Raw genomic sequence first — 56,445 nt, forward strand, 5'->3', positions numbered from 1 at the left:
GCAGGTCGGTGCCGTGATCGAGGTTGAAACCGCGCAGGTAGAACTGGTTGGCCTTTCCTTCGCCGCTATGCTGGCTGGCGACCAGTCCGGGCGTTGCTTCCAGCAATTCGCCCGGACGGTAAATGGTGCGCGCCTCGAGCTGGCGCTGCGTCACGCTGCCCATGCCGGCGGAATCGGCTACGCCAACCTGGCTGGCGCGCGCGCCTTCGACCAGCACGCGCTGCGTGAAAGGATCATCGGCATAAGCCGCGGCGGGCGCAAGCAGGCATGCACATGCCAGTGCTGTTCGCCGCTTAGGGGAGCGGCTGTTCACGGCAATCGCGGTTGAAAACGATGGAAGCCGGCGGGCGGCCCGGAGCGCTGACGTTGACGTTGTTGACTTGTTGCGGCAGGAAGTCAGTCAGCATGCCATCCAGCAGCACGGCACCCGGCGGCAGTGCGGTTTTTTCGATCTCCTGGAACACGGTGATGCTGTCGACATTGGCTTGCATGCCGACCCAGTGCAGCGCCACAGGCTTGCCGTTGACGCTGATGCGGAACTGCTTTTCGAGGTAGCGACGGAACACGGCCTGATCCTCCTCCAACCCAAGGTCGAACTGGCGCTGGTACAGGTTCATCAGCAGCGCTTCCACGTCATGCGCCGTGTAGGTATGCACCACCTCCGTGCTGCCCGTGCGTTGGTTGAAGCTGATCTCCGTCAAGCCGACGTGAAAATTATGGGCTTGCGCGGCTGCGCTGCACCAGAGCAGCGCAGCCGCCAGGACTGCTTTAAAGCGGATCATCACTTGGCTTCAGTTTCCGCGTCCTGCTTCTTCTTCAGCGGAGTGTTGAAGTCCTTCATCATGTTATCCGGCTGGTGCGACTTGAACAGCTCCAGGCGCGAAGGCGTTATCTTGCGCGGCCAGGCGTTGTTCGACTGGTCGATGTCGGCGGTTTCCCAGTACGGGTCATGTACCAGCGACACCAGCGGCTCGTCGGTCACGATGACCTTGGTGATCTTCTTCGGCGAGTAGCGCCACACTTCGGCAGGAACGCGCTCGATGTACTTTTTGCCCGACTTCAGCTCGAGCTGCAGGACCAGCGGGGTCACCAGGCCGCCCAGGTTCGAGAAGTCCACCAGGTACAGGTGCTTGCCCTGTGCCAGCAAGTCCTTTTCCCACTGTTCCAGGTCGTTGGTCGACTCGGAAAACTTGTTGCGGTCGGCGTTGGTGACGGTGAACTCGTCGTGTTCGTTGTAGAAGTCCTTCAGGGCAGGCTGCTCGTCCACCTTGTGCACCATGCCTTTGTTGCGCTGGTCGATGATGGAGACCGGCTCCGCATCACGCTGCGCCTTCTTCCAGGCTTTTTCCGTTTCAGGATTTTTGGTGCTGACGCCGTATTCGCTGATGCCATCGATCGACACGTCCACCGCATCGGTGGTGTAGAACCAGCCGCGCCAGAACCAGTCAAGGTCGGTACCCGAAGCGTCTTCCATGGTGCGGAAGAAGTCGGCCGGGGTAGGGCGCTTGAATTTCCAGCGGCGCGCATATTCGCGGAAGGCGTAGTCGAACAGCTCACGGCCCAGCACTGTTTCGCGCAGGATGTTCAGCGCCGCGGCAGGCTTGGCGTAGGCGTTATTCCCGAACTGGAGCAGCGACTCCGAGTTGGTCATGATCGGCACCTGGTTCTTGGAACGCATATAGTCGACGATGAAGCGCGGATCGCCGCGGCCGGCCGGGTAGTTGTCTTCCCAGGCCTCCTGCGCCAGCGACTGCACGAAGGTGTTCAGGCCTTCATCCATCCAGGTCCACTGGCGCTCGTCGCTGTTGACGATCATCGGGAAGTAGTTGTGGCCGACCTCGTGGATGACCACGCCGATCAGGCCATATTTGGCGCGCTTGGTGTAGGTGATTTCGCCGGTCTTCTTGTCCTTCACAGGGCGCGGGCCGTTGAAGGAGATCATCGGGTACTCCATGCCGCCCACCGGGCCGTTGACGGAAATCGCGGTCGGGTATGGGTAATCCAGGCTGTACTTGTTGTACTGCTCGATGGTGTGGATGATGGCTGCGGTCGAATACTTCTCCCACAGCGGATTGCCTTCCTTCGGATAGTAGGACATGGCCATCAGGTTGCTGCCGTCCTTCTTGTAGCCCTGTGCATCCCAGATGAATTTGCGCGAGGAGGCCCAGGCGAAGTCGCGCACGTTTTTGGCCTTGAAGTGCCAGGTCTTGCTGCCCTTGGCCTGGTTCTTCTCGGCTTGCTCGGCTTCGGCCTGAGTCACGATGACAACCGGCGTCTTGCTGGTGCGGGCCTTGGCCAGGCGGTCGCGCTGGCTTGCGCTCAGCACCTCGTTCGGATTTTGCAGCTCGCCGGTGGAGGCCACGATGTGGTCGGCCGGCACGGTGATTTGTACGTCGTAGTCGCCGAATTCCAGCGTGAACTCGCCGGAACCCAGGAACTGCTTGTGCTGCCAGCCGTACACGTCGTAGTAGGCCGCCATGCGCGGGAACCACTGGGCGATTTCGAACAGCGCGTTCTTGTCTTCGGCGAAGTATTCGTAGCCGGACCGGCCGCCAAGTACTTTCTGCTCATTGATCTTGTAGGTCCAGTCGATGGAGAAGTTGAACTTCTCGCCCGGCTTCAGCGGCTGCTGCAGCTCGATGCGCATCATGGTGCGGTTGATCGTGGTCTTCAGCGGCGCGCCGCCGGGACCCTTGACGGAAGCGATCTTGAAGCCGCCGTCGAAGTCGCGGCCGGCCAGGATGTTGCGCAGGCCATCGTACTTCATGCCTTCTTCATCGCTCTTGGCACGGCCCCAGGCTTCGCGCGAAGGCGCGGTCATGGTCATGCGGGCATCGGAATCCGATTTGTAGATGTTCTGGTCGAGCTGCAGCCACAGGTAATGCAGGGTGTCCGGCGAGTTATTGTGGTAAGTGACCTGGCCGCTGCCCGAAATGGCGCGGTTGGCCTCATCCAGCGTGGCGCGGATCGTGTAGTCCGCACGCTGCTGCCAATAGGCATGGCCCGGAGCCCCGGAGGCGGTACGGTACTGATTGGCGGCAGGCAGCAGCTCCTCGAGCTGGCGGAATTTGTCATCGAATGGATCGGCAGCGAAAGCCGTCGCCGTCAGGCAGAGTGCGGCAACACCGAATTGAAAGCGTTTCATCGAATCCCCAGGCTTGTTGTAATAAATGCTGGGCTATTCTAGAGAGCTTTTCCCTACGACATTTCGTTTATTTGTAAAAAACCTGAAACATCCGTTGTGAAAGTCGGGGTCAGCTCCGGCAATCGGACATTCGCGCAGCGAATGTCCGATTGCCGGAGCTGACCCCGACTTTCATCTTTCACTTCAGGCGGTATTTCAGCTCTTCACCAGCCTGGCGCATGGCGGTCTTGGTGCCGGGTACGTTGCTCAGCACGTTCAGCAGGCCGAAATCGTGGATCATGCCGTTGTAGCGGATGGTGGTGGTTTCGACACCGGCGGCATCGAGTTTTTTGCCATAAGCTTCGCCTTCGTCGCGCAACACGTCGAATTCGGCGGTCTGGATCAGGGTGGGCGGCAAGCCTTTCAACTGCTCGCTCGAAGCCTGCAAAGGCGATGCGTAGATCTCCTTGCGTTGCGCCAGGTCGGTCGTGTAATTGTCCCAGAACCATTTCATGGCATTACGGGTCAGGAAGTGGCCATCGGCGTATTGCTGGTACGACGCGTTGTCGAAATTGGCGTCGGTGACCGGCCATAACAGGACCTGGGCGCGCAGCTTGGGCTGGCCCTGGTCTTTCGCCATCAGCGCCACGACCGCTGCCATATTGCCGCCGACGCTATTGCCGGCCACTGCGAGGCGGGAGCCGTCGACATTTATTTCCTTGCCATTCCTGGCGACCCATTTGCTTGCGCCATAGGCTTGCTTGATTGCCACGCCATAGCCGGCTTCCGGTGAAGGGGTGTAATCAACAAACACTGCAGCGGCGCCGGAATTCACCACCAGGTCGCGCACCAGGCGTTCATGGGTGGGAAAATCGCCCAAAACCCAGCCGCCGCCGTGGAAGAACATGAAGACCGGCAGCGCGCCTTTGGCGCCGGCGGGACGCACCACGTGCAGCTTGATCTTTTCGCCGTCGACTTCGATTACCTTTTCGGAGACGTCGGCGGCCGGCAGCTTGGCGCCTTTCTGCGCGCCCACCAGGACCTGGCGGGCATCGGCAGGGCTCAGCGACTCGAGCGGCGCGCCGCCTTCGATGGCTTTCAGGAATTGCGCGGTATGCGGTTCGACGCCCGGCAGGCTGGCGGCGAAAGCGGAACCGGCGAAGAGGGTAAGGGCAGATGCGGCGATAACGGTTTTCATGGTCAAGCTCCTTTAGTTAACGATTAAATAGCGTACTACTTAATTGGTTTTAAAAAATGTCCACCTTGGGGTCAGGAACAAAGGTGGACATTCGTTCTTACGCGTTACTTCTTACGAGTTATTCATCAGGCTGGTGCGCAACACGGACAGTTCGCGTTGCAGGCGGATCACTTGTTCCAGGTCGCATCCGCTGGCGCCGAGCACGCAGGCCGGCAGCTTGGCGCCTTCATTCCGCAATTCGCTGCCGTGCGCGGTGAGGGCGATGATCACCTGGCGCTCGTCTTGCGGACAGCGGGTGCGGGTGACCAGTTCAGCCTGCTCCATCCGCTTCAGCAGCGGCGTCAGCGTGGCCGAGTCGAGGAAAAGGCGGTCGCCCAGGGCGGAAACCGTCTGCTCGTCCTGTTCCCACAACACCATCATCACCAGGTATTGCGAGTAGGTCAGGCCCAGCTTGCGCAGCAGCTTGCGGTACAACTTGTTCATCGCCAGGGAGGTCGAGTACAAAGCGAAGCACAGTTGCTGGTCGAGCTTGGGAACCTGTTCCAGGTCAAATGTTTTCGTATCCATGGATCGGAGTATAGATAGTGCACGATCTAATTGCAAGCAAATTTTTCCCTTGACCTTGCCTGATGAGGAATCTTTGACTATCGTTAAAGTGCCCGGAACCTGCGCTGCGCAAAGGGGATGACAATGAATCAAATGAATCACTATCATTCAGGCGCCTACCCAGTGCCCGACCAGCGAGGCCTGGAGCCCGCGCTTTTCCTGGTCGAACTGGACCCGCAGCGTGTCGTTGATGGCGTGCGCTACGACGAAAACTACCTGGCGGATGATGTGCTTGCCTGCGGCACCATGCGCGAAACCTGCCCGGTTTGCGAAGAAGGCCATCTGCAACTGGTCCTGCGCCAGAAGAACGTGCGGGTGGCACACTTGTTCTGTATCGAATGCACCCGTTGTTTTGGCGCTTTCCTGCCGGATGGTTCGCCGGCGCTTGCCGACTGAACATCCCTACGCGAAGTTCCCGTGCGGTATCATGCCGCAATGAAGAGCCCAAAGACCAAGCCGCTGTTGCTGATCGTTGATGGATCGGCCGACCACCTGCAACAGCTCAGCCACCTGCTGGAAGACAAGTACGCCGTGCGCGCGGTCGACGATGGCGACGCCGCGCTGGCGGCGGCAGGGCAGCTGCCGCGGCCGGAGCTGATCCTGGTCGATGTGGTGCGCGATGGCTTTGCCGTTTGCCGGCGCCTGCGCGGCAACCCGGACACCGCCAGCATTCCCATGATCGCCATGATCGAACGCGGCCAGCCGGAGCAGGAGCAAAGCGCCCTTGCGGAAGGGGCTTCGGACGTGGTGGCGCGCCCGCTGGTGCCGGAATTGCTGCACGCGCGCATTGCCACCCAGCTGCAGCTGCGGGAGGCGCGCGCCAAGGTGCAACGCCAGCGCAGCCAGCTCAATGAACTGGGCCAGATCGCCGATGCCGCGGCCTGGGCCATCGCCAGCCTGGCCGAATGGCGCGACGAGGAAGATCCATCGCACCTGCGCCGCATCCAGCACATTGTGCTGGCGCTGGCGCGCCAGTTGCAGGGCAATCCCCGCTTCGCCGATGAACTGGTTGAAGCCCATATTCCCCTGCTGTTCAAGGCGGCGCCGCTGCACGATATCGGCAAGGTGCGTATTCCGGATGCGATCCTGCTCAAGCCGGGCCGCCTGACGCCGGAAGAATTCGAGGTCATGAAGCAGCACACCGTGCATGGCCGGGATGCCATCGCCGGGGTGGAGCGCGAACTGGGCTTCTCCAATGCCTTCCTGCGCTTTGCGCGCGAAATCACCTTTAGCCACCAGGAGCGATACGACGGCTCCGGCTATCCGCAAGGCCTGGCCGGCGATGCCATTCCGGTATCGGCGCGCCTGGTTGCGGTGGCTGATGTTTATGATGCGCTGGTGTCCAGGCGCGTGTACCGCCCGGCCTTCACGCATGAGACCGCCATCGAGCTGATCCGCCAGGGCAGCGGCGAGCAATTCGACCCGGATGTGGTTGACGCCTTGCTGGCCGCCGAGGAAAACGTCAAGGAAATCGCGCTTCGATACCATGATGCGACAGAGTAACAACGGCTGAACGTTTCCCCGGCGTATTGTGGATTTCCCTATGCTATAGTCGTCTCCAAAGTCCCGTCGGAGCAAGCATGCGCATACACGGATACCTGGCCTTTATTGTCGGTATTTGCGTTACCGTGTGGGTCTGCATGTTCGTGGTGAATGTGCAGGACCGCCAGACCAATGAAGCCTTCCAGCGCGATACGCAAAAGATTGCGCGCGACACCCAGCTTCGCCTGCAAACCTATTTCGACATGCTGCTTAGCATTAAGGGGGTGTTTGCGGTCAAGGGCGATGTCTCGCGCGTGGAGTTCAGCCGCTACGTGCGTGAGCTGGACCTCAAGCGCCGCTATCCCGGCTTCCAGGCCATCCAGTTCGTGCGGCGCGTGCCATCCAGCCAACTGGATGTTTATGCGACAAAGATCCGCGCCGACGACAGCCTGCAAAGCGGCGGCTACCCCGACTACAAGGTGCACCCGGCATCGGTGCGGCCGGAGCACTTCCTGATTGAATACAACGAGCCGATGCGGGGCAATGAAAACGCCTTCGGCCTTGATCTTGCCGCGTTGCCTCCGCATTACAAGGCCCTGCAACTGGGCAAGGCGAGCGGCCGCGTGGTGGCCACAGAACGCATCACGCTGGTGCAGGACGCCAGCGGCCAGCCAGGCTTCGTGGCGCGCGCCCCGATCTACCGCCGCGGCGCATCGCTGTTGACGGAACAGGAACGCGATGCGGCACTGACGGGCTTCGTCGCCATTGTTTTCCGCGTCAACGACCTGATGTCGGAAACAATCGATAGCCCGATGCTGCAGCATCTCTACGTCAGCATCAACGATGCGGGCTATCTCAGTGATGGCGGCAACATGCCGCCCACGGTCGATAACCTGATGTTCAACAGCTTCGGAAAACTTGGTTCGGGCGCGCGCTTGCCGGCGCTGCCCGGCCTGTCCGGCAAGATCCCGCTCGATGTCGGAGAGCGGCGTTGGGTGATGGCTTTTGAGGGCCATGCGGGCGAGCGCTACAGCCGTGACATGAGGCTGATTTCCGTTATCGGCTTCGCCGGCTTTGTTATCAGTGCCCTGATCGGCGCGCAGATCATGACGCTGCAACGGCGCCGCGCCCTGGCGCAAAAGCTGCGCATTACGGCTGACGAATTGCGCGCGCTGCAGGATAGCGCCATTGTCGGCATCGGCCTGTTTGTCAACGGCGTGATCGTGCGCTGCAACCGCGGGCTGGAGGAGATGATGGGCTACCAGGCGGGGCAACTGGCCGGACGTTCCTGCAATATGCTGACAGGCGGGCTGAGTGATCCGTTCGCCTGCGTGACCGACAGCACTTCGATGCATTTCGAACTGGAGCTGGCCAGCGCCAATGGCCGGCGCCTGTGGTGCATGGTGAATGGGCGCATGCTGGACGAGAAGGAGCCGCGCAAGGGCTGCGTGTGGGTGATTATCGATATCACGGAGCGCAAACAGACCGAGGCAGCGCTGGTCGACACCAAGCATGGGCTGGAACGCAGCCTGAGCGAGCTGGCGCTGCAAAAGTCCAATGTGGAAATGGCGCACAAGGATTTGTCGGCCGTGCTGTTGACACTGAAGCAGGCGCAGGCCAACCTGATCACGTCGGAAAAAATGGCGTCGCTGGGAGCCCTGGTGGCCGGCATTGCGCATGAGCTGAACACGCCGATCGGCAACAGCCTGCTGACTGCGACGGCCTTGAGCGATATGTGCAAGGAATTCGAGCGCCAGCTCGCCGATGGCGGCATCAAGCGCTCCACGCTCGATACGCACCTGAAGGATGCCCGCATGGCGTGCTCCATCATCACCAATTCCCTGACGCGCGCGGCTGACCTGATCCACTCCTTCAAGCAGGTGGCAGTGGACCAGACTTCCGATAAACGGCGTTCGTTCAACCTGCATGGCGTAGTGCACGACACGCTTGCCACGTATTCGGCCCAACTGCGCCGCGCCAACTGCGAAGTGAAGGTGTGGATGCCGGAGACGCTCACCTTCATGTCCTACCCGGGCAGCATTGGGCAGGTTCTAAGCAACCTTATTCAGAACGCTATCATGCATGCATTCGAGGGACGCGAATCGGGGCACATCACCATCAGCGCCGTTGAAATGGACGATGACAACGTCGAACTGCGCTTCGCCGACGATGGCAATGGCATGAGCGCTCGCACGCTGCGCCAGGTGTACGATCCCTTCTTCACCACCAAGATGGGGCAGGGCGGTTCCGGGCTGGGCATGAATATCGTCTACAACCTTGTCACCGGCGTTTTGCGCGGCACCATCCAGGTTGAATCCGAGGTTGGCAAAGGCACTACCGCGATCATCATCCTGCCGCGCAAAGTTCCCGCCAAAGACGATCTGACGGAAACCGACCTGCTGCACGCGCAGTAGTTGATGAAGTTGTATTAGCTCAAACTTGAAGTTGTATATTTAGGATCCCGAACCAGTGGTAACGTGTTTCCGACATGGCGATTGAAAACGGCCAATAACGGACCTTCAACCATTGGCCCCATCGATTAGAATTTGAAGAACTTTTATATCCAATCCGCCTAATATGAAGCCAGATGTCGTCCCTAATAAGGTAGTGGTCTTTACCGGTTCTGGCACTAGCGCGGAAAGTGGATTACCCACTTTCCGCGATTCGAACGGACTTTGGCGCTCATATTCTTGGGAGGAGGTGGCCAGCCCAGAAGGCTGGAAGGCTTGTCTATTATAAGAACACTGAAGCGTCTGCTTGCTCCTTGATTGTTGGTTTGATCGACGATGATGGAGTAATCAATGTTCAGCCAGTAGAAACATTCAAGTCTGGTTTCGGAACATGCATCGAAAAGAAAGCAAATGCGCAATAAGTACAGTCGCCCCCTTCTGTTGACCGACTGCATGTGGGCGACTTCGACAATCGTGAGGCCGGAAGTAGCCGGCCAGAAGCCGCCGGTCATTCTTTGAATAGGGTGATAAATTGCCGAACGATATAACTTTGACGGAAATTGAAATCGCGTTTGTAGCGAAATTGAAGGCGGCGAAAGTTGCCTTTGCAGGGAAATCAATTCGRCGGCTCGATATCGGCATATTCCCTTGGCATGGGACTATCGAATTATCAGCACTGTGCGTCGGCGACGCTTGCCAGCTTGAGGATATCGGCCCAGCTGGCCGGCCATGAATACATCCGCTTCGCCTGGCTGAGCACAGGCGACTTGATCGCTTCAAACTGCACGCTAAGTTTCTCATTGAAAGCGTAGCCGTCTTTGAATAKGGTGATAAATTGCCGAACGATATAACTTTGACGGAAATTGAAATCGCGTTTGTAGCGAAATTGAAGGCGGCGAAAGTTGCCTTTGCAGGGAAATCAATTCGGCGGCTCGATATCGGCATATTCCCTTGGCATGGGACTATCGAATTATCAGCACTGTGCGTCGGCGACGCTTGCCAGCTTGAGGATATCGCTGGCTGGCCCCATTACAACTTTTCTGCTGTGCAAGAAGGAGGATGGCCTGAAGCTGCTGACGTTTGCGCTCGAATGGAAGCTTGTTGGAAAAGGGGCGTGGCCGCTAACGATTTCTTTGAGCTTTTTGGTGCGGCGATGAACTCTCAACTTGTCCTGGCTCAGTTAGAAGAATTCAATCGCACCGAAGATTTCGGCGTTACCTTGATGAATCCCGACGCAAAAAATTCAAGGAATTACTGCGTCTGAGTCTCGACAATTCAATGNAGAAGAATTCAATCGCACCGAAGATTTCGGCGTTACCTTGATGAATCCCGACGCAAAAAATTCAAGGAATTACTGCGTCTGAGTCTCGACAATTCAATGTCCGCAATGGGCGGAACCCGCCTGTGGTGCCTGCCTAGCTACAAGTCTGAGCGCAACACTTGAGAATCGAGACAGAGTCTGACATCTAGTGTCAGATGGGGGCAGCTTCCCCATTGCGGACGCCCTATAAAGTCTTTGAGGCCGGCTTGAAGCGGGGCCGCCATCTTAGCGCACATCAAACTGCGTTTTGCCAATAACTGGCGAGCGCTTTAAGGGCGTCTGAATGCCTTACGTCATCTTCCAAGCTCGCAGTAAATTTAAGGAAATGAATGACGATTTGCCTTTGGATCTCATTCAGAGCCGAATACTGTGCGATGGCGTATGCACGTAAATCCTCATTCTTAGTCGATGGTAAGAGCGAAGAAATGGTCATTCCAAGCACATCAGTTTCCCAGATTGACCTATGGTGGTTCTTTAAACTGTAACGCATGTATGCGGGCAAATAATAGAGAAATTCTTCGGCTCCCATGTGAGCAAGTAAGCAGTCGCATTCTTCGATCTCTTCATCGGGAATTTCTTGCCAAGTTCTATCTACCCGTTTCTTGCCAGCCCCCGTCCACTCATCCGCAGTAATTTCCCGCGACATTCCATACTTATCGGTTAATTGAAACTGCCGCAATGACGTCTCTGCACGTGCGGTGCCATCAAACGCATCTTCAATGCCTGTGATTAGACTGACCAGGTTCATGTTCACTCAAATATTCTGAAAGATCAGATCGGGTTTGCTCAGGGGAGCAGGTCTTCCACGATCTTCAATGCGGCGCGCTCCGCCTCGGCCTCGGCGGCATGCTGGTCCAATAAGGTAAGGTCCGCCGACACGCGCCGTTTTGGATAGATGTGGGTCATATGCATCGGGTTCGCAGATGGTGCGAAGATGGAAACGTAGGCGCCCCATTGCTTCGTGCCTTCCAGCAGTTCGCCTGTGAACTCGATCTCGTAACCGTCAACGCTTTTGGTGGGCATCCCCATTCTCCGCTTTGCATATGTGAGCAGTATTAGCGCAGGACCTTGCCGGCTTTGAGTTCCAGAAGCCGCACCAACTCCGCTTGCATGTATTCGTAATCGTCTGGAATGTCGAGGCAGATCACACGCTTTCCGTTCAGGTGCGCCCGGAAGTTCCTGGAAAGGCGGTTGCGATGGGCCTTCTCCATCACGAAGATAATGTTTGCCCACGCTATCTGCTCGGTCGACAGCGACACGTCGGCATCATTGCCCAGGCCGGCCGAATCGGTTTCCACGTCAGGCCAGCTTGCGAATACATGCTCCGCCGTCGGGCTGCGCAAGCGGTTTTGTGTGCAGATGAAAAGTGCTCGTTTCATTGAATCCTTGTTACGTGGCTTACTACGATCGTCCAATTTCCTTTAACACGCACTAGCGTATCAGTGAATCGGACATCCAGCGCAAACGGCTTGCCGCCGGAGCGTCCTTTGAGTGAGGTGATGCCCTGGACAACGGCCGCATCGCCATATACGCGTGCCGTCATGCTGTGATTCTCAAAGCGATCGTATTGCGGATCGCCGTCGCGAACTTCCTGGATCGCTTGCGCACGGCTCTGGACTTCGGAGTTCGAACTCACGAGATTGAACTCGGGAGCCAGCAAGCGCTCCAGTGCTGGAATATCCCGTAATCGAAATGCTTCACACGCCGCTTGCGTGAGGGCCATCACTTCCTGCTCCGGCGTGGGCGCCGCCATCGCTGAATGAAAGGCAAGGGCAGCTAAAAGACAAAGCGCGCGAATGAAGGACATGGCTGGTCTCCGGGAATTTTGCAGGAATCTTATCAAATTTAAACCAGGTCAAGGAAATCAAAAAACGGCGGTTCACATTGGTCTTTAACTACATTTAGTGTGTAATATCCATAAAAACACAACATATAGTTATTAAAAACGATGACGCCGATTCGCAAGACAACCGTGGATGTGCAATCCTCGATCGATGAATACCTCCAGCAGCTTGACTGGCGGGTGAATGCCAACGCCAACCAGGGCTATTCCCTGGGCGGCATGATCCTCAATATCTCGGGCAAGATGGTCGCCAATTACTGGCTCGATCACGTCTACCCGCGTGAAGTCGGCGAGGCGCACCGCAATGCCGATATCCACATCCACGACCTCGACATGCTGGCCGGCTACTGCGCCGGCTGGTCGCTGCGTACTTTGCTGAGCGAAGGCCTGAATGGCGTGCCGGGGAAAGTGGAATCGGCGCCGCCGAAGCACTTGTCCAGCGCCGCCGGCCAGATCGTCAACTTCCTCGGTACACTGCAGAACGAATGGGCCGGTGCGCAGGCATTCAGTTCTTTCGACACCTATATGGCGCCTTATGTGCGCAAGGATAAGCTGGGATACGAGCAGGTACTGCAAACCATCCAGGAGCTGATCTACAACCTGAATGTCCCGTCGCGCTGGGGTACGCAAACGCCGTTCACCAACCTGACCTTCGACTGGACCTGTCCGGAAGACCTGCGGGAACAGGTGCCCGTGATCGCCGGCGAAGAAATGCCCTTCACCTACGGCGAGCTGCAAGCCGAGATGGACATGATCAACCGCGCCTATATCGAAGTCATGATGCGCGGCGATGCCAAAGGGCGCGCCTTCACTTTCCCGATCCCGACGTACAACATCACACCGGACTTCGACTGGCACAGCCCTAACGCGGAAATGCTGTTCGAGATGACGGCGCGCTACGGCCTGCCTTATTTCCAGAACTTCGTGAATTCGGAACTCAAGCCGAACATGATCCGCTCCATGTGCTGCCGCCTGCAGCTCGACCTGCGCGAACTGCTCAAGCGCGGCAACGGCTTGTTTGGTTCGGCGGAGCAAACCGGCTCGCTTGGCGTGGTCACATTGAATTGCGCGCGCCTTGGCTACCTTTATGCGGGTGATGAGGCGGCGCTGCTTGGCCGCGTGGACGAACTTCTCGCGCTGGGCAAGACCAGCCTGGAAATCAAGCGCCAGGTGATCCAGCGCCTGATGGACGGTGGCCTGTTCCCCTATACCAAACGCTATCTCGGCACGCTGCGCAACCACTTCTCCACGCTCGGCGTGAACGGTATCAATGAAATGATCCGCAATTTCACCAACGACAGGGAAGACATCACCACCGAAGCCGGCGCTGCGCTGGCCATCCGCCTGCTGGATCATATCCGCGCCCGCATGCTGGAGTTCCAGGAAGTGACCGGCCATATGTACAACCTGGAGGCGACTCCGGCCGAAGGCACAACCTACCGCTTTGCCAAGGAAGACCGAACCCGCATGCCGGCGATCCTCCAGGCCGGCACGAAGGAAATGCCGTACTACACCAACTCTTCGCAGCTCCCCGTTGGCTTTACCGACGATCCATTCGAGGCGCTGGAACGGCAGGACGAACTGCAAAGGAAGTACACCGGCGGCACGGTGCTGCACCTGTACATGACCGAGCAGGTATCCAGCGTCGATGCTTGCCGCCGCCTGGTGCAGCGCGCACTGACGCGCTTCCGCATGCCCTATATCACCATTACGCCGACATTCTCGATCTGCCCAAGACACGGCTACTTGAGCGGCAAGCACGAATTCTGTCCGAAATGCGATGAGGACATCATTGCGCGCAAATCGCGCGAACTTTCACTTAACTGAGGAGATATGCATGACCGCTAACCAACCAGCCCGGGAGATCACGCTCACCAACGCCGAACGCCAACCTTGCGAAATCTGGACGCGCGTGATGGGCTACCACCGTCCATACTCGTCCTTCAACGTCGGCAAGAAGGGCGAATTCAACGAGCGCACTTATTTCGTCGAGCGCAAGAATAATGGCTGACAGGGAGCTCAAGGTTGGCGGCTACGCAAAGTTCACGTCGACCGACTATCCTGGAGAGCTGGCGGCCGTGGTGTTTGTCCAGGGCTGTCCCTGGCGCTGCGGCTACTGCCATAACCCGCACCTGCAGCCTCGCGACGCTGAGCCGGCAATTGCATGGCGTGATTTACTTGCCTTCCTCGCAGGCAGGGCAGGGATGCTGGATGCCGTAGTTTTCTCCGGCGGCGAGCCGACCCTCGATCCTGCGCTGGAAAACGCCATGCGCAGCGTGAAAGGTCTTGGCTTTAAGATCGGCCTGCACACGGCAGGCATCTACCCAGAGCGTTTGAAACAGGTACTGCCTCTGGTGGACTGGGTGGGGTTGGATATCAAGACCGCATTCGATGCCTACGACGAACTGACTGGCGCCAGCGGCAGTGCGCAAGCAGCCCATGCAGCGGCACGCCTGGTGATTGAAAGCGGCGTGCCATACGAATTCAGGACCACGGTGCATCCCAAGTTGACCACACGCCAGCATATTGCCACACTGACGCAACAGGTCTCGGACATGGGATGCGAGACTTATGTGCTGCAGGATTTTCGCTCTGCGGGATGCCGAGTCCAGGGCTTGGTGAATTCCTCCGGCGAGGGCGGGCTGGACGGCGAATTGATCGGGCAGGTGAAATCGAAGTTCCGCCAGTTTATGCTAAGGCGTGCGGACGGCTGATCAGTTTCGTTGAAACGGCCTGTCTCAATATTGTCCCGGCCATGTCCAAGGCATTTTTGCCTTCTGCCAGTTGCGGGTAGTAGTTCGGCCAGAAGTGGAACATCTTCGGCCATATCTCCAGCCGCACCTGGACGTCCGCCAGGGTTGCTGATCGGGCGAGGGCGATCGCGTCATCCAATAGCGTTTCGGTCGCGCCAACGAAAATGGTGAGCGGTGCGATGCCGCGCAGGTCCGCGAAAGCGGGAGAGGCCAGGGGAGTATTCCTCGGCTGGCCGGCAAGGTACTGTGCGGCCAGGAACTGCATGAGCTCCCGGTTCAGCACCGGGTCGCGTTCTGCGTTACGGGTGTAGCTGTCGGCCGAAATGCTCATGTCGGCCCAAGGCGAGAAAAGGACAACGCCTTTCGGCTGGGGCAAGCCAAGTTCCCGCAAGCGCACCAGCATGGCAGCCGCCAGGCCAGCACCCGCACTATCTCCTGCGACTGTAACCTGGCGGCTGCAATCCAGCAGATACTTATACCCGTTGATTGCATCTTCCAGGGCATGAGGGAAGGGGAATTCGGGGGCGAGCCGGTATTCGAGGGCGAGTGTTTTCATTTCCGCGGCGCGCCCCAACTCGCTTACGAAATGGCGATGGCTTGCCAGGGAACCCGAAACGAAACCGCCTCCATGCAGGTAGAGAATGACGCCATCATCACGCGCGGCAGGGGTGGAAGTCCATTCGGCCGGAACGCCATTGGCGATGACGGGCGTTACCTGAACGTCTGGCGCTGTCGGATAGCGCTCGGCCAGCTCATCGCACGCTACCCGGCGCTGCTCAATGCTGAGGTTCGCTGGCCGGGCGCGAAACATGGCCTCCAATTGATCGAGCTCGCTCATAGGCTAGCTTTTAAAAGGTGTCAGACTATACGGTTTAGACGCGGAGCTGAGTCGAGTCAAGGTTAAATTACGCCGACTTGACCAGGCGGGATACTGCCTAAGCGAACACCGGACGGAAGAAGCTTCGTTCATAGCTGACGATACAACGGGTATCTTCGGCATATTTGAAAGCGGCCTGGCACTCCGGGTCCGCCAGAGACTTGATCCTGTATTCCTCATACTTCGCCAGGCTCGGGAAAGAGAACATCGCCAGGGCGACATTGTTCGTGCCTTCCGACGGCAGGAAGTAGCCGTGGTGGGTGCCGCCAAATTTCTCTACTAGCGGAATCCAGACTTTACCGTAACGCTCAAATTCCTTGAGCTTGTACGGGTCGATGATGTAGCGGAGGTAGCAGGTGATCATGGGGCCCCTTTATGGTTGAATTTAATCGTTTGCGCCGCGCAGCTTTCGCATGAGCAGGATCGCTATGCCGATCGCCCCAGCTAGAACGCATGACCAGTGCAAGGTGTCGAGAGGGATCGCCCTCAGGAGTGGATTGGAATCGCTGAGCGGTGCAAAAGGCCGGATATCCGAATGCATGATGCTGTCGAATACGACGTGAGTGTAGCTGCCGAATGCGGCACCCGTTGCTACGCTGGCAGTGCTCAAATCGCGCCAGCCAAACAGATTCGGCAGCCGTAGTCGGTTGGCGCCGGCGCGCACTGCGATAAATAGCGCAATGGCCAGGAAAATGATGAGCGTCGCCCCGATATAGGTATGAAAGAAGCGATGGAGCGGAAACTGCCCGGTACGCATGTAATAGAACGGCTCGATGTCGATCAGGACGTTCGCGGCGCAAAACGCAATGAAGCTGATTCGCTTGGGTGCGATTGCGTGAATTGCGGCCCCTGGGCCAAAGTGAAATGGGGTAATCGGCATTGCGCGGGAACCAATACGAAGCTTATGAAATGATAGGAGTTGCCATCGCCTCCGCCGTGCCCTTGGCGGCAATGCGGTTCAGGGTTCGTTCCAACGCTGCAGTATCGGGATAAATGCGGACGCTGGTTACTCGACCCCAGCGGATTTCGATCAGGTTCACGCCTTCCGCAGTGGTTTTGACGCCGTCGGTGCCGTTGTTTGTTTCGGTCCAAATCGCCTCGACCTGCGTGTGCCATGGCCAACCCGAAACCCTCACCTCGTGAAGCGTGAAGTTGATCCCCTGCAGCAGGCGAAGCAGCCGCTCGTACCAGGCGAGAATCGCTTCGGGAGTCCTGCGTGTTCCTGATAATGCATGTGTGCCGACAAAATAGTGCGTGGCGTGCGGAGCCAGTTCATCGGTTACGGCCTCGATGCGTCCTGCGCTGAGCCCAGCAAATACCTGCGTGATTTTGCGGCGTACGATAGCGTGGTACATAGGCTATTCCTTAGCCAGTTTGAAAGCTGCAATCATGGCGATCCTAACCAGAGAAGGGCTGCGACGGCGAAGAAAACTATCCAGGACAGGTGCCTGCCGCGGGTGAAGCAGAGCGGGAACAGGCCAGATAGCAGAGCAACGATACTGAAGACACGCAGTACCGTTCCGGCCTGCAGCTGATCACCGGATGCAAGCATGACAAGGGCGGCGATACCCCACCAGACCAAGGTGAGGAGGTGCCAGACAAATCTCAACGTTCCCGTTGTGAAGTCGGTTCCACCGAAAAGCGTGGGCAGGTTATCGCGTTTGAAGAGGCGAATGAGGATGTAGCGCTCGCCGAGATACGAGTGGGCGACGCCGGTGATGAAAAGCAGAATTGCGGCGATGGTCAGCATTTCCTGGCCCGTGGCGCGTGCCCGCGCAGGATTTCGAGCCGGTTCGATGGAGCGTCAGGCGCGAGGAAGTCGGGAATAGTAAATTCGTCGCGTGCGGGCCTGGTCAGGAAAGTGACAGGCCACTCCGTAACTCGCTCTTCGCGGCAATGGACATACTCGCCCGGCTCGGGTTCGTCGATGTACTCGCGCTGGAGGACCAAGGCAAGGGGGGCTTCTGTCCCGGGATTTTGGTCGGCAAACTCCTTCGCCTCTTCGAACGTTTCGAAGGCGTAGTAGTAATCGCTTCCGTCATCTTCGTCAGGCGCACCGCGCACCGGATGACACCATACGCGGTATTCGAGGACAGCGTCCCACACGTAGCCGCCGCCAGACTTCGCGGAGGCCGGGTACTCGCCGACTTTTAGCGGATCAAGGACGTCGGGGTATTTCATCGGTTAGGTGCAGGTGCAATGGCTGGTTGAAAGACTCGCTTTCGGCGAGCGATAAAGAACACAATCGCCCCACCGGACAAGAATGCCCAGAGCTTTTGTTCAAACAATATCAGGACAAGCGCAACTGGTCCATCTATGAAGGCTGCGGTGAACAAGACGCAAACTACGTTCGCCAGCAGGTGAATATAGGGTGCTTCAGGCAGGCGCTCGCCAGCCCACATCGTCAGCAAAGCACCGGCAACGCCGAAGAGGAAGGAACACAGCAGGATTGATAATCCTAATTTCAGCATCGAACCGTTGCCTGTACTGAGGGCAATGTCGAGATAGACGGACATCAGTCCAGAGCCGAACAACCACGCCAGACCGGACAAGACGCCGATGACGACTATAAGTCCCACCTTCAGTTTCGTGTTTTCCATGTTCCCTGACTAATCGGTCCACATTGGCAGACCTGGTTTTGGAACGCCTGCTACCAGAAGATGCCGATGCTTGCGGCAGAAAAGTTCCTGATACCAGCCGTAATGCGGGTCGTTGCAGATCGAAGCTTCAATAGTATCGGGTAGAGCGCTCGTTGGCGTCGTAAGGTCTTTGGTCAAATGTCCGAAAACAGAACCTTTGTCAGGCCAATCCGTAACAGCCGGTTTTTCGGTCAAGGAGTTGCCGCTGGCGAGTTCCCTAGCCAGGATCGCTGCCAGGTCTTCACAGAAAAGTGTCGAGGATCTCAATTTAACTCCTAACACTGGATGCCGACGTCTTTTGCCCTGTGGTAGGCAAGCCATGCGATGAAAAATGATACCGCGCTGAAGAGCAAGAGGAACCATTCGGGTTCGCGGGAACGCAGCGACGCGTAGATCCCATATCCGCTGAAAAGCGCTCCAAACAGAAGCCACATCACGACGCCGCTAGGCAGATTTTTTCGATCCGTCCCGATGCCGTATAGTTTTTTTCCTCGCTGGTTCATTTCGTGCACGTCGGCCGCTTCTTTGGCACAACGGTCGGAACAAGCGATAGCGACTCCTGCATCAACCACGCAGGTCCGACAGACCGCTTTGCCGCAGGCCTTGCAGACGCCGACCGAATTGGAACCTGAATGTTCAAAGCATTCCATTTGAAATCACTCCTGGTATCTTTACTTTAGCGTGCCGAAACGCCGAGCGGGCTGTTGGCCCGGAGGCCAAGGGTCGTGTATCGAGCGGGGGAAAACGCTTTGCCTTGCGCATGCGCGCATGCGCAAGTATCTTCCTCTTCCCATCGGGTGCCTTCAACCTCTCGCCCATTGGGGAGGTCGTGTTCGGGGAAGTCTTCGGAAGGTTTGCCGGTCTTCTCTTCCCAGGCCTCGGATGCAAGGTACTGGTAGCCCTCAACCTGGCAATCGTCGTCATGCTCTTCCACGAATTCGGCGAGCGAATCGGCATTGGCCATTGCTGATTCGTATACTTTCTCGCCGCGCGAAATCAGCCAGCCGCGGAAGTCCATGAAGCCATCGTCCGAGCAGCCGCCGCCAATGATGTAGGCGGCGCCCCAGAGATCCCAGTGATAGGCACGCGCATGGTATGCGCTCAAGTGGTAGTCGAAGGAGACGATTTCGTCCGGCGAAAGCTCACGCAGGAGTTCACCAAGAGTCCCGAGTTGCTCATACGGATCGCCGCCGGCAGCATTGCGCGATTTGTCGATGATGCTCCAAAAGCCTGCTTTATCCATGGTGATTCCGTTTGCGTCAAAAGAAATATTGCGAATATACAATTAGCAGTATGACATTGAACGGGGAAAAGAAAAAGGGCATGAATCATCATGCCCTTTGCTCACGAAGCGGATTTGAATTACATGCAGTAGCGTTTGCGCAGCAGGTCCAGCATCGCCACGTTCTGGTCCCATGCATTGCTGACCGGCTGGCCGGTGTAGGGCAAGGTGAAGGTATAAGGCGCCGGGCCGAATTCCGGCGTGAGCGTCATGCGTTCGGCGCCGTCGTTGCGGCGCAGTTCAATGATGCGGTCCCACCAGGACAGGTGGGCCTTCAACGCATCGGCGTTTTCCGGTGCGCGGAAGTCGGCCACCTGCGGGCCTTGCTGGTGGCCGATGCGGGCGTGGATGTGGCGCACGCGCGGCAGCACCTTGGCCAGCGTCAGTTCCTGGTCTTCCAGCAGCGATTCGCAAGCCACGCACCAGTGCGAGAGGTCGGCGTTCAGGTGCAGTTGCGGCAGGCGATCGAGGTAAGGCAGCAGCAGCATCGGGTGGCCGCTGAAGCGGCTGCGATGGATTTCGTGCACCACCGGCACGCCGTATTCTGTGGAGATGTCGGCGGCGAGTGCGATCAGCTCTTCGTTTTGCTGCGGCGTATACCAATCCTTGCCGGTGTGCGAGTTGACCAGCACAGGCTGCACCTCGCAGGCGTTGCGCAGCAGTTCGCCGAGTGCCTGTTTATGCGCTTCGAAGTCGCTGTGAAACACTGTCTCCCATTGGGCGACAATCAGATCCAGTCCTGCGTTGGCGACCTTATAGACCCAGTTGTCGCGCTGGGCGCGGTCCAGCGGCAGCGACATTTCGATGCCGTCGAAGCCGGCCTCTTTTACCTTGGCGATGAAGACGTCCGGCGGCAACTCATTGCTGCCCCAGTGCGGCGCGAAGATACTGATGTTCACAGGAAGCCTCGCACAGGGAAGGATGCGTCACGCTGGATCCAGTTGCGCTTGGAGTATTCAGTGCGGCCATCGGTCACGTGCAGCGTATAGGCGTGGCGCGAAACGGGCGAACGGTTCGGGGCGCTGTAGTGTGGCAGCAGGCCGTGGAAGCAGACCAGAGAGCCGGCCTTGCATTCGAGCGGCACGGCGGTGGCGTCGGTTGGCCACGGCATGTCGTCCAGTTTTTCCACGCGCACCTGGTCGCCCTCGCGGATGAATCGTTCGCGCAGCGGAGAGCGATGGCCGCCAGGTTCAGCCCACATGCAGCCGTTTTCCAGCGTGGCGTCTTCCAGTGCGAACCAGAAGGTGGTGACGCTGATCGGGGTGGTGTCGAAGTAGGTGGCATCCTGGTGCCAGCGCACCTCGCCGCCGATGCCGGGCTGCTTGAAGATGTACATCGATTGCCAGACTTGCGGTTCGGCCAGGCCGATGTCGCGGGCGATCTGCTCCAGGCGCGCATCGGCGGTGAAGGCGCGGAAGGCCGGGTCCAGGTCGTGCATGGCGTGGCCGATTTTGTTGATCGACAGTTCCTTGGCCTGTTTCAGTTGCCCGTCCGGGCCGAAAGCTTCTTCTTCAAAGAAGCAGCGCATGGTGTTGTCCGAGGCCAGGAAGTAATCGTCGGCTTTCTTCTCCTGCTCCTTGGTGGTGAAGATGCCTTGCGCAACGGCCGGGTCGAAGTCGTTGACGACTTGCGCGGCGCGGGCGCGCAGGGCGGCGATTTCGCCTGCGGTCTTGAAGCCGGGGATGACGATGAAGCCATCCTTGGCGTATTGGGCTTTCTGGGCGTCGGTCAGCATGCTGTGCTCCTTTTCTTAATGCAGGTCATTGTAGGGAAGCCATTGGGTGCGAACAATGCGCAAACGGTTGACACATTGTCTTCAAAATGGAGACAATTGCTGCCATGGACCAGCTCAAGGCGATGGGAATCTTCGTGGAGGTGGCGCGCCAGCGCAGCTTCAGCGGCGCGGCGCGCCGGCTTGGCATGAGCCGCGCCATGGTGAGCAAGCATGTGATCGCGCTGGAAGAACGGCTCAATGCGCGCCTGCTGCATCGCTCCACGCGCGACGTGAGCCTGACCGATGCCGGGCAGGCCTACCTTGAACCTTGCGCCCTGGCGGTGCTGCAGGCGCAGGAAGCAGCTCGGGTGGTGACGCATGCCGGCATCGAGCTGGCGGGGCCGCTGCGGATACAGGCGCCGTCCAGCTTCGGCAGCGAATGGCTGGCCGATGCGGTGGCGCGATTCAGCCTGCCGCATCCGCAGTTGTCGCCTTTGCTGCATGTGGATGATGCGCTGCTCGACCCGATCGAGCATGGCTTCGACCTGACCATCCGTGTGGGCGGGATTCCGGATAGCCGTGCGCTGGCGATACGACCCCTGGCGCCTTGCCGCGGCGTGCTGTGCGCCTCGCCGGCCTACCTGGCGCGGGCCGGGCGGCCGGAGGTGCCGGACGACCTGCATCGCCACCAGTGCCTGCATTTCAGCCACCTGACCGGCGGCATCGCCTGGCATTTCGCGCGCGGCGAGGAGCAGGCTACGGTGCGGGTGACGCCCGCCTTCACTGCCAATAACGGGATGGTGCTGCAGCATGCCGCCCTGCGCGGGCTCGGCATCGTCTACACGACAACCTTCCTGGCATGGCGCGACATTATCGAGGGACGGCTGGTGCCGGTGCTGTCCGACTGGGAGCTGCCCCTGAACCATTTGAGCGCCCTGTACCCGGCCACGCGCCAGCTATCGCCGAAGGTGAGGGCGCTGATCGATTTCCTGGTGGCGGAATACCAGCCCGTGCCTCCTTGGGACAAGGCCTTGGCAGACGCGGGGTTGCTAAATATATAATCACGGGATGAACCAACACCGCCTCCTGCAGGTCGACGCCTTGCGCGGCTTTGCGCTGCTCGGCATCCTGGCCGTCAATATCTGGTCGTTCGCCGACCCCTATTTCGCCTCCGGCGTGAACAACCCGCGCTATGCGGGCGGGCTCGACGTGGCAGTGCGTTTCATCGTTGCGCTGCTGTTCGAAGCCAAGTTCTACCTGCTGTTTTCCTTCCTGTTTGGCTACAGTTTTACTTTACAGCTGGCGGCGGCCGACCGCGCCGGCGCCGCATTCCGCCCGCGCATGCTGCGCCGGGCTGCGGGGCTGGTAGCACTGGGCGTGCTGCATGGCTGCTTCCTGTTTTATGGCGATATCCTGCACTTGTACGGCTTGCTGAGCTTACTGCTGCTGTTCTGGTATGGCCGCCAGTGGCGAACTGCCGAAAGTGCTGCACTATTGCTGATGCTGGCGGCGTGCATGCTGGTGGTGCTGGGCGTGGTGCTCATGCTCTCCCCGGAAGCGGGACCGCCGGAACTGAAGGCGGTATTTGCCAAGGTGGCCGCTTTCCATGCGAATGCGGGCAGCACGCAGGCATTCATCATGGACGAGTTTCCATCGACTGTCGCGTTCCTGATGTTTGGCCAGGGGCCAAGCGCGCTGGCGATGTTCCTGCTCGGACTTGGTGCGGGGCGTGCGCATTTGCTCGATGGTGTCGATTCGTTCGAGCAGCTGGTACGGCCCATCTTGCGCCTTGGCGCCTCGTTCGGGCTGGGCGGCGCACTGCTGTATGCGGCCGCAGCCGAGTTCGCGCCGGGCGGGGTGCTGATGATTTTCGCCACCGCGCTCAGCTACCTGACTGCGCCGATCCTGACGGCGGCGTATGTCGTGGCCCTGATGCTGTTGTTCGAAAGCCGCTACGGCGCGCGCGTGATCGCGGCACTGGCGCCGATGGGCAAGCTGGCGTTAAGCAATTACCTGATGCAGTCGCTGGCCATGGCCTTGCTGTTCACCGGCTACGGCATGCGCTTGTGTGACGAACTTCCGCCAATCGCCGTGCTCGCGCTGGTACCGGCAATCTACTTCACGCAAATGGCCCTCAGCGCCCGGTGGCTCAGGCACCACGCCTACGGCCCGGCAGAATGGCTCTTGCGCGCCATTACCAACTGGCAGTGGGCGCCTCAGGAAGCAGGAGCCCAGCCGCCGTCGCGGTAGACCTGGTCGTCGTCGAGGTAGACCGCGTCGGTCTGGACGAAGACGTCAACGTGGAAGCGGGCATCCTTGCGTTTGAACTGGGGCTTCTGGTACTGGCCGTGCTTGGCGCCCAGCGAAAGGTGGATGCCGCACATGCGTTCATAAGTGCCGATATCGTCCACCGTGCGTTCGCGCGAGAAGGCGCGGTTCATGCCGAAGCCGAGTTCGCGCACCCACACGTCGCCTTCGTGTGCGCGGATGATGGCCAGCATATTGTCGAATTCCGGCGTGCTGTTCTCGGCGCCGACCACGCGGCCTTTTTCGACGATCATGGTGATTGGAGTGGCTGGGCGGTTGACGTGGAAGGTGGTGTCGCCGAATACAAACACCTTGGCGCGGCCGTTGACCGCTTCCAGGTCTTGCGCCTCGGTGAACACTTCGCCGATCGGGAACAGGCCGCCGGCATTCTTCATCGCGCTGTAGTCGCCGATATTCAGCTTGGCCTCTTCAAACGGGGAAGCGAACACCAGCCTTTCGCCGCCGCTTTCCACCACGCCCGACTGCGCGCGTTCGATACGCGCCTTCAACGCGTGGCCGACGCCGCGGTAATACGCCGGGTCATAAGCCAATGCATCAATATAGACAAGACCTTGCTCGCCCGGCATGCGTGACAAATGCATATGCTCCATCACCTTCAGGCCGCGTTTGAACAGCTCCATGCGGATGCGGTATTCGTTGAGGCGGAAGCTGGTGGTCTGTACCAGCACCACCAGGTCGCCGGGCTGTAGTTGCTCGAAAGCCGCAAGCACGTCATCCGGCTGTACCGTGTCGAAATCGATGAAACGGCCTTCGGGCAGGGCTGCGCGGTAGGCGTCGGCCAGCACTTGGGACAGTGGACTGCGCCGGTCGAACACCACCAAAGCCTGCTGTGGCGCGGCGTATTCGATGGCGTGGGCGAGCAGGTCGCGCACATTGCGGGCTGCCGAATCATGGGCGGCAGGTGGAAAAGCTGTCATTATCAGGCTATAAAGAGGATGAGGCATGCGCATTATACGGCGTGACGCTGCTTGAACCGGGAAGGGGCGCGAGGTAGAATCGGGTGAATATAGCCGGGGAGAAACATTGATGGGTGTACAGTTTGGCCAGGACCTACCGCTGCAGCGGCCCGATGAAGCGGATAGCCGGGCGGCCATCTTCGTCCCGACTTCCAACATCAAGGAAGATATCCTGACTGCCATCCGCAAGGGGGCGGCGGTAGTCGGCTACGGCAATCACGACCACACTTTGACCATCTATTACGAAAGTAACCGCTTCAACGAGCCGACCCTGGCCAAGTGGGAGCAGAAGGCGCGCAAGGCTTACGACCGCCTGCGCGACAACCTGCCGACCACGTCCAAGATGGTGTGCAAGCTGGATAACTTCGAGCAGATCGGCTACATCAGTAACAAAGGCATCACCATCCGCCGCCGTGCCAGCCTGGATCGCTGGCTTGAAGAGTCGGATGCCCAGGATTCCGCACCGGATGGCGATAACGTCGCCTTTGCCCCGCCGCCGCCGCCCAAAAAGATCGTCGCCGATTAAGACTCGGTGCTACCATCTGCCCACAGCCAAATAGTGGAGGGCAGATGCAGGTAAGCCTTTTAGCGGCGGGCGGTGCGTTCCTGTTGGTGTTGCTGGCATCCAACGCCATGCGGCGTGCCTTCATGCGCCATGTGCAAGCGCGCGGAACCGATTTGTCGGCTGCCGATACGGCCGGCTGGCTGCTGTTCATCGGACTGGCTTTCCTGGCCGCCGCCGTGCTCGGGGTGCTGAACCTCTCGAAATTCCTCAACCTGGCTTTTTGCAGCACCTTGCTGGTGTTCGGCGTGGCCGCGCTGGTTGGCGCCTTTGTCATCGGTCGCCGCTAGCATCTTCTTGCCACGCCACCGGGATGTTGCGTATCTCGTTGCCGTTCCACGCAGTGACCAGCCCTTCAACACGTTTACCTTCGACCTTCAGCGCTGCCACGTGATAGCGGTAATCCGGCCCGAACTGGCGTTGGGCGGCGCGGCGTGCGCGTTCCGCATCGTCGCCGTGCAGCAGTAGCGCCAGCGCGGCGCACAGCATGGTCGACAGGGCGGCGCCGCTGCCAGCTGCCAGTCCCATATGGCGCGGTTTGTGGCCGGCAGCGCGGCGCGCAGCCAGCACGGCTGGCGCGCCAAGGGTGCGGTACAGCCAGTGCAGCAGCAGCAGCCAGGTTGCGCTGGTGAGCAGGGAGGGGAGAACGCGCGGCTGCAGCTTGAGTTGGGCCAGGGTCAGGTCGACCGGCTGCATCAGGGGCCAGGCCAGCATCATCACGCCAAGCGCACACAGGCCGAAGGCGGCAATCCAGCGTACCAGGGAAGCCATATGCAGGCTGCCGAACAGCAAGCCGATACCGGCTGCTGCGCCGAGCAGGAAAAGGCCGGACCGTATGGCCAGCAAGTCGCAGGTGCCCAGCACCACCAGCACCATGCCCGCCCGCTTAAGGATGGGAATGTGCGCGTCCATTGGAGTATTCTAGCGTAACATTTTCAATATGCAGGAAGGAAAGGAGACACCATGAAAAGCATGATTGCCGTGCTGTTTGCCACGCTTGTACTGGCCCTGGGCGGTTGCCAGAAACCGGAAGACAAGCGCATTGGCCCGGCGGAGCAGGCCGGCCGCGAGATCGACAAAGCCGCCAGCGTGGCGGGCGAGAAGCTGGACCAGGCCGCCAGCAAGGCTGAAGAAAAACTGGGCCAGGCCGGCGAGAAACTGGACCAGGCGGCCCAGCAGGCTGGCGAAAAGCTGAACAAGGCGACTGAGAAGATCGGTGAAAAAGTCGAGCAGGCTGGCAAGGAGATGCAGGAGTCGGCCCGCGACGCGCGCAAGGAAAAGAACTAGTTTCCCGACTTGCTTTTCAGCGCCACCACGTTGGAAGGCGGCGGCTCGTCGGGCATGCCGCCCAACACCAGCGTCAGGTCGACAAAGCCGGCGCGCCAGGCCTGTTCCAGGTTCTGTTCGATGGCTTCCATCGAGGTCTGCTCGAAGTTGCTGAAGCCGCGTACGCCGTAGGCGCGGTTGCGGCCATGGGCCTTGGCCAGGTACAGCGCCATGTCCACCAGGTTGACCGCGCGCTCCCAAGGCAGCGGCAAGCCGCCCGGCGCCAGCGGGAACGGCGCAAAGCCGACCGAGACGTTGACGTGGATCATGTGGTCCTGGAACGGCACCGGTTGCGACGATATGCAGTTCAGGATGCGGCGCGCAATCTCGTCCACGCCGTTGCGCGGGATGGCCGGCAGGAAGGCCAGGAATTCCTCACCGCCCCAACGCACGATCATATCGGTCTCGCGCAGCGCAATGCGAAGGCTTTCGGCAATCATCTTCAGTACCGCGTCGCCGGCCGCGTGGCCGTAGGTGTCGTTGACGTGCTTGAAATGGTCGACGTCCAGCAGGAACAGGGCGCCCACGATATCTTCGCCGTTTGCGCCGCGCCGCTCCACCTGGTTGTGGGTGCGCATGTAGTCCTGGAAGTGGCGGCGGTTGTACAGCGCCGTAAGCGGATCGAGCGAGCTTTGCGCCTTCAACTCCAGGTTCTTCACTTCAAGCTGGGCATTGGCCTGGCGCACCTTGCGATACAGCAGGCCGACGATCACGGCAGCCAGCGCGAACACCACCGCCAGCAGCCACCAGATGCGCTGCTGCAGGCGGCGCGCGGTCAGCTCCGCACCCTTGGCCTGGTTTTCATGCGACAGCTGTTCGATCTGGCGCTTCTTCTTTTCGGTGTCGTACTTTTCCTGCAGCTCCCACATGGTCTTCTTGCGCTGCGACTCGAACAGTTCGTTCGAAATCTGGCGTTCGCGGTGGTAGGCTTCCACCGCACCCTGGTAGTCGCCCACCCGCTCCAGCGCTTCGCCGTACTCGGTCAACAGGGCTTGCAGCTCCGGCTTGTCGCCGGTTTTCTCAAAGTAGGCCATGCCGAGCGCAAAGGACTTCTTGCCTTCGGCAACCTTATTGGTTCCCATGTAGGCTTGCCCGGCATTGATGCGCGCTGTGGCTTCGTTGGCATCGTCCTTGGCTTCGCGTGCCGCCGCCGACGCTTCGTTGGCAAAGCGCAGTGCAGCAGGGAAGTCATGCAGCTTGAGGTTGATATCGGACAGGTTCACCAGCGTGGTGGCGATCATGCGCTTGGCGCCGAGCTTGCGTGTCAGCTCCAGGTTGGCCAGCAGGGCGCGCATGCCGCGCTTGTATTGCTGCGTATCGACTGCCAGGCCATATTCGGTGTTGTTGGCGATTGCCATGCGGCCCGGCGATTCCAGGGATTCCGACACTTCGAAGGTTTCGCCCAGCGTTTCCCACGCCTTGTCGTACTCGCGCACCTGCGTGTAGAACAGGGTGAGGGCATTCAGCGCGCTGGCCAGCGGCACCTTGTCATGCTCGACCTTCTGCGCCAATTCCACTGCCGACTGCAGGCGGATCAGGGCCACGGGATAGTTGCCCTGTTCGGCGTAGCTTTGGCCGGCGGTGATGGTCGACTGCACGCGCAGCACCATGTCGCTGGTGGCGCTGGCCAGCTTTTCCGCCTCGAAGGCCATTTCGTGCGACACCTGGCGTTCGTTCATCGCGGAGCGGACATAGGCCTTGGTCAGCAAGCCTTTGGCGATGATGATCCTGTCGTCCTGTGCGCGCCCGAAGTCGTGCAGTTCTTCGGCCAGGGCGAGCGCGACGTCGAGCTTGCCAAGGCTGCGGTGGGTCAGGCTGAGCTGGGCGAGGAATTCGGCGCGGGTCAGGGGCGGGGCGGAGCGTGCCACCGGCTCCATCTGCTGTAACTGGACCAGCGCTTTTTCGGGGACGAAGCGCACCAATTCGCGGATCTGGGCAATTTCGCTGTCGAGTGGCGACTGGGCAAACGCAAGGAGCGGCGCAAGCAGGCAGGCGCCGACCAGCGTGCGGAGGCGCTTGGAAATCGTCAAAACCGGAAAGCCTGGCAACTTGTGTCCTTGGGGTCGCATGAGCAGCGTGTGCGGTTCATTATATGCCTGTTGCAAGCAGGAAATCCGCAATATGACTCACTATTTTCATGATAGACGCCTTAACTGTGGGGAAAATACAAGTGGAATTTCTACTTGGGTAACTACTTAAGAGAAATTTCCGCCTGGACCTCGAATTCAACCGTTCGTCGCACGCGCCGCGCGCAGCGCTTGGGCACCCGATACATTCCGCCTCACTAACACTCTTGAGGCGAAAACAATATGCTCGAACTGCGCAATGTCAGCAAAGCTTTCCGCGACCTGAAAGCGGTAGACGACGTTTCCCTGAAACTTGGTAGCGGCGTTGTTGGACTTGTCGGTCACAATGGCGCCGGCAAGACGACCTTGATGCAGCTGGTCGCTACGCTGTCGCGGCCGACTGCCGGCAGCATCCTGTTCGACGGCAAAGATATTGTGCGGAATCCTGATGCCATGCGGCGCCGCCTTGGTTTCCTGCCGCAGGAGTTTGGCGTGTATCCGAACCTGACGGCGCTGGAGTGCATGCAGTATTTCGCGGCGTTGAAGGGCGTGCGCGATCCGGCCCGCATCCGTCACCTGCTGGAACTGGTGAACCTGTCGGAACACGCGCGGCGCCCGGCAGCTTCGTTCTCCGGCGGCATGCGGCGCCGGCTGGGAATCGCGCAGGCGCTGCTGAACGATCCCGATATCCTGATCGTGGATGAGCCGACTGCTGGCCTGGACCCGGAGGAGCGCTTGCGCTTCCGCCGCCTGTTGTCCGAGCTGGGCTTCGGCAAGCTGGTGATCGTCTCGACCCATATCGTGCCGGACGTGGAGAGCATCGCCGGCCAGTTGGCCATCATGCGCAGGGGCCGCTTGCTGGCGCTGGAAACCCCGGACGCCATACTGCAGCGGGCGCGCGGCCAGGTGTGGCAGGCCAGCGTCGATGCGGCCGACTACGATGCGTTGCGCAGCCGCTTTCATGTACTGCAGGCGCAGCGCCAGGGCGCGCAGGTGCAGTTGCGCGTGGCGCATCCGGGACAGCCTGTGGCTGGTGCGCAGGCGGTCGAGCCTAGCCTGGAAGAGGCGCTGATGGCGCAGCGCTACGCGTTGACGGAACCAACGGCGGAGGCCGCATGATTGCCCAGGCCTTGCGCGTCATCGCGCTCAACGAAGTGCGCTTGCGGCTGCGCCGCTTGTCCACGCTGGCGGCGCTGCTGGCGGTGATGGCCTTGTGCTGGCTTGCGATTGCCGATCCGGCCGACGGCGTCACGATGATGGTGATTGATGGCAGGCGCGTGCTGTACACCAGCCAGGCGCTGGCCTTTGGCAGCGCGCATATCGCCGGCATGCTGCTGGGGCTGGCGGGCTTCTACCTGGTGCGCGGCCGCGTGGCCGACGACCTGCAAAGCGGCATGGGAGCGGTGATCGCCGCCACTGGCGCCAGCAACGCCTTGCTGGCCGTCGGACGCTGGCTGGGCGGGATGGCGTACCTGATGCTGTTCGTGCTCGCGTACCTCGGTTCCACGCTGGCGCTGCACGCTTTGCGCGGCGAGGGGCCGATCCAGTTGCTGGTCTACCTGCAGACCTATGTGCTGATGCTGCTGCCGATTATCAGCTACGCGGCTGCGTGCGCGGTCCTGTTCGACAATGTCGGAGCGCTGGTTGGCAAGCGCGGCGACGTGCTGTTCTTCTTCCTCTGGTGCCTGCAGTTCGGCGCCCTCATTGGCGTGACCGAGAGTCCGGGAGCGTTATGGCCGATGTTCATCGATTTTTCCGGATTGTTGGTGGCAGTGACGACCCTGCGCGAGCACTTCGAGACCACTAACTTTGTCCTGGGACGCACTGCTTTCGATCCGGCTGGAGCGGTGCTGGTCATCCCGGATTCCTTGTGGACGCTGAAAGCGTGGGGGTTCAGGGTGGCTACCTTGCTGTTGTCGCTGCTGCTGTTAACTCCGGCAACGCTGTTCTTCCACCGTTATTCACCGGACCGCGTGCGGCCACGTTCGACGCGCGGCAACCGGCTGCTGGCGCTGGTCGACCGTGCGCTGCGTCCGGTGGCGTGGGCGGTGCGGCCATTGCCTGGCCTGGCAATGCGCGTGCCGGGCTTTGCGGGCGAGGTGCTGGCGGAGGTGGCGCTGGTGCTGTCAATGTCGCCTTCGGCGGCGCTGGCGCTGGCCGCGGGTACGGTCGCCGCATCGGTGGTGGCGCCCGGGGCGCTGACTGGCGTCATGATGGGCGGGGTTGCTTGCTGGGGCGTGATTGTATGCGGCATCGTGCCGCGCGATTGGCAGAACGGGGCCGATGCCATGACCGGCGCGCTGCCGGGCGGTGTCGTGCGGCGCTTCCTGCGGCAGTGGGCGGCCAGCCTGGTGCTCGCCCTCCCGCTGGCCATTATTGCCTTGCGCTGGTCGCTGGATGCGCCGGTACGGGCGTCAGCGGCGATTGCCGGGGTGCTGGCACTGGCCTCGGCAGCCAGCCTGCTGGGCGGCCTGACGCGGGGGGCGCGGCTGTTCCTCGCGCTGTTCCTGTTCACCTGGTATATCGCGCTCAACTCTCCCAAGGAAGCGGCGCTGGACCTGGTTGGCTTTAATGGCTCGGCCAGCGCGGGCACTGCGGTTGCATGGGCGCTGGCAGGCTGCCTGGCGTGGGCGGCGGCTTTCGCCCACAGCCGCTGGCGCCAGGCTTAGAACTCCTCCCAGTCGTCGCCTGCAGGGGCGGGGGTACGGGTCGCGGCTTGCGTGTCCGGCTTCGGGCGCACCGCAGCGCGGGGCTTGCTGCCGGCAGGGGTTGCGCGGGGGCGCGGCGCCGGCAGGCGCGTTGCCGTCGCGGCTGCGGCGGCAGGTTCGGCGCGCGCAGCGGCGGCCGTCCTGGCGATTGCGGTGGCGCTGCTGCCGCCCTTCAGGCGGAAGATGCTGACTGCCTGCGCCAGTGACTGGGCCTGTTCCTGCAAGCTTTCTGCCGCAGCTGCCGCCTGTTCGACCAGCGCGGCATTCTGCTGCGTCATGGTATCCATCTGCCCGATCGCCTGGTTCACCTCACCGATGCCGCTGCCTTGTTGCTGGCTGGCGCTGGTGATTTCCCCCATGATGCCGGCCACCTTGTGAACCGAAGCGACGATGCGCTGCATGGTATCGCCAGCCGCATCGACCAGCCGCCCGCCTTCTTCGACACGCGAAACCGAGGCGCCGATCAACTCCTTGATTTCCTTGGCCGCCGCCGCGCTGCGCTGCGCCAGGTTGCGCACTTCCGACGCAACGACGGCAAAGCCGCGTCCTTGTTCGCCGGCGCGCGCCGCCTCCACCGCCGCATTGAGCGCCAGGATATTGGTCTGGAACGCAATGCCATCGATCACGCCGATGATGTCGCTGATGCGCGCTGAACTATCCTTGATCGCGCCCATGGTGACGACCACCTGCGACACCACCTCGCCGCCTTGTTCCGCCACATGGGCAGCATCGGCCGCCAGCTGGTTGGCCTGCTGCGCATTGCTGGCGTTCTGCTGTACGGTATCGGTCAGGTTCTCCATCGCGCTAGCCGTTTCCTCCAGCGAGGAGGCCTGGGTTTCGGTGCGGGCGGACAGGTCGGCATTGCCGGTGGCGATCTCGCTGGTGGCCACCGTCATCTGGTCGGTGCTGCTGCGGATATTGCCGATCATCTCGGCAAGTCCCTTGTTGATGTGCTCCATCGCCTGCAGCAACTGTCCGATCTCATCACTGCGGCTGGAGGCGATATCGCGGCTCAGGTCACCGCCCGCGATGCATTCGGCGGTATCGATCGCCTGCTGCAGGCCGGAGCGGATATAGCGGTAGGCGAACAGCAGGCAAGCAACTGCGGCGATCACCGACATGGCTTGCAACGCTTGCGCCAGCAACTGCGCCTTGTCGAACGCAGCGCTGGCAGCCGCCACCTCGGCGCTGGTGCGCTCGTCGAGCAGCGCCAGGAATTCGTTCACCGGCTGCATGATCTTGGCTTTGTTCTGGTGGTAGGCCTTGTCGTGCATGATGCGGCGCGCCATCTCGGGGTCAGGCGGGCCGTCGCGGGTGAAGCCACCCTTGCCGTCATCGAACTTTCCTTTGACCGCGTTCATCGCGATCACTTCGGTGCGAACCAGTTCGTTTGAATTGGCCTCCGCTTCCTTCAGCTTGGCGAATTCCTGGCCCGTGAAGCCGGCGCGTTTCATCAGCTCCGACAGGGCGATGGTCTGTCCCGAGGAGGGCGGCACGGGCGCACCGGCAGCGACGAAGTCCCAGTAGATGCGCTCATAGTTTTCAGGGCGCGGCTTCTGGCCGTTGCGGATGGCCAGGATGTCCATGTATTGCTGCTCGTAGGCGGCTTCGCCCGACACCACGTAGGTGCGCGCGAGGCGCGTAAGGTCGTCCGAGCTTTGCCGCAGCTCGTCGGCCAGCAGGTAGGATTGGTAGCGCGAATCGGCGGCCTGCTTGGCTTCGGCCTCCTTGCTGGAGACCCGCAGCAGTGCCAGCATTGTCAGCGTTGCCAGCACGACCGTGATGGCGAAAAACGCAATGAAGATACGTTTGATGGATAGGTTCTTTTGCATGGCGCTGCCCCCCTCTGGAGGACAGCATACCTCTACTACCAATCGACTAGTAATACTTTTCGTGCGGAAACAGGAAGTCAGGCGGCAAGCTGTTGCAGGAGATACAGGCGCTGGTACAGGCCATTATCAATTTGCATCAGTTCTTCGTGTGGCCCCTGTTCCACAATGCGTCCATGGTTCAGCACGACAATGCGGTCCGCCTCGCGGATCGTGGACAGGCGGTGCGCGATGGCGATGATGGTGACCTGGCCGCGCAACTCGTTCAATGCCACCTGCACGATCTGCTCCGTATGCGAGTCGATGCGCGAAGTAGCTTCATCGAGCAGCAGGATGCGCGGCTTACCCGCCAGCGCGCGCGCAATGGCGACCAGCTGCTTCTGGCCGGAAGACAGGCGCGAGCCGCCTTCGCCCAGCACGGTATCGTAGCCATCTTCCGTCGCCATGATGAAGTCGTGGCAATGCGCCGCCCGCGCCGCTGTTTCGATTTCCTGCTGCGACAGGCCGCGGCCCATGTCGATGTTCTCGCGCGCGGAAGCGGCAAGCAGGAAGGGGTCTTGCGGCACCAGGCCGACGTCGGCGCGGAACTGCTCGTTATCGATTTCATCCAGCAGCATGCCGTTCATGCGGATGCTGCCGTGCGGGGCGGGGTAGTAGCGCAGCAGCAGCGACAACAAGGTCGACTTGCCGCTTCCCGTATGGCCGACGATGCCGAAGAAGGAGCCCTGCGGGATCGCCAGCGACAACTGGTGCAGTACGCGCTGGCCTTCGATGTATTCGAAATCCAGGGCGCGGATATCGATGGCAGGGGCGCCGTCATCGTTGGCGGCATGGCGCGTGTGGGCGCTGGCGCCGCTGCGGTGCTCCGGTGCAATCTGCTCCGCAAGCAGGATCGCCACGCGCGATGTCGCCACCACCGACTGCTGCAATTGGCTGAACTGCATGGTGATCTGGATCAGCGGTTCGATCACGCGCGCGATGTAGTTGATGAATGCATACAGCACGCCGACTTCCGCCGCGCTCATGTCGCGCTGGCCGAACATATAGATCACCGACGCCAGCAACAGGACATTCAGCATGTCCAGGGCGGGACGCAGCAGCCAGGCGTTGGCGCGAATTTCGGCCAGGCGCTGGGTGTAGTGCTCCGCGTTGGTGCCGGCGAAGCGCTCACCGAAGCGCAGCTCCGCGTTGTTCGCCTGCAGCACTGTCATGCCGCCGATGGATTCGGCGATCTGCGCGTTGATGTCGCTGCGCAGCTGGCGGGCGCGCGTCACGGCCGGTGCGCTCAGGCGCTGGTAGGCCCAGACGATCACCAGCACGAAAGGCAGCAGCGCGACCACGATGGTCATCAGGCGCCAATCCAGCCAAGCCATCGCGGCGACGGTGCCGAGCAGGACGATGGTGCTGTCCAGGATCACGAACAGGACCTGGATGTACAGGCCCTTCACGGCTTCGGTGTCGTTGGTAACGCGCGAAACCAGTTGGCCTGTGATGGCGCGGTCGAAGAACGCCATGGGCAAGCGCAGCACGTGGCTGTAGACCCGTTCGCGCAGGCGCTGCACTGAACGCATGGCCACGCCGGACAGCCGCACCAACTGGCGGTAACGCACCCAGGTGGCGATCCAGCCGGTCAGCAGCACGCCGCCCAGGAGCAGGGCCATGCGGGCCCAATCCAGGTGCTTGGGAAGGAGGTGCTCGTCGATCAGGCGCTTGCCCAGCAGGGGGCCGAGCACCTCCATGCCGGCGGCGAAGACCAGCCATAGCATGGCCCAGCCCAGGTGGTGCAGGTCCGCAGCGGAGGCTTCCTTCAGCAGGCCGACAGCCTGGCGCGTCTGTTCGGGAGCGCTTTGTTTATCAGGCTGCGTCAAGGCTGGCCTCCAGTTGTTGGTAGCGCCACTGGCTGGCATACCAGCCGTTCAGCGCAAGCAGTTCCTCGTGCGAGCCCGACTCTGTGATGCGGCCGCGCTGCAGCACCACGATCTGGTCCGCATCCACTACGGCGCTCAGGCGATGGCTGGCGATAATGGCGCTGCGGGTGGCGTGGGCGCGGCGCAGTTCTTCCAGGTGTTGCAGGATGGCGGTTTCGGTGCCGGTGTCGACCGCCGACAGGGCGTCGTCCAGCAGCAGCAAGTCGTTGTCCGACAGCAGGGCGCGCGCGATTGCGACGCGCTGGCGCTGGCCGCCGGACAGGGTAATGCCTTTCTCGCCCACTTCGGTTTCATACTTGTGCGGGAACAGCAGGATGTCGTCGTGGATGGCCGCCAGGTCGGCCGCACGCTCGACTTCCGCGCGGGTGGCGCCGGGCTTGGCCAGTGCGATATTGTCCGCAATCGAAGCCGAGAACAGGAAGGACTCCTGCGGCACCCAGCTGATTGCCGCGCGCAGTGCCTGCAGCGTGTACCGGTCCAGCGCGTGGCCACTCCAGGTGGCGCTACCCTGGGTAGGCGTCACCTGGCGCAGCAGGACGCGCAGCAGCGTCGATTTGCCGGAGCCGGTCGGCCCGACAAGGCCCAGGGTCTGGCCTGGCTTCAGCGTCAGCGAAATGTCCGACAGAGCCGGTTCGTGCTGGCCGGGATAGGCGAAGCCCACGCCGTGCAATTCCAGGTTGCCGGGAGCGACGCGGGGCAAGCTGCCGTGGTCCTCAATGGTCAGCGGAGCATCCAGCATCGGCTGCAGGCGCGCATAGGCGGCGCGGCCGCGTTCGATCAGCGACAGCACCCAGCCCGCGGCAAACATCGGCCAGATCAATTGGCCAAGGTACATGCTGAAGGAAGTCAGTTCGCCAATTGTCAGTTCGCCGCGCCACACGAGGAAACCGCCGAGGCCCAGCGACAGGCCGGTAGCTGCTGTCAGCGTAAGACCGACTGCCGGCTCATAAGCCGCCTCCCAGCGCTGCGCGGTCAGGCTGGCATCGGCAGCGGCGCCGGCCAGTTCTTCGAAACGCGTGCTGCTGCGCTGTTCCAGTCCAAGCGCACGCAAGGTGCGCACGCCGGACAGCGTCTCCTGAACGTGGTCGTTCAAAGCGCTGAACCGCTTCAGCGAATCGGCAGAAGCGGTATGGATGTGCGACGAAATGCGCCAGAAGGCCCAGGCCATCAGGGGGAAAGGGATCAGCGCAAACAAGGCCAGGCGCCAGTCGACGCCGACCAGCATCATGCCCAGCACCAGCAGCAGGGTAAGCGAACCATCGAAGCCAGCCAGCATCGCCTCGCCCGCCGCCATCTCGATGGCATCAATGTCATTAGTGGCCAAGGCCATCAAGTCGCCGGTGCGCTGCTTCTGGAAGAACTGCGGACCTTGCAGCGACAGGCGGCGATAGAAACGTGTGCGCAGCTCAACGCCCAGTTGATAAGCGGCCGAGAACAGCTTCATGCGCCACGCAACGCGCAAGCCATAGTTCGCCACACCCAGGATGAGGAGCAAGCCGATGGCCTGCCACAAAGCTTCGCGGCCAAGCTTGCCCGCCGCCAGTCCATCGACCATCAAGCCGATCTGGCGCGGGATACTGATACCGATGATGGCAACCCCGGCCAGCATGGCGCCGGCGGCTGCGTAAGGACGCCAATGGCTACGGACGAAGCCACCGATCAGGCGCGATAAACTCATATGCTCAGAAGGAAAATGCTGCCAAGAGCCTGCAAGCATACCTCAGCGCAGAATTTCTCGCCGAGCGCGCCTCTGCGATGAAAGTCGGGGTCAGGTCCGGCAATCGGACAAATCGCTATGCGATTTGTCCGATTGCCGGACCTGACCCCGACTTTTAAATTACTTGTGAGCTTTGTTGCCGTTGGCGTTGGCGTTGGCGGCTTTTGGATCGGGGAAGCTGGCGGCTGCTTTGACTGGCTTGGCGTCGGCTTTTGCTTCGGCTTTGACTTCCGGCTTGCTTTCCACTACATCGGGCTTTGCTTCGACTTTGGCTTCGGCTTTTGGTGCCGGCTTGGGCTCGGCTTTGGCGGCCTTCGGTGCAGGTGCCGGGACTGGAGCAGGGGCTGGAGCAGGGGCTGCTACCGGCGCCGGCGCTGGCGCGGCAATCGGTGCGGACAGTTTCGGCAGGTTTACGGCTTGCGTGCCGGCTTCTTTCAATTGCTCTTGCGCTGCCTGGAACAATTCCGCCTGGGTCTTGCTGGCAATGCTGAACAGTTCGCGGTTGTAGGCGAACAGGCCGTCGAAGTTGGGCACGCGGGCGCTGCTCTTGGCGAAGAATTCTTGCGGATCTTTCGCCTCCAGCAGTTCACGCGCGGCGGCGGAACTCTTTTCGACGGAGGCTTTGGTGGTGCTCAGGTTGAGAGCAATCACCTTTTGCGCGCCTTCGAAGGCAGTGGTGGCGAGGTTGTTGAGGATTTTCAGCTGCGCTTCCAGCTGCGACTTGGTGGCTGCGGAAAATTGCTCGGGAATCGAAAACATATTTTCTCCTGGATCGATGGGAAATGGTGCGCTGCAATAAACCCATTCTAGCGACGAAATATGGTAATGGAAAGACATTTTTGCCGACTATTAAAGCAAAAGTTATGCGCTGCAACATTGCGTGGCCTGCGCGGCCTGCCTACAATCGGCCATCCCCAACCTGTGGAGCTATGCGATGGATCTTGTAATCCGCAATGCCAGCTTGCCCGATGGCCGCCATGGCATCGATATCGCCATCAACAACGGCCGCATCGCCGAAGTCGCTCCTGCTTTGCAAGCCAAGGGCGCGCGTGAGATCGATGCCGAAGGCGACCTGGTCGCGCCGCCTTTCGTCGATGCGCATTTCCATATGGATGCCACGCTCAGTTACGGCCTGCCGCGTGTGAACCAGTCCGGCACGCTGCTGGAAGGTATTGCCTTGTGGGGTGAGCTAAAGCCGCAGCTGACGCAGGAGGCCCTGGTGGAACGCGCGCTGCAGTATTGCGATTGGGCCGTGGCGCGCGGCTTGCTCGCGATTCGCAGTCACGTGGATGTGTGCGACGACCGCTTGCTGGCAGTGGAGGCGCTGCTTGATGTAAAGCGCCGCGTGGCACCTTACCTTGACCTGCAGCTGGTGGCTTTCCCGCAGGATGGCGTGCTGCGCAGCCCGACTGCGCTGACCAACCTGAAACGCGCGATCGCAATGGGTGTCGACGTGGTCGGCGGCATCCCGCATTTCGAACGCACCATGGCCGATGGCGCCGAGTCGGTGCGCGTGCTGTGCGAGTTCGCGGCCGAGAAGGGCTTGCGCGTCGATATGCATTGCGATGAGTCGGACGATCCCCTGTCGCGCCATATCGAGACACTGGCTTACCATACGCAGCGCCTTGGATTGCAAGGCCGCGTGGCCGGCTCGCACCTGACATCGATGCATTCGATGGACAACTATTACGTCAGCAAGCTGCTGCCGCTGATCCGTGAAGCTGGCGTTGCCGCCATCGCCAATCCGCTGATCAACATCACTTTGCAGGGCCGGCACGATACCTATCCCAAGCGCCGCGGCATGACGCGCGTGCCGGAAATGCTGGCGCATGGCATCGACGTCGCTTTCGGCCACGATTGCGTGATGGATCCGTGGTACAGCCTGGGATCGGGCGATATGCTGGAAGTAGCCCATATGGGCTTGCATGTGGCGCAAATGACCGGGCAGGACGCCATGCGCGCCTGCTTCAAGGCTGTGACGGAAACACCGGCGAAAATCCTCGGCCTCGATGGCTACGGCTTGCAGCCCGGCTGTCACGCCGATTTGGTACTGCTGGGTGCTGGCGATCCTGTGGAGGCCATCCGGCTGCGGGCGGCACGAACGCTGGTGCTGCGGCGCGGACAGGTGGTGGCGGAATCGCCGCGTGCAGCGGCGCGCCTGGTCTTGCCGGGCCGGCCGCAGCAAGTCGATTTCCGCCTGTCCCGGCGTGCTGGACTTGCAATGAAAAATGCATGAAAATTCAGCATCATTCCTGCCGTTGGGAGCAGCTTTGAAAGACATCGTCATCCGCCCGGTTACTGAGGCCGATTTCGACTCCATGTGGACAATCTTCCAGGAGTTGATCGCCAGCGGTGACACCTATTACTTCGCGGCGGAGACCAGCCGCGAAGATTGCCATGCTTTCTGGTTCGGGCGCAGCATCAAGACCTGGGTGGCGGTGCTGAATACTGGCCGGCTGCTGGGCATGTATCGACTGCTGCCCAACCAGCTCGACCGCGGCTCGCACGTTGCCAACGCTTCCTTCATGGTCAGCCCCGCCGCGCAAGGCGTGGGCATCGGCAAGATGCTGGGACGCCATTGCCTGGAACAGGCGCGGCGCGACGGTTTCCTCGCCATGCAGTTCAATTACGTTGTAAGTACCAATGTTTCTGCCGTGCTGCTGTGGAAGCGGCTCGGTTTTTCCGTGATAGGCACGCTGCCGCGCGCCTATCAGCACAAACAGCTCGGTTTTGTTGACGTGTATGTGATGTACAAGTTCCTGGCCGACCCTAACGATTGGCCGGAGTAATGATCGATACCAAACGACTGACCCTGCGTCCCGCAACTGTTGATGATGCTTCGTTCTATCTGCGCCTGGTGAACGAGCCTTCTTTCCTCGAAAATATTGGCGACAAGGGCGTGCGCGACCTGGATGGTGCGCGCGCTGCCTTGCTGGCCGGTCCGATCGCCATGCAGGCCCAGCTGGGCTATTCGCTGTGGATGGTGGTCCGCAAGGAAGATGGCGCGACCATCGGCATGTGCGGCTTGATCAAGCGCGACACCTTGCCCGATACCGATATAGGCTATGCCTACCTGCCGGACTTCTGGGGCCAGGGGTATGCCTGGGAAGCGGCGTCGTCTGCGATGGCTTATGGCCGAGATATCGTTGGTTTGCCGCGCTTGCTTGGCATCGTTTCGCCCGGTAATACCGCTTCGTCAGGTCTGCTGAAAAAACTCGGCATGCATTTCGTTGAGCGCTTGGATACGGGGAAAACGGATCTTTACCGCATGGAGTTTCCCCCGCGCCACAACTAGGTTGTAGCGAAAACAGGTTTCTTGGCTTTTAGTACTTTAGGGCGCATGATGAAGATTGCAGTCCTGAAGGCATAACGCTGCCATTTTTACCTGGGGGAAACACATCATGAACTTCGGCAATCTAAAGATCGGAGTGCGCTTAGGCTTGTTGGGCGCTTTCTTCATGCTGGCTCTATTGACGGTCGGTTACCAGGGCTGGAGCGCAATCAGTTTTATCAAATCCAGCAATGCGCAAAGCATGCAGCGCTCGGTCGATTTGACACAGGCTGTCGATACTGCGCGCGGCGCGCAGGTTGAGTTCAAGATCCAGGTGCAGGAGTGGAAAAACATCCTGGTGCGCGGCCATGATCCAGCGCAGCTGGAAAAATATTCCGCGGCTTTCGTCAAAAGCGCCCAGGCCACCAATGCCGAGCTGCAGAAGCTGTCGGGTATGCTGAACAAGCTGAACCTGCAGACTACGCTGGATGATGAAGCGATCAAGATGCACGAAGAGCTGGGCAAGAACTATATGGCAGCGCTCAAGCAGTTTGATTCGGCCAATCCGGAAAGCTACAAGATTCTCGATAAGGCCGTTGCCGGCATGGACCGCCCGCCGACCAAGAAGATCGACGAAATCGTTGAGTTCATCGATTCCCAGTCCAAGAAAAATGCAGCCGAAGCGGTGGCGACCGCGGAAGCGGCCAACCGCTCCGCCACCATCACGCTGCTGGTGGTGCTGGTGGTGACGACTTTGATCGGTGCGGCGATCGTGTGGTGGATCGTAAAAGGCATTACGCGGCCACTGGACCAGGCGATTGACATCGCGAAGAATGTGGCGGCGGGCGACCTGAGCGTCGACGTGGATGTGCGAACCAAGGATGAAGTGGGCGAACTGCTGGCGGCGCTCAAGCAAATGAGCGGCAACCTGTCCGACATCGTGAGCCGCGTACGCACTGGCACCCAGACCATTGCCAGTGCGTCGAGCGAGGTAGCGACCGGCAGCATGGACTTGTCGACCCGCACCGAGCAGCAAGCCAGCTCGCTGGAGGAGACTGCCTCGTCGATGACTGAACTGACCAGCACTGTGCGGCAGAACAACGAGAATGCGACCCAGGCGCGCAAGCTGGCCGACGAAGCGTCCAATGTCGCCGTGCGCGGCGGCGCCACTGTGTCGGAAGTGGTGCAGACCATGGGTGCGATCAACGAGTCGTCCCGCAAGATTGTCGATATCATCGGCGTGATCGATGGCATTGCGTTCCAGACCAATATCCTGGCACTGAATGCGGCGGTGGAAGCGGCGCGTGCCGGGGAACAGGGACGAGGCTTTGCGGTGGTGGCGGGAGAGGTGCGCAACCTGGCGCATCGCTCGGCTGCGGCGGCAAAGGAAATCAAGGAACTGATCGGCAATTCCGTCGAGCGGGTGGAAGAGGGCAGCCGCCTGGTGGGCGAAGCCGGTGTGACCATGGAAGAAGTGGTCAACAGCGTGCGCCGTGTCACATCGATCATCGGCGAGATTGCGATTGCTACCGGCGAGCAGCGTGACGGCATCGAGCAGATCAGCGATGCGATTACCCAGATGGACACCGTGACGCAGCAGAATGCGGCGCTGGTGGAAGAGGCGGCGGCCGCCGCCGAGGCCTTGCAGCAGCAGGCGGCAAGCCTGGAGGAAGCAGTGTCGGTGTTTAAAGTGCGCGAGTCGGCTGGCGGCGGCTCGCACATGAAACTGTCGGCAAGCCGCAGCTTGCGGGCCTTGCCGGCTTAAGGCACTTTCCGTTGCGCGGCGGGGCCTGGTTTGCCGAAGAACCAGGCCAGCGCTACGTGCACGCGGCCAGCCCACGATTGCTCGTTATGGCGCCCGCCTTGGTCGACGAGGAATAGCAGGTCGCGGCCCTCCCGGTAGCCTTTCTTCACCAGGGCCTGACGGAACGCTTCGCTGTCCTCCTGGCCGTCATATACCGTTCCCACATCGATATAGAACCTGACCGGCATTCGTTTCGGTGGATGCTTCACTTCTTCCTGGTTGTTCCACCAGAAGGAGCTGGAGACGCCGCCGGCCATCGAGAATGTTTGCGGGTAGCGCTGGGCAATGCCGATCGACGCCAGGCCGCCCAGCGATGAGCCCATCACCGCCGTATGCAGGCGGCCTGGCTTGGTGCGGTATTGTTTGTCCACCCATGGCTTGACCGTCTTTGCGACGAAGTCGGCGTAGGCGTTCAGCTTTCCTCCACCGTGCTTGGGATCGCAGCAGGGGGTGTATTCGGCGATGCGATCGGTGGTGTTGTCGATCCCGACGACAATCACTTCTTCCATTTCACCCTGGCGTACCAGGCGGTCTGCCACTTCGTCGATATTCCATTCGGTGCCGTAACTGGCAGTACTGGCGTCGAACAGGTTCTGGCCGTCGTGCATATAGAGCACGGGATAGCGGCGCTTGTTGTCGCTGCCGTAGCTTGGCGGCAGGTAGATGCGCAGCGTGCGTTCATTGCCGAGTTGGGGCGATTTGAATTTTTCGACCAGCTGCAAGGTGCCATGCTGGGGCGGGCGGCTTGGCGCAGGCGCCGGCAGGATGCGCGCTGCCTGCACGTCGGCGTGGTTGCGGGCACCGCTGCTGCCGCCTGCATCCGCATAGCTCGCATTGGCTTGCAGGCTGCTCATATTGTAGAAAGGCTGCAGCTCGAGCCGGTAGCTGCCTTGCTTGAGCGCGGCGGGCAGGGGAGTCGACCACGCAGGACCATTGGCGGCGGCGTTGTGCGGCATCTGGATGATGCCCTCCGCTGCTACCGCACCGTGCTTGTCGCGTAATTGCAGGCGCTGTACCGCGTTGGTGATGCCGAGTTTGACCTGGTGGGCGTGGTTGTCGTAACGGAGCTGGATGTTGTATCGGCCGTCTTTTGTGACGGTCACGCTGTCGGCCGCGCCGATGACATCGATGCCTTCGCCGGCAGGGCTGCCTGTTGCGGCGAGGCAGAGCGGGCGGGAGTGATGGCTGCGCAAACTGGTGGCCGGGGAGATCGCCTCTACGGCGTAGCACGATGCCGTCGCATCCGCTCCTCCTGCTCCTGCTCTGCCAGCGCTTGGCCAATTGCCGGCGGCGACGTTGGCGGCAGCGAGCTGTCCGTCGCGGTACACATTGAAGCGGGTGCCTTCCTGCGTTCCTGCGCCCGGCGCGATGCGAAGAACGGCGGCTCCGGCCGATGGCGCGCGCTGGATGACTGGTTCCGGCGGCGCGGTGGATGCAGCTTCGTTGCCCGCAACGGTGATCTGCTTCCGGCCAGGCACCAGCGTTCCCATTTCCACTTCAATCAGGTTGTCGTCCGCCAGCTCGCTCCACGCAACCGGGCTGCGCGCATCCTTGCCATTTACTTTGCCGCCAACCGGCATGTAATAACCATCAAGGGCAACCGCCGGCGGCATCTTGATCTTGATGTGCAGGCGTTTGCCGTGCAAGACCAGGCCGGAAAGCTCGATCACATCGCTGCCCGCAAACCACTCGCGCCGCAGCCGGGAAGTAATGAACGGATTGACGTGTAGCCGCTCGGTATCAACACCGATGCCAAATACCTGCTGCACTACCATCCCCAGGAAGCCGCCGACAGACCAAAGCTGGCGGCGCGAATTGATGGCCGGTGCGGCAGGATCGCCGACTTGCCACTCCATATTCTCCATATTCGACAGGTTGAGGGCAGCCCTCTGCAGCAAGCTGGCATAGGCGGCATCGGCCACCGCCACGTTGCCGTACTGCGCCGCGGCCCGCAGGCCGTAGGCCGTAACGAATGGCCACAAGGCGCGGTTGTGATACACGGGCACGCCCGGCTGCTGCGGCCAGATCACCGGGGCGCCCAACGGTCCATGCGGATAGTGGGCCAGGATCGATTGCGCCTGCTCGGCGTCGGCCACGCCGGTGATGATGGCGAGCGACTGGCCGAGCCAGTCAAACTTGTGCATGGCGGCGCCGTCGAAGTGGCCCGCGGCCAGGCTGCTGTACATGCCGGCATCCTTGAGCCACAGGCGATCATTGATCGCGACTTTCAGGGCGGTCGCCCAGCGCATGTAACGCTGCGCATCCTCGCTGTCGCCAGCCTGCTGCGCGAGTTCGGCCGTCAGCGTCAGCGCTTTGTAGTGGGCGACGTTGGTGGACAACGATTTGGACGTTGCCATGCTGGACAGATCGCTGGGAATCCAGGCCGCGTAAGACTGTTCGCGCCAGTCGAGGAATGATTGCTCGCCGTTATACAAGCCGGTGGCGGGATCGTAAGCGGCGAGGCGGTCGTTTTCGACAGTGTTGCGCAGTGCTTGCAGGGCAGTCGCGGCGAACTGCGTGCGTTCTTCCGCAGGCAGCGACTTGAGTGCCTGTTCTGCGCCGAAGGCCCAGCTTACGCGATCGGTGCTGACTGGCCAGCTGCCTCCGCTGCCGGTGTCCTGCACGATTTGCAAGCCGTCTTCACTGCCTGCTGCAAGTGGCGGCTTGCCGCCGCGGTAGCCGGATAACTTGAACAGCAGCGAGTTGCGCGTGCGTTGCGGATCGAGCATCGCCAGACCCAGGTTGGCGGCGTAGGAAAGGTCGCGTGTCCACACGTAGTGCCATTTTTCGCCGGTTTCGAAGCACTCGCATGCAATTGGCTGGCCGCCCTTGTAGCTGCCGTCACGGATGGCCTGCACCGAATCCTGCTTCATTTCCGTCATTGCCAGTGCGAACAGGGCGTCGAAGGCCAGGCTGCCGCTGCGAACTTTGGGCAGGCCGGCTTGTTCGTTGAAGGTGATCGACTGCGGCGCGTTGTCGCGCAAGGGCATGGTGGTAGCCTGCGTATAGCTGCGCAGCGTCGCTTGCGCATCCGGAGTTGCAAAGATTGCCTTGTGGGAGCCGAAGGGGAGCTCCACGCTGGTATTCGCCAGCGCCGGGCCGCTCGCCAGCGCGCCGGCGCCGGCGAATGCGGCCGCGATGGCTGCCGAGAGCAGCGCGCGGCGCGCCATTACTGGAGCTCCAACACGAGCACCGAACGGGCAGGGAGCGTGAACCTACCCGAGAGCGGAATGCTGCGGCCCGAAATCACGTCCGTGCCGCTGCGCACGCCGGCCAGCATTTCACGGAAGCGGTCGGCGTCGAGCGTGATGTCCTTGGCGTTCTTGTTCAGCGCAACCATGACCTTCTGTTTGCCGTCATAACGGAAGTACACATAAGTATCCTGTTCAGGCCCGAACTGCATCATCTTCCCGTGCTGGACCGCACTGGAGGTTTTGCGCCAGTTGGCCAGTTTCTTCACGAAGGCCTGCATGTCGCGCTGCTCGGCGCCCAGGCCTTCGCCGGTGAAGGCATTTACTTTATCACCTGCCCAGCCGCCCGGCATGTCGTGACGGTAGGATGGATCGTCGCGGCCTTTCACGGTGCTCGGCATCAGGATCTCGGTACCGTAATAGAACTGCGGAATGCGCGGCACGGTCAAGGTGAAGGCCAGCGCCATCCGAAGCAGGGCCGGGTCGCTGTTCACCATGCTGAAGCTGCGCGACAGATCGTGATTCCCTTCGAACAGCACCAGATTGGATGGGTTGGGGTAGAGATAATCCTGCGCCAGCGTTTCATAGACATCGTACAGGCGGTAGGTGCCGTCGGTATCGCCCAGCGCCTTGCGCAGCACGTCGTTGAGAGGGAAGTCCATCATGCTTGGCGCGTTCAGCGCCTGCCAGCGCGCCACGATAGGAATCCGCGTGCTCCACTCCTCGCCCACCATATTCAGCTTGGGGTATTCCGCCAGCAACCGTTTCGACCATTCGGTCAGGAAGGCGGTATCGGAATAGCCGTAGGTATCCACGCGCAGGCCCGAAAGGCCGGCATACTCGATCCACCAGATATTGTTCTGGATAAGATATTTCGCGACATAGGGGTTGGTCTGGTTCATATCCGGCATGTGCTGCCCGAACCAGCCCTGGGTGAAGTTGCGCGCATCTTCCTTGCTGCCGTACGGATCGATGTTGGCGACGCGGTGGTGGGCGGTCGGCGTGAACTTGCCGTCGTAGCTAAGCCAGTCCTGCATTGGCATGTCCTTCATCCACCAGTGGCGGCTGCCAATGTGGCTCAACACCACGTCCTGGATCACGCCGATGCCGCGCGAACGCGCTTGCGCCACAAAAGTGCGGAAATCTTCGTTGCTGCCATAGCGCGCGTCGATCTTGTAATGGTCGGTTGCCGCGTAGCCGTGGTAGGAGTGGATATCCTGGTTGTTTTCCACCAGCGGCGTTGGCCAGACCTGCGTGAAACCCATGTCCTTTATATAGTCGAGGTGCGCCGTCATGCCGGCAAGGTCGCCTCCGTGGCGGCCGTTGCCCTCGGAGCGGTTGGCCTTGTCCGGCATGCCGGGCACGTTGTCGTTGGCCGGGCTGCCGTTGGCGAAGCGGTCCGGCATGACCTGGTAAATCGCATCGGAAGTATCAAAGCCCTGGCGTTGCGCAGAACCAGGCGCGCGTGCCAGCAACTGGTAGCTATAAGAAAGGCCTTGCTTGCCGGGCGCGGTGAAACGGATGTCGAAGCGGCCGGGCGCCACGTCCGGTGCCAGCACCAGGTCGATGAACAGGTAATTGCGGTTGGCGACCCGACTCACGCTGGCTATCCGCACGCCCGGATAGTCGATGGACGGTTCCAGGTCAGCCACCTTGGACGCATTCACCATCAGTTGCAACTTGGGGCTCTGCATCCCAGCCCACCAGAAAGGCGGTTCCAAATGCTGGACTGTCGGCGGGGCGGCGTATGCGCCTTGCAGCAGGCTCAGGCCAAGCAGGGCGGTGACAGCGGTCTTCTTCATCAGTTCTCCGGTGGAAGGTCTTATGGGCCCGACAATACACCTAAATTGCTTGTAGTTCTACTACACCTCCTTTCGCCTGAATTTGTAGCCGAAATACAACGTGGCGGTCGGAAATCCCAGGGCGAGGCCGTAGGGAAGGGCAGAAATACATAGTAATGATGATGGTCATTCATTGACACCAAATCTAGTTTTAGTACAGAATCCGCCTCAGAGCGTCCGTAAGAGCGTTCGCTTTCCAAGGATTCCCGTGTAGTTGAAATAAACCGGTCTGTGTAGGTTGCGGGAAAGAATGTTTAATAAGTGAGGGGACTTTGATGACTATCTTCGCCAACAAGCGAGGCAATACCGCTTTCCGACTGAGTCCGGTTGCGGCTGGGTGTGCTGTATTTGTATCCGCCTTCGCGGGCTCTGCGTACGCGCAGACTACGACCACCGGCCAGGCAGCTGACGCGCCGATGCAAACTGTGACCGTGTCCGGCATCCGCCGCGGTATTGAAGACGCGATCTCCGTCAAGAAAAACGCCACTTCCATCGTCGAGGCTATCTCCGCGGAAGACATCGGCAAGCTGCCGGATACCTCGATCGCCGAGTCCATCGCCCGCTTGCCAGGCCTGGCCGCACAACGCGTTGCCGGCCGTGCGCAAAACATTTCGGTGCGCGGCCTGTCGCCGGACTTCGCCACCACCCTGCTGAACGGCCGCGAGCAAGTCTCCACCGGCGACAACCGCAGCGTGGAATTCGACCAGTACCCGTCCGAACTGATCGGCGCGGTCACCATTTACAAGACCCCTGACGCCGGCATGGTCGGCCAGGGCCTGTCCGGTACCCTGGACCTGCAGACCGTGCGGCCGCTGGCTTTCGGTGGCCGTACCGTGTCGCTGAACGCCCGCATGGAAAAGAACTCGCTGGGCAGCATCGCTGACACCGATTCGCGCGGCGGCCGTTTCAGCGCGACCTACATCGACCAGTTTGCCAACCGCACCATCGGCGTGGCGATCGGCTTTGCCCACCTGGATTCCCCGGTACTGGCCCGCGAAACCGGCCTGTATGAGCCATGGAAGAATGAGTCCCGCCCAGGCGTGCCTGCCGGTACCATGGTCACCGACGGCATCAAGTCCCTGGCACGCAGCGGCTACAACAAGCGCGACGGCCTGATGGGCGTGCTGCAATACCGCCCAAGCAAGAACTTCACCTCGATGGTCGACGTCTACGCATCCCGCTTCAAGCATGAAGACACCGCGAACCAGTTCGAAGTGCACGTCGGCGGCTACAACGGCAACAACACGCCTGGCCTGAACTTCGAGAATGTCACCACCAACAACGGTTCGTTCGCCACCGGCACCGCAACCGGCGTGTATCCGCTGGTGCGCGGCATGTACGACAAGCGCAAGGATGATATCCGCGCTATCGGCTGGAACAACGAATGGAAGCTGGATGGCTGGTCCCTGGTGGCTGACCTGAGCCACTCACAGGCCAAACGCGACGAAGTGAACCTGGAAAACAACCTGCAGATCAGCGACGCAGCCGGCAATCCATACCTGGACTCCGTTGCGCTGGCCTTGGGCACCGGCGGCTTCCCGACCATGAACCCGGGGCGCGACTACAGTAACCCAGCCAGCCTGTTCGTACGTAACACCATCTACGGTTCCGGCTACGGCAAGACTCCGCGAGTGGAAGACAAGCTGAATGGATTCAAGCTGGCTGCCAATATCCAATCGTCCGGCGCACTGGAGAAGTGGTTCTCAAGCTTCGATATCGGCGTTCACTACTCCGACCGCAGCAAGGACAAGCAACAGCCTGAAGGCGACATCAAACTGGCCGGCGCTGCTTCGACCATTTCTCCGGACCTGTTGTATGCACCGGTCGACCTGGGCTTTGCGGGCGTAGGCACTATTCCTTCGTGGAACGTGCCGGGCGTCGTTGCCAAGTACATGACTTTCGCTCCGACTTCTGACAAGAGCTACCTGATCGCCAAGGCCTGGACCGTTAATGAGAAGATCACGACGACCTTCGCCAAGGCCAATATCGAACACGAACTGGGTGATGTCAGCCTGCGCGGCAATTTCGGCGTGCAAGTACAGCGCACCGACCAGTCTTCGGACGCCAAATACTGGGACGGCACTGCCGCAGCCGGCCAGGAAGTCAAGCCAGTCCACGATGGCAAGACCTACACCGACGTACTGCCAAGCATGAACCTGGCGTTCCAGCTGCCGAACGACCACACCGTGCGCATGGCCCTGGCCAAGCAGATTGCCCGTCCTCGTGTTGACCAGTTGAGCTCCGCACTGGACTTTAGCGTCGGCACCAACGACTTTAAGCCAAGTGGCAAAGGCGGCAACGCGCAGCTGGACCCGTGGCGCGCCAAGGCATTCGACCTGTCGTATGAAAAATACTTCGGCAAGAAAGCTTACGCTGCACTGGCCTTCTACTACAAGAAGCTGGATACCTACATCTTCACCGAGACCCGCACCCGCGACTTCTCCGCGCAGATCCCTGGCACCAATGCGATTACCCCGTTTGGCAATTACACCGCTCCTTACAACGGCAAGGGCGGCAACATGAAAGGCCTGGAGCTCACCGCATCCCTGCCGTTGAACATGGTGACCCCGGTACTGGACGGCTTCGGCGTGAGCGGCAGCTATTCGTACAACGACAGCGCCATCACCATCAAGGAACCGAGCGCCAACCTGGGCCAGACCATCATGCTGCCAGGCCTGTCGAAGCACACCAGCAACCTGACCATGTACTACGAAAAAGCCGGCTTCGAAACCCGCCTGAGCCAGCGCAAGCGTTCGGACTTCGTGGGTGAGATCGGCAACTTCGCCGGCGAGCGTTCGCTGCGTTACGTGGTAGGCGAGAACATCCTGGACTTCCAGGTTGGCTACAGCTTCAACGAAGGCATGCTCAAGGGCGTAGGCCTGGTACTGCAGGTGAACAACCTGCGTGACGCGGCTTACGAGACCTACAACGGCAACCGCAACCAGCAACTGGAATACCAGAAGTATGGCCGCACCTTCCTGCTGGGCGCGAACTACAAGTTCTAAGCCGACAGGTGAAAAAAATCGGGGGCCGCGGCCCCCGATTTTTGTATTTACTTGGCCTTCGCGGCCAGTTGCTTGTTTTGTTCGTCCAGCCAGACTTTCAGCGGGGCGAAGTAGTCGAGCAGGGCCTGGCCGTCGATGCGGTCCTCGCCGGTGGCGACTTTCAGCGCTTCCGGCCATGGCTTGGATGTACCCATTTCCAGCATGGTCCACAGCTTCTTGCCGGCTTTTTCGCTGCCGTAGATCGAGCACTGGTGCAGCGGACCGGTGTAACCTGCTTCCTTGCACAGGGCACGATGGAACTGGAATTGCAGCAGGTGGGCCAGGAAGTAGCGGGCGTAAGGCACGTCGGCTGCAACGTGGTACTTGGCGCCGGCGTCGAAGCCGTCAGCCAGCATCGGCAGCGGGCGCTTCACGCCCATGTACTGCTCGCGCAGCTGCCACCAGCTCTTGTCGTAGTCGGCTGGCTTGGTTTTGCCGCTGTAGACGTCCCAGCGCCATTTGTCGACCGAGTAGCCGAACGGCAGGAAGGCAACCTTGGCCAGGGCGCGCTTCAACAGCACGCCGATGTCGGCGTTCGGGTCCGGGTTCTCGTTCATCAGGCCGACCTTCTTCAGGTAGCTCGGGGTGATGGACAGCGCAATGGTGTCGCCGATCGCTTCGTGGAAGCCGTCGTTGGCGCCGGTGCGGAACAGGTTGGATTGGTTCTTGTAAGCCAGGTCGTAATAGATATGTCCCAGCTCATGGTGGATGACGGCGAATTCTTCTTCGGTCGGGCGGATGCACATCTTAATGCGCACGTCGTCCTTGCCGTCCAGCTGCCAAGCGGAGGCGTGGCAAACGACGTCGCGGTCGCGCGGTTTTTCCAGCAGCGAGCGCTGGTAGAAGGATTCCGGCAGCTTAGGCATGCCCAGCGAGGTGTAGAAACGCTCGCCGTATTGCACCATTTCCTTGGCGCTGGTCTTTTTCTCTTCCAGCACATTGGTCAGGTCGAACTTGGAAGCGCCAGTGGCCGGCATCAGCAGCGGGTAGATGTTCTCCCAGCTCTGGCTCCACATATTGCCGAACAGGTGGGCCGGGATCGGGCCGGTCATCGGAACCTGGTCCGGGCCGTAGGTCTCGCGCAGCTTGTAGCGGGCGTAGGTATGCAGCGAATCGTACAGCGGCTTCACTTGCTGCCAGATGCGTTCCATCTCGGCCGAGAATTCTTCCGGCTTCATGTCGTAGCCGGAACGCCACAGGGCGCCGGTGTCGGCATAGCCCATTTCGCGCGCGCCCTTGTTGGACAGCTCCACGTAGTCGGTGTAAAGCTTCTTGTAAGACGGCGACTGCATGTGCCAGCCGTTCCAGGCGTCCAGCAGGACTTTAGGATCGCGGCTGGTGGCCAGGGTCTTTTCCAGTTCGCCCAGCGCTTTGCAATTGTCCGGGGTCGGGCAGTACTTGGCCTTGCCGTAGGCGCCATTCAGCTTGGCGTTGGCGTCGGCGTATGCCTGGCGCTCTTTCGGATCCGGCAGCATCAGCGTCAGTTGCAGCAGCTTGATCTTGCGCGCTTCGTCGTCGGCCAGCTTCACGCCGTTAAAGCGGCGGGATTCCAGCGCGGCCTGGCCGGACGCGTCCAGTTGCTGTTCGCCAAAGTAGGCGGTCAGCGCTTCGGTGTCGTCGGTAATGAAGTTCTGCGCAACCCAGGCTGCCTTGTTGGCGTCGTTGCCCAGTTTGTCGAATTTTTCCTCAGTCTGCGCGATGAATTTCTTCGCTTCGACAGGGGTGCCTTTACCTTTTTTCGGGGCTGGTGCGGCGTGGGCGACACCCGCTGCCAGTGCCAGGCCCAGGGCCAGGACCATCGGTTTTTTAATAATCGTTTTATTCAATTCGCTCTCCTCTCAGATAAAACTGCCCGCTAATATATCACCCTATGAAACTAATTAAATTTGCAATATTGGCCCTGATTAGCCAAGCCGCCATGGCGCAGAACGCTGATCGCCATTTCTTATCTGCCGCGAAAAACGGTAGCGCCCTGGAAATCGGCACAAATGACGGCACCTACATCATCAAGCCATACTCCGCTGCGGTAATGGAAACCACCTTCATTCCGAAAGGTGAAGTGGCTGATGCAGTGTCGCATGCGGTGGTGCTGCCGCCGGCTATCGTGCCCAGCACGCTGCGTGAAGAGGGTGGGACGCTGGAATTTGCCACGGCTGGCATTACCGTACGCGTCGAGAAGCAGCCTTTCCGTATCAGCTACTTATACAAAGGCCAGCCCCTGGTCGCGGAAAAGCGCGGCTATCGCAGGGACGGCAGCATGGAAGCGATCGAGTTCGCGCTGGATGGCGATGAGGCGCTGTACGGCGCCGGCGCCCGCGCAACCGGCATGAACCGCCGCGGCAACCGCTTCCAGCTGTACAACCGCGCTCATTACGGCTACGAGGCACGCTCGCAGCTCCTGAATTTCACCATCCCGATGGCGCTGTCGTCGAAGAAATACGCCATCCACTTCGACAACCCGCAGACCGGCTACCTCGATTTCGACAGCAAGAAGGACGGCACGTTGTCGTATGAAATGGTTGGCGGCCGCAAGACTTACCAGGTGATCGCCGGCGAACAGTGGGAAGACGTTGTCGCCAACTACACCAGCCTGACCGGCCGCCAGCCGCTGCCGCCGCGCTGGGCCTTTGGTAATTTCGCGAGCCGCTTCGGCTACCATACGGAGGCGGAAACCCGCGCCGTAGTCGACAGGTTCATCGCTGACAAGATCCCGGTCGACGCCGTGGTGCTGGACCTGTACTGGTTCGGCAAGACCGTCAAAGGCACGATGGGCAACCTGGCCTGGGACCAGGAAAGCTTCCCCAACCCGAAAGGCATGATGGCCGACCTGGCTGCGAAGGGCGTGAAGACCGTGGTCATCACCGAGCCGTTCGTGCTGACCACCTCCAGCCGCTGGCAGGAAGCAGTTGATAAGAAAGTGCTGGCGACCGATACCGCCGGCGAGCCATTCAAATATGACTTCTACTTCGGTAACACCGGCCTGGTCGACCTGTACCGCCCGGAGGGACGCGACTGGTTCTGGAATATCTACAAGGAGCTGAAGGAGGGCGGTGTGGCCGGCTGGTGGGGCGACCTCGGCGAACCGGAAGTGCATCCATCTGCACTGCGCCATGGCAGCAATGGCCAGCTCGGCGCCGACCAGGTCCACAATATCTACGGCCACGATTGGGCGCGCCTGATCGCGGAAGGCTACAAGAAGGACTTCCCGAACGAGCGGCCATTTATCCTGATGCGCGCCGGTTACTCCGGGTCGCAGCGCTTCGGCATGATCCCGTGGTCCGGCGACGTGCAGCGTACCTGGGGCGGCCTGCAGTCGCAGATGGAAATTGCGCTGCAGATGGGCATGCAGGGCTTGGCCTATATGCACTCCGACCTTGGCGGCTTCGCTTCGCCGATGCAGGATGACGAACTGTACGTGCGTTGGCTGCAGTATGGCGTGTTCCAGCCGGTGTTCCGCCCGCATGCGCAAGAAGAGGTGCCGGCCGAACCGGTATTCCGCGCCGAACGCACCAAGTCCCTGGCGCGCGAAGCCATCCGCCTGCGCTACGCCATGCTGCCATATAACTACAGCGCAGCCTTCGACAATAGCCAGACCGGCTTGCCTCTGATGCGCCCAATCATGTTCGAGGGTGGCGACAACGGCGTGGCATCGACCTACCTGTGGGGCAAGGACTTCCTGGTGGCGCCGGTCACCGAACCGGGGGCGCAGCGCAAGGAAGTGAACTTCCCTGCGTCGGCCAAGGTGTGGTTCGATTTTTACAGTGGCGCTGCGCACAAAGGCGGCATCAATGAAGTAGTGCCGGTCGCCGCCGAGCATATTCCTGTCTTTGTTCGCGCCGGTGCTTTCGTGCCGCTCGCGAAAGTCGTGCAAACCACGCGCGATTACAGCACCAGGCAGGTCGAGCTGAATTACTACTACGACGCCAGCGCTGGCGCGACCAGCGGCAAGCTGTATGACGACGACGGCGCCACTGCCAATGCTTACGAGCAGGGTCAATACGAGATCGCCCATTTTGCGGGCGTTGCATCGGCAACCGGTGTCGAAATCGGAATCGAAACCGAAGTCGGTAAGGCCTGGCAGCCAGTGGCACGCACATATGCGCTCAAAGTGCACAATGTGGCTAGCCGCCCGCGCAGCGTGAAGCTGGATGGCAAGGCTGTCGCGTCACGCTGGGATGCCCGCAACCGTACCCTGGAGCTGACTTTGCCTGCACGTAGTGTAATGAAGGCAAAGTTGGCTGTAATTTTGTAGCATTACTACAAATATGCCTTAAAACCGCGAATTTACGGGCTGTCTTCTGATTGACAGCCCGAAATCGCCATGTTATTTTGCTACAAATTATTCGGGGACAGTGATGCAAATGCATTCCATCATCAGCAAACCACGGCTGACCTTCTGGCAGTTGTGGAACATGAGCTTCGGCTTCTTCGGCATCCAGTTTGGTTTCGCGCTGCAGAACACCAACACCAGCCGCATATTCTCGACCCTTGGCGCAACACCGGATGAACTGCCCCTGTTCTGGCTTGCCGCCCCGGTGACCGGCCTGCTGGTGCAGCCGATCATTGGCTACCTTAGCGACAACACCTGGCACGCTAAATGGGGCCGTCGCCGCCCGTTCTTCTTCATCGGCGCGCTGCTGGCGAGCATTGCCCTGTTCCTGATGCCCAATTCGAGCGCCCTGTGGATGGCTATCCTTGTGCTGTGGCTGATGGATGCATCGATCAATATTTCGATGGAACCGTTCCGCGCCTTCGTTGGCGACAAGCTGGATGAATCGCAGCAGACTGCAGGCTTTGCGATGCAGACTTTCTTCATTGGCCTGGGTGGCGTAATTGCCTCGCTGCTGCCGATGTTCTTTACCAATTTCCTTCACGTCAGCAATGAAGTCGTCAACGGTGCGATCCCCGACTCCGTGCGCTACTCCTTCTACGCTGGCGGCGCCGCTTACTTCCTGTCCGTACTGTGGACCGTGCTGACCGCCGACGAATTGCCGCCGGAAGACGTCGAGAAATTCCGCATGGAGAAAGCACAGCGGCGCGGCTTCCTGTTTTCGCTGAAAGAGGTATTTGGCGGCTTCGTGCACATGCCGAAAACCATGGTGCAACTGGCCTTGGTGCAGTTCTTTGCCTGGTTCGCGCTGATGGGCATGTGGGTGTTTACCACGCCAGCAGTAGCCGAAAACGTGTTCGGCACCACCGACGGCAAGTCGGCCATTTTCCAGGAGGCGGGCAACTGGGTCGGCAACCTGTTCGCAATTTACGGCGGTGTCTCAGCGCTGGTCGCATTCCTGCTGCCTAAACTGGCGCACATCACCAGCCGCAAATTGGTGCACATGCTTTGCCTGGTGATTGGTGGCCTGAGCCTGATCAGCATTGCCTTCATCCACGACAAGAACATGCTGATGCTGCCAATGATCGGTGTCGGTATCGCATGGGCCAGTATCCTGACCATGCCGTACGCGATCCTGGCAGGTGCGTTGCCGGCCAAGCGCATGGGTTACTTCATGGGCGTGTTCAATTACTTTGTGGTGCTGCCGCAAATCGTCGCCAACTTGGTGCTCGGTCCGGTCATCAAACACCTGTTCAACGGCCACTCGGTCAACGTGCTGGTGCTGGGAGGCGTCTCGATGGTCATCGGTGGCATTGTTACCCTGATCGTCAGCGACTCCGCCAAGAAAGAATCCTAAGCCATCCAGCGGCGCGCACCGATCGCGCCATTCGCAGGAAAATAAAGGGGACGTACCCCTTTTATGGAGCGAATATGGCAATTCAAACGGTAGCAACTTCGCCCATCCCTGGACAGCGTCCGGGGACTTCAGGACTGCGCAAGAAAGTCGCGGTCTTCCAGCAGCCTCATTATCTCGAAAATTTCGTGCAGGGCGTGTTTGATACGCTCGGCGACGCCGCGGGCAAGACGCTGGTGCTGGGCGGCGATGGCCGCTTCCACAACCGCAATGCAATCCAGGACATCCTGAAGATGGCCGCCGCCCATGGGTTCGCGCGCGTCTTGCTGGGGCAGGGCGGCATCCTGTCTACACCAGCCGCAAGCTGCGTGATCCGCAAGCATGGCGCGTTGGGTGGCATCATCCTCTCGGCCAGCCATAATCCGGGCGGCCCGGACGGTGATTTCGGCATCAAGTACAACGCCTCCAACGGCGGTCCTGCGCCGGAAGCGCTGACTGAAGCAATCTATGAGCGCACGCTGGCGCTGGCGCAATTCCGCATCAGCGATATGCCTGATATCGACATCGACAAGCCTGGCGCGCGCACGACAATTGACGGTATGACGGTGGAAGTCATCGACCCCGTTGTCGACTACGCGGAACTGATGGCGCAACTGTTCGACTTCGAGGCCATTCGCCGCTTGTTTTCCAGCGGCTTCACCATGCGCTTTGACGCCATGAACGCCGTTTCCGGCCCCTATGCACACGCCATACTTGAAGGCATGCTTGGCGCACCGGAGGGCACCGTGATCAACGGCACACCGCTGGAAGACTTCGGTGGCCTGCATCCAGACCCGAATCCGGTCAATGCAGAAGAACTGGTCGATATCATGTGCGCCGACGCCGCACCGGATTTTGGCGC

53 protein-coding genes (2 of these 53 running past the window's edge) are annotated in these 56,445 nt (G+C 60.5%); 23 read left to right on the plus strand and 30 right to left on the minus strand.

Going from position 1 to position 56,445, the window contains the following annotated elements; translation table 11 throughout:
• From ASE26_RS12155 to ASE26_RS12175, 5 genes are all read right to left on the minus strand, one after another.
• Positions 1 to 313 carry the start of a TonB-dependent receptor gene (locus ASE26_RS12155; protein ID WP_057246304.1) on the minus strand. 1,700 nt of this gene lie to the left of the window's left edge, so only the first 313 of its 2,013 coding nucleotides appear in the window; the start codon lies at positions 311 to 313; its stop codon lies off the left edge, out of view.
• Complete coding sequence (locus tag ASE26_RS12160; protein WP_055930041.1) at positions 294 to 782, minus strand: DUF6702 family protein; 489 nt, start codon at positions 780 to 782, stop codon at positions 294 to 296. Before ASE26_RS12160 ends, ASE26_RS12155 begins: the two co-directional genes overlap by 20 nt.
• On the minus strand, positions 782 to 3,145 hold the full coding sequence (locus tag ASE26_RS12165; protein ID WP_055930043.1) for a M1 family metallopeptidase: 2,364 nt from the start codon (positions 3,143 to 3,145) through the stop codon (positions 782 to 784). The genes ASE26_RS12160 and ASE26_RS12165 overlap by 1 nt, the downstream gene beginning before the upstream one ends.
• Before the next feature lie 178 nt (positions 3,146 to 3,323).
• On the minus strand, positions 3,324 to 4,322 hold the full coding sequence (locus ASE26_RS12170; RefSeq protein WP_055930047.1) for an alpha/beta hydrolase: 999 nt from the start codon (positions 4,320 to 4,322) through the stop codon (positions 3,324 to 3,326).
• 111 nt (positions 4,323 to 4,433) lie between these two features.
• Positions 4,434 to 4,889 carry a MarR family winged helix-turn-helix transcriptional regulator gene (locus tag ASE26_RS12175; RefSeq protein ID WP_055930050.1) on the minus strand — a complete coding sequence of 152 codons (456 nt, stop codon included), beginning with the start codon at positions 4,887 to 4,889 and terminating at the stop codon, positions 4,434 to 4,436.
• 123 nt (positions 4,890 to 5,012) lie between these two features.
• On the opposite strand from ASE26_RS12175, the gene ASE26_RS12180 reads away from it, so the two are divergent.
• From ASE26_RS12180 to ASE26_RS12195, 5 genes are all read left to right on the plus strand, one after another.
• Positions 5,013 to 5,324 carry a hypothetical protein gene (locus tag ASE26_RS12180; RefSeq protein WP_156409920.1) on the plus strand — a complete coding sequence of 104 codons (312 nt, stop codon included), beginning with the start codon at positions 5,013 to 5,015 and terminating at the stop codon, positions 5,322 to 5,324.
• Positions 5,325 to 5,363: 39 nt separating this feature from the next.
• On the plus strand, positions 5,364 to 6,431 hold the full coding sequence (locus tag ASE26_RS12185) for an HD-GYP domain-containing protein (protein ID WP_055930055.1): 1,068 nt from the start codon (positions 5,364 to 5,366) through the stop codon (positions 6,429 to 6,431).
• Positions 6,432 to 6,508: 77 nt separating this feature from the next.
• Positions 6,509 to 8,824: a CHASE domain-containing protein gene (locus ASE26_RS29905; RefSeq protein ID WP_082507280.1), complete on the plus strand. Its 2,316-nt coding sequence runs from the start codon at positions 6,509 to 6,511 to the stop codon at positions 8,822 to 8,824.
• Positions 8,825 to 8,987: 163 nt separating this feature from the next.
• On the plus strand, positions 8,988 to 9,149 hold the full coding sequence (locus ASE26_RS29910) for a Sir2 family NAD-dependent protein deacetylase (RefSeq protein ID WP_082591348.1): 162 nt from the start codon (positions 8,988 to 8,990) through the stop codon (positions 9,147 to 9,149).
• Positions 9,150 to 9,713: 564 nt separating this feature from the next.
• Positions 9,714 to 10,124: a hypothetical protein gene (locus ASE26_RS12195; protein WP_156397977.1), complete on the plus strand. Its 411-nt coding sequence runs from the start codon at positions 9,714 to 9,716 to the stop codon at positions 10,122 to 10,124.
• A 292-nt stretch (positions 10,125 to 10,416) separates the two neighbouring features.
• Here the strand turns inward: ASE26_RS12195 and ASE26_RS12200 are convergent, their stop codons facing one another.
• Genes ASE26_RS12200 through ASE26_RS12215 form a run of 4 tightly spaced genes read right to left on the minus strand, consistent with a single transcriptional unit; the run spans position 10,417 to position 11,988 of the window.
• Entirely contained in the window at positions 10,417 to 10,929 is a 513-nt protein-coding gene (locus ASE26_RS12200) for a DUF6714 family protein (protein WP_057246306.1), read from the minus strand.
• A gap of 38 nt (positions 10,930 to 10,967) precedes the next feature.
• Positions 10,968 to 11,204, minus strand: coding sequence for a hypothetical protein (locus tag ASE26_RS12205; RefSeq protein ID WP_055930064.1), 237 nt, complete (start codon positions 11,202 to 11,204; stop codon positions 10,968 to 10,970).
• Positions 11,205 to 11,236: 32 nt separating this feature from the next.
• A complete protein-coding gene (locus ASE26_RS12210; RefSeq protein WP_057246307.1) occupies positions 11,237 to 11,560 on the minus strand; it encodes a low molecular weight protein tyrosine phosphatase family protein in 324 nt (107 codons plus the stop codon).
• Positions 11,557 to 11,988 (minus strand): nuclear transport factor 2 family protein, encoded by a 432-nt coding sequence (locus tag ASE26_RS12215; RefSeq protein WP_055930069.1) that lies wholly within the window; start codon positions 11,986 to 11,988, stop codon positions 11,557 to 11,559. The genes ASE26_RS12210 and ASE26_RS12215 overlap by 4 nt, the downstream gene beginning before the upstream one ends.
• Positions 11,989 to 12,129: 141 nt before the next feature.
• Here ASE26_RS12215 and ASE26_RS12220 point away from each other — a divergent pair, with 141 nt between their 5' ends.
• The 3 genes from ASE26_RS12220 to ASE26_RS12225 are packed head-to-tail and all read left to right on the plus strand — an operon-like array spanning position 12,130 to position 14,738.
• Complete coding sequence (locus ASE26_RS12220; RefSeq protein ID WP_057246308.1) at positions 12,130 to 13,851, plus strand: ribonucleoside triphosphate reductase; 1,722 nt, start codon at positions 12,130 to 12,132, stop codon at positions 13,849 to 13,851.
• 10 nt (positions 13,852 to 13,861) lie between these two features.
• Positions 13,862 to 14,035, plus strand: coding sequence for an anaerobic ribonucleoside-triphosphate reductase (nrdD, locus tag ASE26_RS31835; RefSeq protein ID WP_156409922.1), 174 nt, complete (start codon positions 13,862 to 13,864; stop codon positions 14,033 to 14,035).
• Positions 14,028 to 14,738: an anaerobic ribonucleoside-triphosphate reductase activating protein gene (locus ASE26_RS12225; RefSeq protein ID WP_057246309.1), complete on the plus strand. Its 711-nt coding sequence runs from the start codon at positions 14,028 to 14,030 to the stop codon at positions 14,736 to 14,738. Before nrdD ends, ASE26_RS12225 begins: the two co-directional genes overlap by 8 nt.
• Here the strand turns inward: ASE26_RS12225 and ASE26_RS12230 are convergent.
• The 11 genes from ASE26_RS12230 to ASE26_RS12280 form a co-directional block, all read right to left on the minus strand.
• Positions 14,713 to 15,615, minus strand: a complete 903-nt coding sequence (locus tag ASE26_RS12230; protein WP_055930078.1) for an alpha/beta hydrolase fold domain-containing protein — start codon at positions 15,613 to 15,615, stop codon at positions 14,713 to 14,715. The genes ASE26_RS12225 and ASE26_RS12230 overlap by 26 nt on opposite strands.
• A 97-nt stretch (positions 15,616 to 15,712) precedes the next feature.
• A complete protein-coding gene (locus ASE26_RS12235) occupies positions 15,713 to 16,018 on the minus strand; it encodes an NIPSNAP family protein (RefSeq protein WP_055930081.1) in 306 nt (101 codons plus the stop codon).
• Positions 16,019 to 16,039: 21 nt separating this feature from the next.
• Positions 16,040 to 16,534, minus strand: coding sequence for a DUF4184 family protein (locus ASE26_RS12240; protein WP_055930084.1), 495 nt, complete (start codon positions 16,532 to 16,534; stop codon positions 16,040 to 16,042).
• A 22-nt stretch (positions 16,535 to 16,556) separates the two neighbouring features.
• The gene (locus ASE26_RS12245; protein ID WP_055930086.1) at positions 16,557 to 17,009 is read right to left on the minus strand and encodes a nuclear transport factor 2 family protein; all 453 of its coding nucleotides are present in this window, start codon (positions 17,007 to 17,009) and stop codon (positions 16,557 to 16,559) included.
• Between the two features lie 32 nt (positions 17,010 to 17,041).
• A complete protein-coding gene (locus ASE26_RS12250; protein ID WP_055930089.1) occupies positions 17,042 to 17,404 on the minus strand; it encodes a hypothetical protein in 363 nt (120 codons plus the stop codon).
• Positions 17,398 to 17,835, minus strand: a complete 438-nt coding sequence (locus ASE26_RS12255) for a hypothetical protein (protein WP_057246310.1) — start codon at positions 17,833 to 17,835, stop codon at positions 17,398 to 17,400. The genes ASE26_RS12250 and ASE26_RS12255 overlap by 7 nt, the downstream gene beginning before the upstream one ends.
• On the minus strand, positions 17,832 to 18,254 hold the full coding sequence (locus ASE26_RS12260; protein ID WP_055930093.1) for a hypothetical protein: 423 nt from the start codon (positions 18,252 to 18,254) through the stop codon (positions 17,832 to 17,834). The genes ASE26_RS12255 and ASE26_RS12260 overlap by 4 nt, the downstream gene beginning before the upstream one ends.
• 314 nt (positions 18,255 to 18,568) lie before the next feature.
• Positions 18,569 to 18,943, minus strand: coding sequence for a hypothetical protein (locus tag ASE26_RS30595; RefSeq protein ID WP_156409923.1), 375 nt, complete (start codon positions 18,941 to 18,943; stop codon positions 18,569 to 18,571).
• Positions 18,944 to 18,969: 26 nt separating this feature from the next.
• Positions 18,970 to 19,536: a DUF4240 domain-containing protein gene (locus ASE26_RS12270; protein ID WP_055930099.1), complete on the minus strand. Its 567-nt coding sequence runs from the start codon at positions 19,534 to 19,536 to the stop codon at positions 18,970 to 18,972.
• Positions 19,537 to 19,655: 119 nt separating this feature from the next.
• On the minus strand, positions 19,656 to 20,474 hold the full coding sequence (locus tag ASE26_RS12275) for a sugar phosphate isomerase/epimerase (protein ID WP_057246312.1): 819 nt from the start codon (positions 20,472 to 20,474) through the stop codon (positions 19,656 to 19,658).
• Positions 20,471 to 21,310, minus strand: a complete 840-nt coding sequence (locus tag ASE26_RS12280; protein WP_057246313.1) for a phytanoyl-CoA dioxygenase family protein — start codon at positions 21,308 to 21,310, stop codon at positions 20,471 to 20,473. Before ASE26_RS12280 ends, ASE26_RS12275 begins: the two co-directional genes overlap by 4 nt.
• Before the next feature lie 104 nt (positions 21,311 to 21,414).
• Here ASE26_RS12280 and ASE26_RS12285 point away from each other — a divergent pair, with 104 nt between their 5' ends.
• The gene (locus ASE26_RS12285) at positions 21,415 to 22,350 is read left to right on the plus strand and encodes a LysR family transcriptional regulator (protein ID WP_229208146.1); all 936 of its coding nucleotides are present in this window, start codon (positions 21,415 to 21,417) and stop codon (positions 22,348 to 22,350) included.
• Between the two features lie 7 nt (positions 22,351 to 22,357).
• Positions 22,358 to 23,539, plus strand: a complete 1,182-nt coding sequence (locus tag ASE26_RS12290; protein WP_057246314.1) for a DUF418 domain-containing protein — start codon at positions 22,358 to 22,360, stop codon at positions 23,537 to 23,539.
• Here the strand turns inward: ASE26_RS12290 and ASE26_RS12295 are convergent.
• Positions 23,506 to 24,534, minus strand: a complete 1,029-nt coding sequence (locus tag ASE26_RS12295; RefSeq protein ID WP_229207127.1) for a hypothetical protein — start codon at positions 24,532 to 24,534, stop codon at positions 23,506 to 23,508. The genes ASE26_RS12290 and ASE26_RS12295 overlap by 34 nt on opposite strands.
• 109 nt (positions 24,535 to 24,643) lie before the next feature.
• On the opposite strand from ASE26_RS12295, the gene ASE26_RS12300 reads away from it, so the two are divergent.
• Positions 24,644 to 25,099: a hypothetical protein gene (locus ASE26_RS12300; RefSeq protein WP_055930113.1), complete on the plus strand. Its 456-nt coding sequence runs from the start codon at positions 24,644 to 24,646 to the stop codon at positions 25,097 to 25,099.
• 44 nt (positions 25,100 to 25,143) lie between these two features.
• Positions 25,144 to 25,425: a hypothetical protein gene (locus ASE26_RS12305; RefSeq protein ID WP_055930116.1), complete on the plus strand. Its 282-nt coding sequence runs from the start codon at positions 25,144 to 25,146 to the stop codon at positions 25,423 to 25,425.
• On the opposite strand, the gene ASE26_RS12310 is transcribed toward ASE26_RS12305, so the two are convergent.
• Positions 25,409 to 26,047 carry a hypothetical protein gene (locus tag ASE26_RS12310; RefSeq protein WP_057246315.1) on the minus strand — a complete coding sequence of 213 codons (639 nt, stop codon included), beginning with the start codon at positions 26,045 to 26,047 and terminating at the stop codon, positions 25,409 to 25,411. The two genes, ASE26_RS12305 and ASE26_RS12310, sit on opposite strands and share 17 nt — an antisense overlap.
• A gap of 51 nt (positions 26,048 to 26,098) precedes the next feature.
• Between ASE26_RS12310 and ASE26_RS12315 the strand changes: the two genes are divergently transcribed.
• The gene (locus ASE26_RS12315; RefSeq protein WP_055930122.1) at positions 26,099 to 26,422 is read left to right on the plus strand and encodes a hypothetical protein; all 324 of its coding nucleotides are present in this window, start codon (positions 26,099 to 26,101) and stop codon (positions 26,420 to 26,422) included.
• Here the strand turns inward: ASE26_RS12315 and ASE26_RS12320 are convergent.
• Positions 26,419 to 28,491 (minus strand): GGDEF domain-containing protein, encoded by a 2,073-nt coding sequence (locus ASE26_RS12320; RefSeq protein ID WP_307146589.1) that lies wholly within the window; start codon positions 28,489 to 28,491, stop codon positions 26,419 to 26,421. The two genes, ASE26_RS12315 and ASE26_RS12320, sit on opposite strands and share 4 nt — an antisense overlap.
• Positions 28,492 to 28,770: 279 nt before the next feature.
• Between ASE26_RS12320 and ASE26_RS12325 the strand changes: the two genes are divergently transcribed.
• A complete protein-coding gene (locus tag ASE26_RS12325; protein ID WP_055930123.1) occupies positions 28,771 to 29,646 on the plus strand; it encodes an ABC transporter ATP-binding protein in 876 nt (291 codons plus the stop codon).
• On the plus strand, positions 29,643 to 31,196 hold the full coding sequence (locus tag ASE26_RS12330; RefSeq protein ID WP_057246316.1) for a hypothetical protein: 1,554 nt from the start codon (positions 29,643 to 29,645) through the stop codon (positions 31,194 to 31,196). Before ASE26_RS12325 ends, ASE26_RS12330 begins: the two co-directional genes overlap by 4 nt.
• Here the strand turns inward: ASE26_RS12330 and ASE26_RS12335 are convergent.
• From ASE26_RS12335 to phaP, 4 genes are all read right to left on the minus strand, one after another.
• Complete coding sequence (locus tag ASE26_RS12335) at positions 31,193 to 33,067, minus strand: methyl-accepting chemotaxis protein (RefSeq protein WP_082591349.1); 1,875 nt, start codon at positions 33,065 to 33,067, stop codon at positions 31,193 to 31,195. The genes ASE26_RS12330 and ASE26_RS12335 overlap by 4 nt on opposite strands.
• A 77-nt stretch (positions 33,068 to 33,144) precedes the next feature.
• A complete protein-coding gene (locus ASE26_RS12340; RefSeq protein WP_229207151.1) occupies positions 33,145 to 34,830 on the minus strand; it encodes an ABC transporter transmembrane domain-containing protein in 1,686 nt (561 codons plus the stop codon).
• Between the two features lie 88 nt (positions 34,831 to 34,918).
• On the minus strand, positions 34,919 to 36,670 hold the full coding sequence (locus ASE26_RS12345; protein WP_055930130.1) for an ABC transporter ATP-binding protein: 1,752 nt from the start codon (positions 36,668 to 36,670) through the stop codon (positions 34,919 to 34,921).
• Positions 36,671 to 36,829: 159 nt separating this feature from the next.
• The gene (phaP, locus tag ASE26_RS12350; RefSeq protein WP_055930133.1) at positions 36,830 to 37,468 is read right to left on the minus strand and encodes a TIGR01841 family phasin; all 639 of its coding nucleotides are present in this window, start codon (positions 37,466 to 37,468) and stop codon (positions 36,830 to 36,832) included.
• A gap of 175 nt (positions 37,469 to 37,643) precedes the next feature.
• On the opposite strand from phaP, the gene ASE26_RS12355 reads away from it, so the two are divergent.
• From ASE26_RS12355 to ASE26_RS12370, 4 genes are all read left to right on the plus strand, one after another.
• Positions 37,644 to 38,945, plus strand: a complete 1,302-nt coding sequence (locus ASE26_RS12355; RefSeq protein ID WP_055930136.1) for an amidohydrolase family protein — start codon at positions 37,644 to 37,646, stop codon at positions 38,943 to 38,945.
• A 34-nt stretch (positions 38,946 to 38,979) separates the two neighbouring features.
• Positions 38,980 to 39,498, plus strand: a complete 519-nt coding sequence (locus tag ASE26_RS12360; RefSeq protein WP_057246317.1) for a GNAT family N-acetyltransferase — start codon at positions 38,980 to 38,982, stop codon at positions 39,496 to 39,498.
• Complete coding sequence (locus tag ASE26_RS12365) at positions 39,498 to 40,004, plus strand: GNAT family N-acetyltransferase (RefSeq protein WP_055930140.1); 507 nt, start codon at positions 39,498 to 39,500, stop codon at positions 40,002 to 40,004. Before ASE26_RS12360 ends, ASE26_RS12365 begins: the two co-directional genes overlap by 1 nt.
• A 106-nt stretch (positions 40,005 to 40,110) precedes the next feature.
• Complete coding sequence (locus tag ASE26_RS12370) at positions 40,111 to 41,745, plus strand: methyl-accepting chemotaxis protein (protein ID WP_057246318.1); 1,635 nt, start codon at positions 40,111 to 40,113, stop codon at positions 41,743 to 41,745.
• Here the strand turns inward: ASE26_RS12370 and ASE26_RS12375 are convergent.
• Both ASE26_RS12375 and ASE26_RS12380 read right to left on the minus strand, forming a co-directional pair.
• Positions 41,742 to 44,954, minus strand: a complete 3,213-nt coding sequence (locus tag ASE26_RS12375; protein ID WP_057246319.1) for an alpha/beta hydrolase-fold protein — start codon at positions 44,952 to 44,954, stop codon at positions 41,742 to 41,744. The two genes, ASE26_RS12370 and ASE26_RS12375, sit on opposite strands and share 4 nt — an antisense overlap.
• A complete protein-coding gene (locus ASE26_RS12380) occupies positions 44,954 to 46,777 on the minus strand; it encodes a glycoside hydrolase family 13 protein (protein ID WP_057246320.1) in 1,824 nt (607 codons plus the stop codon). The genes ASE26_RS12375 and ASE26_RS12380 overlap by 1 nt, the downstream gene beginning before the upstream one ends.
• 455 nt (positions 46,778 to 47,232) lie before the next feature.
• On the opposite strand from ASE26_RS12380, the gene ASE26_RS12385 reads away from it, so the two are divergent.
• Entirely contained in the window at positions 47,233 to 49,821 is a 2,589-nt protein-coding gene (locus ASE26_RS12385; RefSeq protein ID WP_229208147.1) for a TonB-dependent receptor, read from the plus strand.
• Between the two features lie 47 nt (positions 49,822 to 49,868).
• On the opposite strand, the gene ASE26_RS12390 is transcribed toward ASE26_RS12385, so the two are convergent.
• Positions 49,869 to 51,686, minus strand: coding sequence for a M2 family metallopeptidase (locus ASE26_RS12390; RefSeq protein ID WP_229208148.1), 1,818 nt, complete (start codon positions 51,684 to 51,686; stop codon positions 49,869 to 49,871).
• Positions 51,687 to 51,778: 92 nt separating this feature from the next.
• On the opposite strand from ASE26_RS12390, the gene ASE26_RS12395 reads away from it, so the two are divergent.
• From ASE26_RS12395 to ASE26_RS12405, 3 genes are all read left to right on the plus strand, one after another.
• Entirely contained in the window at positions 51,779 to 54,112 is a 2,334-nt protein-coding gene (locus tag ASE26_RS12395; RefSeq protein ID WP_229208149.1) for a TIM-barrel domain-containing protein, read from the plus strand.
• Between the two features lie 103 nt (positions 54,113 to 54,215).
• Positions 54,216 to 55,547 carry an MFS transporter gene (locus ASE26_RS12400; RefSeq protein ID WP_055930158.1) on the plus strand — a complete coding sequence of 444 codons (1,332 nt, stop codon included), beginning with the start codon at positions 54,216 to 54,218 and terminating at the stop codon, positions 55,545 to 55,547.
• Positions 55,548 to 55,621: 74 nt separating this feature from the next.
• On the plus strand, positions 55,622 to 56,445 hold the 5' portion of the coding sequence (locus tag ASE26_RS12405; RefSeq protein WP_055930161.1) for an alpha-D-glucose phosphate-specific phosphoglucomutase. The gene runs 811 nt beyond the window's last position; 824 of the gene's 1,635 nt are visible here — the first part of the coding sequence; its start codon is at positions 55,622 to 55,624; its stop codon lies beyond the right edge, outside the window.

Origin of the sequence: Duganella sp. Root198D2 (assembly GCF_001428585.1) — a bacterium.
In the GTDB taxonomy this organism is placed as follows: Bacteria; Pseudomonadota; Gammaproteobacteria; order Burkholderiales; family Burkholderiaceae_D; genus Rugamonas.

Coding starts and splice junctions, on each gene's coding strand:
- ASE26_RS12160 (WP_055930041.1), bottom strand. CDS start 782: ATGATCCGCTTTAAAGCAGTCCTGGCGGCTGCGCTGCTCTGGTGCAGC.
- ASE26_RS12165 (WP_055930043.1), bottom strand. CDS start 3,145: ATGAAACGCTTTCAATTCGGTGTTGCCGCACTCTGCCTGACGGCGACG.
- ASE26_RS12170 (WP_055930047.1), bottom strand. CDS start 4,322: ATGAAAACCGTTATCGCCGCATCTGCCCTTACCCTCTTCGCCGGTTCC.
- ASE26_RS12175 (WP_055930050.1), bottom strand. CDS start 4,889: ATGGATACGAAAACATTTGACCTGGAACAGGTTCCCAAGCTCGACCAG.
- ASE26_RS12180 (WP_156409920.1), top strand. CDS start 5,013: ATGAATCAAATGAATCACTATCATTCAGGCGCCTACCCAGTGCCCGAC.
- ASE26_RS12185 (WP_055930055.1), top strand. CDS start 5,364: ATGAAGAGCCCAAAGACCAAGCCGCTGTTGCTGATCGTTGATGGATCG.
- ASE26_RS29905 (WP_082507280.1), top strand. CDS start 6,509: ATGCGCATACACGGATACCTGGCCTTTATTGTCGGTATTTGCGTTACC.
- ASE26_RS29910 (WP_082591348.1), top strand. CDS start 8,988: ATGAAGCCAGATGTCGTCCCTAATAAGGTAGTGGTCTTTACCGGTTCT.
- ASE26_RS12200 (WP_057246306.1), bottom strand. CDS start 10,929: ATGAACCTGGTCAGTCTAATCACAGGCATTGAAGATGCGTTTGATGGC.
- ASE26_RS12205 (WP_055930064.1), bottom strand. CDS start 11,204: ATGCCCACCAAAAGCGTTGACGGTTACGAGATCGAGTTCACAGGCGAA.
- ASE26_RS12210 (WP_057246307.1), bottom strand. CDS start 11,560: ATGAAACGAGCACTTTTCATCTGCACACAAAACCGCTTGCGCAGCCCG.
- ASE26_RS12215 (WP_055930069.1), bottom strand. CDS start 11,988: ATGTCCTTCATTCGCGCGCTTTGTCTTTTAGCTGCCCTTGCCTTTCAT.
- ASE26_RS12220 (WP_057246308.1), top strand. CDS start 12,130: ATGACGCCGATTCGCAAGACAACCGTGGATGTGCAATCCTCGATCGAT.
- nrdD (WP_156409922.1), top strand. CDS start 13,862: ATGACCGCTAACCAACCAGCCCGGGAGATCACGCTCACCAACGCCGAA.
- ASE26_RS12225 (WP_057246309.1), top strand. CDS start 14,028: ATGGCTGACAGGGAGCTCAAGGTTGGCGGCTACGCAAAGTTCACGTCG.
- ASE26_RS12230 (WP_055930078.1), bottom strand. CDS start 15,615: ATGAGCGAGCTCGATCAATTGGAGGCCATGTTTCGCGCCCGGCCAGCG.
- ASE26_RS12235 (WP_055930081.1), bottom strand. CDS start 16,018: ATGATCACCTGCTACCTCCGCTACATCATCGACCCGTACAAGCTCAAG.
- ASE26_RS12240 (WP_055930084.1), bottom strand. CDS start 16,534: ATGCCGATTACCCCATTTCACTTTGGCCCAGGGGCCGCAATTCACGCA.
- ASE26_RS12245 (WP_055930086.1), bottom strand. CDS start 17,009: ATGTACCACGCTATCGTACGCCGCAAAATCACGCAGGTATTTGCTGGG.
- ASE26_RS12250 (WP_055930089.1), bottom strand. CDS start 17,404: ATGCTGACCATCGCCGCAATTCTGCTTTTCATCACCGGCGTCGCCCAC.
- ASE26_RS12255 (WP_057246310.1), bottom strand. CDS start 17,835: ATGAAATACCCCGACGTCCTTGATCCGCTAAAAGTCGGCGAGTACCCG.
- ASE26_RS12260 (WP_055930093.1), bottom strand. CDS start 18,254: ATGGAAAACACGAAACTGAAGGTGGGACTTATAGTCGTCATCGGCGTC.
- ASE26_RS30595 (WP_156409923.1), bottom strand. CDS start 18,943: ATGGAATGCTTTGAACATTCAGGTTCCAATTCGGTCGGCGTCTGCAAG.
- ASE26_RS12270 (WP_055930099.1), bottom strand. CDS start 19,536: ATGGATAAAGCAGGCTTTTGGAGCATCATCGACAAATCGCGCAATGCT.
- ASE26_RS12280 (WP_057246313.1), bottom strand. CDS start 21,310: ATGCTGACCGACGCCCAGAAAGCCCAATACGCCAAGGATGGCTTCATC.
- ASE26_RS12285 (WP_229208146.1), top strand. CDS start 21,415: ATGGACCAGCTCAAGGCGATGGGAATCTTCGTGGAGGTGGCGCGCCAG.
- ASE26_RS12290 (WP_057246314.1), top strand. CDS start 22,358: ATGAACCAACACCGCCTCCTGCAGGTCGACGCCTTGCGCGGCTTTGCG.
- ASE26_RS12295 (WP_229207127.1), bottom strand. CDS start 24,534: ATGACAGCTTTTCCACCTGCCGCCCATGATTCGGCAGCCCGCAATGTG.
- ASE26_RS12300 (WP_055930113.1), top strand. CDS start 24,644: ATGGGTGTACAGTTTGGCCAGGACCTACCGCTGCAGCGGCCCGATGAA.
- ASE26_RS12305 (WP_055930116.1), top strand. CDS start 25,144: ATGCAGGTAAGCCTTTTAGCGGCGGGCGGTGCGTTCCTGTTGGTGTTG.
- ASE26_RS12310 (WP_057246315.1), bottom strand. CDS start 26,047: ATGGACGCGCACATTCCCATCCTTAAGCGGGCGGGCATGGTGCTGGTG.
- ASE26_RS12315 (WP_055930122.1), top strand. CDS start 26,099: ATGAAAAGCATGATTGCCGTGCTGTTTGCCACGCTTGTACTGGCCCTG.
- ASE26_RS12325 (WP_055930123.1), top strand. CDS start 28,771: ATGCTCGAACTGCGCAATGTCAGCAAAGCTTTCCGCGACCTGAAAGCG.
- ASE26_RS12330 (WP_057246316.1), top strand. CDS start 29,643: ATGATTGCCCAGGCCTTGCGCGTCATCGCGCTCAACGAAGTGCGCTTG.
- ASE26_RS12335 (WP_082591349.1), bottom strand. CDS start 33,067: ATGCAAAAGAACCTATCCATCAAACGTATCTTCATTGCGTTTTTCGCC.
- ASE26_RS12340 (WP_229207151.1), bottom strand. CDS start 34,830: ATGCTATGGCTGGTCTTCGCCGCCGGCATGGAGGTGCTCGGCCCCCTG.
- ASE26_RS12345 (WP_055930130.1), bottom strand. CDS start 36,670: ATGAGTTTATCGCGCCTGATCGGTGGCTTCGTCCGTAGCCATTGGCGT.
- phaP (WP_055930133.1), bottom strand. CDS start 37,468: ATGTTTTCGATTCCCGAGCAATTTTCCGCAGCCACCAAGTCGCAGCTG.
- ASE26_RS12355 (WP_055930136.1), top strand. CDS start 37,644: ATGGATCTTGTAATCCGCAATGCCAGCTTGCCCGATGGCCGCCATGGC.
- ASE26_RS12365 (WP_055930140.1), top strand. CDS start 39,498: ATGATCGATACCAAACGACTGACCCTGCGTCCCGCAACTGTTGATGAT.
- ASE26_RS12370 (WP_057246318.1), top strand. CDS start 40,111: ATGAACTTCGGCAATCTAAAGATCGGAGTGCGCTTAGGCTTGTTGGGC.
- ASE26_RS12375 (WP_057246319.1), bottom strand. CDS start 44,954: ATGGCGCGCCGCGCGCTGCTCTCGGCAGCCATCGCGGCCGCATTCGCC.
- ASE26_RS12380 (WP_057246320.1), bottom strand. CDS start 46,777: ATGAAGAAGACCGCTGTCACCGCCCTGCTTGGCCTGAGCCTGCTGCAA.
- ASE26_RS12385 (WP_229208147.1), top strand. CDS start 47,233: ATGCAAACTGTGACCGTGTCCGGCATCCGCCGCGGTATTGAAGACGCG.
- ASE26_RS12395 (WP_229208149.1), top strand. CDS start 51,779: ATGGCGCAGAACGCTGATCGCCATTTCTTATCTGCCGCGAAAAACGGT.
- ASE26_RS12400 (WP_055930158.1), top strand. CDS start 54,216: ATGCAAATGCATTCCATCATCAGCAAACCACGGCTGACCTTCTGGCAG.